The 56,399-nt window shown below is 67.4% G+C and carries 53 protein-coding genes (2 of these 53 running past the window's edge); 19 read left to right on the top strand and 34 right to left on the bottom strand.

The window, feature by feature from the left end:
• The 3 genes from U5817_RS01410 to U5817_RS01400 all read right to left on the bottom strand — a co-directional run.
• On the bottom strand, positions 1-451 hold the 5' portion of the coding sequence (locus U5817_RS01410; RefSeq protein WP_407279467.1) for a type IV pili methyl-accepting chemotaxis transducer N-terminal domain-containing protein. It extends 332 nt beyond the left edge of the window; 451 of the gene's 783 nt are visible here — the first part of the coding sequence; it begins with the start codon at positions 449-451; its stop codon lies beyond the left edge, outside the window.
• Positions 452-465: 14 nt separating this feature from the next.
• On the bottom strand, positions 466-1,341 hold the full coding sequence (locus U5817_RS01405) for a hypothetical protein (RefSeq protein WP_407279466.1): 876 nt from the start codon (positions 1,339-1,341) through the stop codon (positions 466-468).
• Between the two features lie 92 nt (positions 1,342-1,433).
• Positions 1,434-1,961: a tetratricopeptide repeat protein gene (locus tag U5817_RS01400; RefSeq protein WP_407279465.1), complete on the bottom strand. Its 528-nt coding sequence runs from the start codon at positions 1,959-1,961 to the stop codon at positions 1,434-1,436.
• A 252-nt stretch (positions 1,962-2,213) separates the two neighbouring features.
• Here U5817_RS01400 and U5817_RS01395 point away from each other — a divergent pair, with 252 nt between their 5' ends.
• The 6 genes from U5817_RS01395 to U5817_RS01370 all read left to right on the top strand — a co-directional run bounded on the left by U5817_RS01395 (position 2,214) and on the right by U5817_RS01370 (position 8,540).
• A complete protein-coding gene (locus U5817_RS01395; RefSeq protein WP_407279464.1) occupies positions 2,214-3,767 on the top strand; it encodes a sensor histidine kinase in 1,554 nt (517 codons plus the stop codon).
• Between the two features lie 32 nt (positions 3,768-3,799).
• The gene (locus U5817_RS01390; protein WP_169130449.1) at positions 3,800-5,215 is read left to right on the top strand and encodes a sigma-54 dependent transcriptional regulator; all 1,416 of its coding nucleotides are present in this window, start codon (positions 3,800-3,802) and stop codon (positions 5,213-5,215) included.
• Between the two features lie 10 nt (positions 5,216-5,225).
• Entirely contained in the window at positions 5,226-5,882 is a 657-nt protein-coding gene (locus tag U5817_RS01385) for a tetratricopeptide repeat protein (protein ID WP_169130451.1), read from the top strand.
• Entirely contained in the window at positions 5,879-6,187 is a 309-nt protein-coding gene (locus U5817_RS01380; protein WP_169130453.1) for a cytochrome c, read from the top strand. The genes U5817_RS01385 and U5817_RS01380 overlap by 4 nt, the downstream gene beginning before the upstream one ends.
• Entirely contained in the window at positions 6,184-7,257 is a 1,074-nt protein-coding gene (locus U5817_RS01375; protein WP_407279463.1) for a two-component regulator propeller domain-containing protein, read from the top strand. Before U5817_RS01380 ends, U5817_RS01375 begins: the two co-directional genes overlap by 4 nt.
• An 80-nt stretch (positions 7,258-7,337) precedes the next feature.
• Complete coding sequence (locus U5817_RS01370) at positions 7,338-8,540, top strand: two-component regulator propeller domain-containing protein (protein WP_169130457.1); 1,203 nt, start codon at positions 7,338-7,340, stop codon at positions 8,538-8,540.
• Positions 8,541-8,926: 386 nt separating this feature from the next.
• Here the strand turns inward: U5817_RS01370 and ccmI are convergent, their stop codons facing one another.
• The 18 genes from ccmI to U5817_RS01280 all read right to left on the bottom strand — a co-directional run bounded on the left by ccmI (position 8,927) and on the right by U5817_RS01280 (position 25,077).
• Positions 8,927-10,198, bottom strand: a complete 1,272-nt coding sequence (ccmI, locus tag U5817_RS01365; RefSeq protein ID WP_407279462.1) for a c-type cytochrome biogenesis protein CcmI — start codon at positions 10,196-10,198, stop codon at positions 8,927-8,929.
• Complete coding sequence (locus U5817_RS01360) at positions 10,195-10,671, bottom strand: cytochrome c-type biogenesis protein (RefSeq protein ID WP_169130546.1); 477 nt, start codon at positions 10,669-10,671, stop codon at positions 10,195-10,197. The genes ccmI and U5817_RS01360 overlap by 4 nt, the downstream gene beginning before the upstream one ends.
• Before the next feature lie 4 nt (positions 10,672-10,675).
• Complete coding sequence (locus tag U5817_RS01355; protein ID WP_169130461.1) at positions 10,676-11,272, bottom strand: DsbE family thiol:disulfide interchange protein; 597 nt, start codon at positions 11,270-11,272, stop codon at positions 10,676-10,678.
• Between the two features lie 8 nt (positions 11,273-11,280).
• Positions 11,281-13,254 carry a heme lyase CcmF/NrfE family subunit gene (locus U5817_RS01350; RefSeq protein ID WP_169130463.1) on the bottom strand — a complete coding sequence of 658 codons (1,974 nt, stop codon included), beginning with the start codon at positions 13,252-13,254 and terminating at the stop codon, positions 11,281-11,283.
• Complete coding sequence (gene ccmE / locus U5817_RS01345) at positions 13,251-13,697, bottom strand: cytochrome c maturation protein CcmE (protein WP_169130465.1); 447 nt, start codon at positions 13,695-13,697, stop codon at positions 13,251-13,253. Before ccmE ends, U5817_RS01350 begins: the two co-directional genes overlap by 4 nt.
• Positions 13,694-13,906, bottom strand: coding sequence for a heme exporter protein CcmD (gene ccmD, locus U5817_RS01340; RefSeq protein WP_169130467.1), 213 nt, complete (start codon positions 13,904-13,906; stop codon positions 13,694-13,696). The genes ccmE and ccmD overlap by 4 nt, the downstream gene beginning before the upstream one ends.
• Positions 13,906-14,670: a heme ABC transporter permease CcmC gene (ccmC, locus tag U5817_RS01335; RefSeq protein ID WP_407279461.1), complete on the bottom strand. Its 765-nt coding sequence runs from the start codon at positions 14,668-14,670 to the stop codon at positions 13,906-13,908. Before ccmC ends, ccmD begins: the two co-directional genes overlap by 1 nt.
• Before the next feature lie 8 nt (positions 14,671-14,678).
• Positions 14,679-15,356, bottom strand: coding sequence for a heme exporter protein CcmB (ccmB, locus tag U5817_RS01330; RefSeq protein WP_169130480.1), 678 nt, complete (start codon positions 15,354-15,356; stop codon positions 14,679-14,681).
• On the bottom strand, positions 15,353-15,979 hold the full coding sequence (gene ccmA / locus U5817_RS01325) for a cytochrome c biogenesis heme-transporting ATPase CcmA (protein ID WP_169130482.1): 627 nt from the start codon (positions 15,977-15,979) through the stop codon (positions 15,353-15,355). The genes ccmB and ccmA overlap by 4 nt, the downstream gene beginning before the upstream one ends.
• A gap of 114 nt (positions 15,980-16,093) precedes the next feature.
• On the bottom strand, positions 16,094-16,732 hold the full coding sequence (locus tag U5817_RS01320) for a NapC/NirT family cytochrome c (protein WP_169130484.1): 639 nt from the start codon (positions 16,730-16,732) through the stop codon (positions 16,094-16,096).
• Between the two features lie 30 nt (positions 16,733-16,762).
• Positions 16,763-17,215, bottom strand: a complete 453-nt coding sequence (locus U5817_RS01315; RefSeq protein WP_169130486.1) for a nitrate reductase cytochrome c-type subunit — start codon at positions 17,213-17,215, stop codon at positions 16,763-16,765.
• Entirely contained in the window at positions 17,212-18,090 is an 879-nt protein-coding gene (napH, locus tag U5817_RS01310) for a quinol dehydrogenase ferredoxin subunit NapH (protein ID WP_169130488.1), read from the bottom strand. Before napH ends, U5817_RS01315 begins: the two co-directional genes overlap by 4 nt.
• On the bottom strand, positions 18,087-18,956 hold the full coding sequence (gene napG / locus U5817_RS01305; protein WP_169130490.1) for a ferredoxin-type protein NapG: 870 nt from the start codon (positions 18,954-18,956) through the stop codon (positions 18,087-18,089). The genes napH and napG overlap by 4 nt, the downstream gene beginning before the upstream one ends.
• 26 nt (positions 18,957-18,982) lie before the next feature.
• Positions 18,983-21,535, bottom strand: a complete 2,553-nt coding sequence (napA, locus tag U5817_RS01300; protein WP_407279460.1) for a nitrate reductase catalytic subunit NapA — start codon at positions 21,533-21,535, stop codon at positions 18,983-18,985.
• Between the two features lies 1 nt (position 21,536).
• Complete coding sequence (locus tag U5817_RS01295; protein ID WP_169130494.1) at positions 21,537-21,860, bottom strand: chaperone NapD; 324 nt, start codon at positions 21,858-21,860, stop codon at positions 21,537-21,539.
• Positions 21,857-22,303 (bottom strand): ferredoxin-type protein NapF, encoded by a 447-nt coding sequence (gene napF / locus U5817_RS01290; protein ID WP_407279459.1) that lies wholly within the window; start codon positions 22,301-22,303, stop codon positions 21,857-21,859. Before napF ends, U5817_RS01295 begins: the two co-directional genes overlap by 4 nt.
• A 174-nt stretch (positions 22,304-22,477) precedes the next feature.
• Positions 22,478-23,131 (bottom strand): two-component system response regulator NarL, encoded by a 654-nt coding sequence (narL, locus tag U5817_RS01285; RefSeq protein ID WP_169130498.1) that lies wholly within the window; start codon positions 23,129-23,131, stop codon positions 22,478-22,480.
• Complete coding sequence (locus U5817_RS01280; RefSeq protein ID WP_407279458.1) at positions 23,128-25,077, bottom strand: ATP-binding protein; 1,950 nt, start codon at positions 25,075-25,077, stop codon at positions 23,128-23,130. Before U5817_RS01280 ends, narL begins: the two co-directional genes overlap by 4 nt.
• 219 nt (positions 25,078-25,296) lie before the next feature.
• On the opposite strand from U5817_RS01280, the gene U5817_RS01275 reads away from it, so the two are divergent.
• A complete protein-coding gene (locus tag U5817_RS01275) occupies positions 25,297-25,977 on the top strand; it encodes a Crp/Fnr family transcriptional regulator (protein ID WP_169130502.1) in 681 nt (226 codons plus the stop codon).
• 16 nt (positions 25,978-25,993) lie between these two features.
• Here U5817_RS01275 and U5817_RS01270 read toward each other — a convergent pair whose 3' ends face one another.
• The 3 genes from U5817_RS01270 to U5817_RS01260 form a co-directional block, all read right to left on the bottom strand.
• Positions 25,994-27,397, bottom strand: coding sequence for an exonuclease domain-containing protein (locus U5817_RS01270; protein WP_407279457.1), 1,404 nt, complete (start codon positions 27,395-27,397; stop codon positions 25,994-25,996).
• An 89-nt stretch (positions 27,398-27,486) separates the two neighbouring features.
• The gene (locus U5817_RS01265) at positions 27,487-27,675 is read right to left on the bottom strand and encodes a DUF3460 family protein (RefSeq protein WP_169130506.1); all 189 of its coding nucleotides are present in this window, start codon (positions 27,673-27,675) and stop codon (positions 27,487-27,489) included.
• Positions 27,676-27,760: 85 nt separating this feature from the next.
• Complete coding sequence (locus U5817_RS01260) at positions 27,761-28,360, bottom strand: LysE family translocator (protein ID WP_407279456.1); 600 nt, start codon at positions 28,358-28,360, stop codon at positions 27,761-27,763.
• A 164-nt stretch (positions 28,361-28,524) separates the two neighbouring features.
• Here U5817_RS01260 and U5817_RS01255 point away from each other — a divergent pair, with 164 nt between their 5' ends.
• Positions 28,525-29,958: a PLP-dependent aminotransferase family protein gene (locus U5817_RS01255; RefSeq protein WP_407279454.1), complete on the top strand. Its 1,434-nt coding sequence runs from the start codon at positions 28,525-28,527 to the stop codon at positions 29,956-29,958.
• 145 nt (positions 29,959-30,103) lie between these two features.
• Here U5817_RS01255 and U5817_RS01250 read toward each other — a convergent pair whose 3' ends face one another.
• The 4 genes from U5817_RS01250 to gmk are packed head-to-tail and all read right to left on the bottom strand — an operon-like array spanning position 30,104 to position 34,290.
• A complete protein-coding gene (locus U5817_RS01250; RefSeq protein WP_407279453.1) occupies positions 30,104-31,210 on the bottom strand; it encodes a CobW family GTP-binding protein in 1,107 nt (368 codons plus the stop codon).
• 7 nt (positions 31,211-31,217) lie between these two features.
• The gene (locus tag U5817_RS01245; protein WP_407279451.1) at positions 31,218-33,422 is read right to left on the bottom strand and encodes a RelA/SpoT family protein; all 2,205 of its coding nucleotides are present in this window, start codon (positions 33,420-33,422) and stop codon (positions 31,218-31,220) included.
• A gap of 34 nt (positions 33,423-33,456) precedes the next feature.
• The gene (gene rpoZ / locus U5817_RS01240) at positions 33,457-33,672 is read right to left on the bottom strand and encodes a DNA-directed RNA polymerase subunit omega (protein WP_018989425.1); all 216 of its coding nucleotides are present in this window, start codon (positions 33,670-33,672) and stop codon (positions 33,457-33,459) included.
• A gap of 3 nt (positions 33,673-33,675) precedes the next feature.
• Positions 33,676-34,290, bottom strand: coding sequence for a guanylate kinase (gene gmk, locus U5817_RS01235; protein WP_169130514.1), 615 nt, complete (start codon positions 34,288-34,290; stop codon positions 33,676-33,678).
• Positions 34,291-34,534: 244 nt separating this feature from the next.
• Here gmk and U5817_RS01230 point away from each other — a divergent pair, with 244 nt between their 5' ends.
• The 6 genes from U5817_RS01230 (at position 34,535) to U5817_RS01205 (ending at position 39,922) form a co-directional block, all read left to right on the top strand.
• Positions 34,535-35,512: a DUF2157 domain-containing protein gene (locus U5817_RS01230; RefSeq protein WP_407279450.1), complete on the top strand. Its 978-nt coding sequence runs from the start codon at positions 34,535-34,537 to the stop codon at positions 35,510-35,512.
• Positions 35,509-36,570, top strand: coding sequence for a DUF4401 domain-containing protein (locus U5817_RS01225; protein ID WP_407279449.1), 1,062 nt, complete (start codon positions 35,509-35,511; stop codon positions 36,568-36,570). The genes U5817_RS01230 and U5817_RS01225 overlap by 4 nt, the downstream gene beginning before the upstream one ends.
• Positions 36,567-37,061 carry a GDYXXLXY domain-containing protein gene (locus U5817_RS01220; RefSeq protein ID WP_407279448.1) on the top strand — a complete coding sequence of 165 codons (495 nt, stop codon included), beginning with the start codon at positions 36,567-36,569 and terminating at the stop codon, positions 37,059-37,061. Before U5817_RS01225 ends, U5817_RS01220 begins: the two co-directional genes overlap by 4 nt.
• A gap of 27 nt (positions 37,062-37,088) precedes the next feature.
• Positions 37,089-38,168, top strand: coding sequence for a poly(3-hydroxybutyrate) depolymerase (locus tag U5817_RS01215; RefSeq protein WP_407279447.1), 1,080 nt, complete (start codon positions 37,089-37,091; stop codon positions 38,166-38,168).
• 5 nt (positions 38,169-38,173) lie between these two features.
• Positions 38,174-39,187, top strand: coding sequence for a DnaJ C-terminal domain-containing protein (locus U5817_RS01210; RefSeq protein WP_407279446.1), 1,014 nt, complete (start codon positions 38,174-38,176; stop codon positions 39,185-39,187).
• A gap of 72 nt (positions 39,188-39,259) precedes the next feature.
• Complete coding sequence (locus U5817_RS01205) at positions 39,260-39,922, top strand: DsbA family oxidoreductase (protein WP_169130526.1); 663 nt, start codon at positions 39,260-39,262, stop codon at positions 39,920-39,922.
• Between the two features lie 24 nt (positions 39,923-39,946).
• Here the strand turns inward: U5817_RS01205 and U5817_RS01200 are convergent, their stop codons facing one another.
• The gene (locus U5817_RS01200) at positions 39,947-40,615 is read right to left on the bottom strand and encodes a c(7)-type cytochrome triheme domain-containing protein (RefSeq protein WP_407279444.1); all 669 of its coding nucleotides are present in this window, start codon (positions 40,613-40,615) and stop codon (positions 39,947-39,949) included.
• Positions 40,616-40,912: 297 nt separating this feature from the next.
• Between U5817_RS01200 and U5817_RS01195 the strand changes: the two genes are divergently transcribed.
• A complete protein-coding gene (locus U5817_RS01195; RefSeq protein ID WP_407279443.1) occupies positions 40,913-41,401 on the top strand; it encodes a CreA family protein in 489 nt (162 codons plus the stop codon).
• A 74-nt stretch (positions 41,402-41,475) separates the two neighbouring features.
• On the opposite strand, the gene U5817_RS01190 is transcribed toward U5817_RS01195, so the two are convergent.
• Complete coding sequence (locus tag U5817_RS01190; protein ID WP_339380068.1) at positions 41,476-42,186, bottom strand: hypothetical protein; 711 nt, start codon at positions 42,184-42,186, stop codon at positions 41,476-41,478.
• Positions 42,187-42,637: 451 nt separating this feature from the next.
• Between U5817_RS01190 and U5817_RS01185 the strand changes: the two genes are divergently transcribed.
• Genes U5817_RS01185 through U5817_RS01175 form a run of 3 tightly spaced genes read left to right on the top strand, consistent with a single transcriptional unit; the run spans position 42,638 to position 45,258 of the window.
• The gene (locus U5817_RS01185; RefSeq protein ID WP_407279442.1) at positions 42,638-43,192 is read left to right on the top strand and encodes a TlpA family protein disulfide reductase; all 555 of its coding nucleotides are present in this window, start codon (positions 42,638-42,640) and stop codon (positions 43,190-43,192) included.
• A gap of 19 nt (positions 43,193-43,211) precedes the next feature.
• Positions 43,212-44,336, top strand: coding sequence for a transglutaminase family protein (locus U5817_RS01180; protein ID WP_407279441.1), 1,125 nt, complete (start codon positions 43,212-43,214; stop codon positions 44,334-44,336).
• Between the two features lie 52 nt (positions 44,337-44,388).
• Complete coding sequence (locus tag U5817_RS01175; protein ID WP_407279440.1) at positions 44,389-45,258, top strand: alpha/beta fold hydrolase; 870 nt, start codon at positions 44,389-44,391, stop codon at positions 45,256-45,258.
• Here the strand turns inward: U5817_RS01175 and U5817_RS01170 are convergent.
• Genes U5817_RS01170 through U5817_RS01155 form a run of 4 tightly spaced genes read right to left on the bottom strand, consistent with a single transcriptional unit; the run spans position 45,255 to position 51,335 of the window.
• Positions 45,255-47,135: an MFS transporter gene (locus U5817_RS01170; protein ID WP_407279439.1), complete on the bottom strand. Its 1,881-nt coding sequence runs from the start codon at positions 47,133-47,135 to the stop codon at positions 45,255-45,257. The two genes, U5817_RS01175 and U5817_RS01170, sit on opposite strands and share 4 nt — an antisense overlap.
• Positions 47,132-48,382, bottom strand: coding sequence for an amidohydrolase family protein (locus tag U5817_RS01165; RefSeq protein ID WP_407281141.1), 1,251 nt, complete (start codon positions 48,380-48,382; stop codon positions 47,132-47,134). The genes U5817_RS01170 and U5817_RS01165 overlap by 4 nt, the downstream gene beginning before the upstream one ends.
• Entirely contained in the window at positions 48,382-50,535 is a 2,154-nt protein-coding gene (gene aas, locus U5817_RS01160; RefSeq protein WP_407279438.1) for a bifunctional acyl-ACP--phospholipid O-acyltransferase/long-chain-fatty-acid--ACP ligase, read from the bottom strand. The genes U5817_RS01165 and aas overlap by 1 nt, the downstream gene beginning before the upstream one ends.
• A 32-nt stretch (positions 50,536-50,567) precedes the next feature.
• Entirely contained in the window at positions 50,568-51,335 is a 768-nt protein-coding gene (locus tag U5817_RS01155) for a helix-turn-helix domain-containing protein (RefSeq protein WP_407279437.1), read from the bottom strand.
• Positions 51,336-51,677: 342 nt separating this feature from the next.
• Between U5817_RS01155 and U5817_RS01150 the strand changes: the two genes are divergently transcribed.
• Positions 51,678-56,399, top strand: partial view of a calcium-binding protein gene (locus tag U5817_RS01150; RefSeq protein WP_407279436.1) — the 5' portion only. Its footprint extends 1,146 nt past the window's final position; the window shows 4,722 of its 5,868 coding nt (coding positions 1-4,722); the start codon lies at positions 51,678-51,680; its stop codon lies off the right edge, out of view.

Genomic DNA, 56,399 nt, shown 5'->3' with positions numbered 1-56,399 from the left:
CGCCGATCCTGCGCGCATCGCCGCCTCCGGCGGCGTCCGCCAGCGCGGCAACGAGCCTTTCGGCGCCGTCGAGGACTGCGAGGCTGTGTTGCGATGCCAGCAGTGCACGCGTCCTGTCGGCAGGCTCGGCAACGACAGTCCGCAGTGCCGACCAATCACTCCTCAGGCGTCCGACTGCCGGCCCGGCCGACGGAACGGCCACCGTGAGCGCCTGCATGCGCTCGAGGCCGAGCTCGAAGCGCAGGATCGAGTCCTGCAACTGATCGAGCGCTGCAGCTGGGAGGACTTCCAGGCCGAGCTGAACATAGGACTTGGCGAGGCGTTGCGACAACATCCGCAGTTCGCCCGCAGCATTGATGTCGCCCGGAGAAACGGCAGGCGACTGAGCCTGGGCATGCGCCGCCGCGAATGTCGCCAGGGCCCAGAGGAGAACGAACAGTTTCCGCATCATTCACCGCCCTCGCGTCAGAACACCGGTACGCCCATCGACTGCAGAGCCCGGATCAGCTGCGCCGAGGCCTGCTCCATGAGCTTGACCGCCTCCGCATGCCTGCCCGCCTTCGCCTGCTCATCGGCCTGTTCGCCAAGCTTGTGCCCCTCCTCCACGAAACCGTCGACCATGCGGCGCTTGTCCCCCGCCGCACGTCCCTCTGCAAGCATCATGTCCACCATGATCTCGTTGCTCGCGAAGCGCTTCTTCTCGTAGGCGTACTCGTCGGCAGGCGTATCGAACTTCAGCGACAGCAGGACTTCCTGGCCCGCCCGCAGGCGCGACAACTCCTCGACTGCCACCTTGTAGGCTTCGGCCATCTTCTTCCCGGCCTCGCCGATCCGCCCTGCATCTGCGAGTTGCCTCGATTCGGCCGTCAGAGCGTCGATGCGTCCGAGCAATGCCCGGGCGGGCGCCGCACGCTGGGAATCCTTGGCCAATTCCTCGACCGAATTCCTGTACATGCCGACCTGATCGCCAAGATCCTGCAGATTCTTGCGTTGCGCGCTCTCCGGCAATCCACCCTCGCCAGGAGACATCCGGCGCGACGCACTGGAGACGGATCGCAAGGCATCGTCCGCAAGCTTTGCGGCCTCGTCGAAACGCGCCTCGGCGAGCGCCTTGCGCGCCTCGCCGATCGCCTGCTTCCCCTGCTCGATCAGTGATCTGGGATCCGCGTCGCTCCCCTCCGCCGCGCCTCTGGCCGCCGGCGAGTTGAGCAGCGCCTCGACGAGCCGGATCTTCTGCTCGATCAACCGGCGCTTCTGATCGCCTCCCTCAGCCGGCACCTGAGCCGCCACGGCCACGGCGAAAATCGCGGCAACGACGCCCGTCATCCAGCGCAAGCTCATCCGCCCCTCCGGTCCATGTGCGATGAATTCATGCGGAGCCCCGTATGGTCAGCCAGGGTACGCCCCGGACCACGGCCGGGCCGGGGTGCCACTCAGTGCCCGCTCCCCTTCGAGCCACCGAGGAAGGATCGCGCGCCCGGATGCCCATGATCCGCAGCGGAGCGAATCCAGCGCATCGCCTCCTCCTGGTCCTGCACTACCCCCTTGCCCGCCAGGAACAGCAGCCCGAGGCCATACTCCGCTTCGGCATGCCCCTTGCGTGCAGCTTCGAAATACCAGCGCGCAGCCTCCTGGTCCGGGTCTTGCACGGACTTCGGCAGCTTGTCCCCGAACACGTACATGTTGCCAATGAAATACATGGCATCGAGATTTCCCTGATCGGCGCTGCGGCGCGCCCACTGCAGAGCCTTGTCCTCGTCCTCCGGAACGCCACGCCCATAGAAATACATGATCGCAAGCCTTTCCTGCGCTACGGGATTCCCCCCCTCGGCAAGCGGCGCGAGTTGCTGGGCGGCGGCCTCGAACTGGCCGCCATCGTAGTGGCGAAGCGCATCCTCGATGGGAGCGGCATGCACGGCTCCGGCCAGCAACATCATGCAAAAGGAAAGACGACGCAACATGAAAGAATTTTCTCCCTATCAATTCAGTTCTGTTTCCGGGAGCTGCGACGCGCTCCCGGTGCAGTTGCCGACGCGCACGCAATAACCGTACCGTTTCACGCCATGGCGAACGTATCATCCATCCCGCGCTCTTATGTTTCACCGCCTCCGTGGCACCACCGTGCGGGCAATCGCGCCATCTGAGAAAATGAGCAGGCGCGTCTAGTGTAGCCCGACAATTCCGACGGAAGTGGTACGCGCCCGAGAAACCAGATGAACACGATCTTCAGCACCGCCGACGGTCTCGACGACATGACCGACGACGATACTCAACCGACGGAACAGCCCGGGCGGCCGTCGCGCTCGCTGTCGCTCCGCGCGAAGGGGATCATCGCCTTCATCCTGATGGTTGCGTACTCGCTGCTGATCGGCGTATCCACCGAAACGCAGCGGCAGGGCCTGCTCAGAGTGGTCGATGAACTCGAGATGGCCCATCGCACCGAAGCCCAGCTCCTCGAGATCAACACCTCGATGGCGCGCACGCTGTTCGCGGTGAACATGAGCTTCTCCGACGACGACCTGGCATCGTCGGCAATCCGCTCCATGATCGAGGTGGAAGCCAGTCTGTCCCTGCTCGAAGCGATACAGAACCGCCATCCGACGGTCCTCATGCTTTCCGGGAAGCTGCATGCCCTGGTGCGCGACCTCGCGCAATCGCCGACCCTCAGCACGCTCGATGTGGCACGCTCGACGCTCAACGAGCTGATCATCGAACTCGATGGCGTGACCAAGAACGCTCACGCGCACCGGCTGACGCTGCTCGACCAGTACCGCGAAAATTACGATCGCATTACACTCAGCAGTTTGGCCATGCTCGTGATCGGACTGATCCTGGTCGGCGCGGTTACTGCGATATTTTTCAGCCGCCTGACCTGGGACATCCGCAAGCTCGAAGCGCATGCACACGGGATCGTGAACGGAAACCGCGATGCGCCTCTGCCGGTCACGCGCAATGACGAACTGGGAACGCTGATGCACGCCGTCAACCGCATGCAGCAGGATCTGCGCGAGCGCGAGCGGCACATCGAGCGCGCGCGCCTCGAGCAGTTCCATCGCGAAAAGATGGTGGCTGTCGGCTCGCTCGCCGCGCAACTCGCGCATGAGATCAACAATCCAATCGCTGCGATCACGGGAGTGGCCAGCGCGATGAGCCAGGTACAGCAATCACAGCAATGCCCCAACCACGGTGTTTCCTGCCACCCCGGGCTGATACTCGAGCAGGCACGGCGCATCTCGGCCATCACGCGGCAGATCGCCGACTTCACGCGACCACAGGCCCAGCGCCCGGAATTGCTCAACCTCAATGAACTCGTGAGCAACACCTGCGCCTTCGTGAGCTACGACCGGCGCTTCCGGCGCATCGCGATGACCACCGAGCTCGACGGAGAGATGCCGGCCTTGAGGGCGATCGGCGATCACCTGACACAAGTGCTGATGAACCTCCTGTTCAACGCTGCGGATGCCCTCGAGGACATGCCGGCTGATCACCCCGCGAGGATCCTCGTACGCACGCAGGCACTCGAGCACGAGGCGTTGGTGGAGATCACGGACAACGGCGCCGGCGCGGACGCCGATACGCTCGTAAAGGTGTTCGACGAGTACTTCACGACAAAACCGGCCGGAAAGGGCACCGGCCTGGGACTTTCCCTCAGCCGCGAACTGATCGAGGATGCGGGGGGCTCCCTCACGCTCGATTCCGAACCCGGCAAGGGCGCGACTGCACGCATTCGCCTGCCCCTGCGCCCGAACGGGCAAACTGACAACTGAACTGGACAGCATCCACATCACAAGGGAATTCGATGCACATACTGGTCATCGACGACGAGCGCGCCGTCCGGGAGATTCTCGCTGACGCCTGTCGGCAGGCGGGCTACTCCGTCGACGAGGCGCGCAATTGCACTGAAGCCGCATCCAAGCTTGTCCGAGGAGACGTCGACCTGGCACTTTGCGACATCAAGATGCCCGACGGCAACGGTGTCGATCTCATGCGGTCGATCAAGGAGTCGGGGGTCGAGACCAACTTCATCATGGTCACGGCATTCGCCTCGATGGAATCGGCGGTGGAGGCGCTCCGACTGGGGGCGTCCGACTACGTGACGAAGCCGTTCAACGTCGAGGAGCTGTTGCACCGCGTGCAACAGATCGCCGCACTGCGCGGACTGCGCGAGGAAAACCGCGTTCTGCGCAAGTTCGCCAAGGCAGACTCGGACAAGTTCCGCTTCACTTCGCCCTCCATGGCCGCCGTCGAGCGGCTTGCCGGCAAGGTGGCACCGACCGACAGCACGGTTCTGATCACCGGCGAGTCCGGAACCGGCAAGGGAGTTCTCGCCCGCCTGATCCACGAGCAGAGTCGGCGCAGCGAACACCTGTTCCTTCCGGTCAACTGCAGCGCCATTCCCGAAACGCTGATGGAGGCCGAGTTCTTCGGCCACACCAAGGGGGCCTTCACGGGCGCCGACAAGGCACGCAAGGGCCTGTTCCTCCAGGCCGACCTCGGGACTCTCTTCCTCGACGAGGTCGGCGAACTGCCGATGCTCATGCAGACCAAGCTCCTGCACGCCATCGAGGAAAAGGAAATCCGTGCCGTCGGCAGCGAACAGTCGCGTCGCGTCGACTGTCGCATCATTGCGGCGACCAACCGCGACCTGAGCCAGATGGTCAAGGAGGGCACTTTCCGCGAGGACCTCTTCTTCCGCCTGAGCATGTTCCACATCCACATCCCCCCCTTGCGGGAGCGCCAGGAAGATATCCGCGGCCTCATTCGCTTTATCCTCGACCGCGCGCGCGACCAGCGCGACGCGGCGACCTGCCTGACCGTATCCGACGAGGTTGAACGACTGCTGATCGGCTACCCGTGGCCGGGCAACGTTCGCCAGATGGAAAACGTCATCAATCGCGCATGCATTCTTGCAGAGGACAATTGCATCACCCTTGATGACCTTCCGCCCGAGATTGCGCGCACCGTTTCGCTCGCAACGGCCCATGGCACATCCATTGCTACCCAGCGGAGCTTGCGCGACCAGTTGCGCGACTTCGAGGCGAGCGTGATCTACCGCATGCTGGATGAAACTGGCGGAGACAGGCGCACGGCGGCCCAGAAACTCGGGATCGGGCTGTCGAGCCTCTACCGGAAGCTGGAGGAGTTTGAGGCATTTGGCATTCACAGGAGCGGCGCTGGCAATACCGGCTCGGCTCACGACTCCAACTTCGACTAAGGAAGCCTGAATGAAATCTCTCGGAACTGGGAATTTGGTTCTCACTTTCAGACAGCTGTTTGCGACCTGCGCATTGCTCGTTGCGTCGTCGGTTGCCTATGGGAGCAGCGAGGACGACTACAAAAAGGGCTTGGCTGCCTACGATGCCGGCGACCTCGTCGGCGCGATGGTCCCACTGAAGCAGGCCGCGGACGAAGGCCACGCCGGCGCCCAGGCGCTTTACGGGACCATTCTCGACAGCGCGGAACTCGATGACCAGGCGGTGCTTTACTTACGTAAGTCTGCCGATCAGCAGAACTCGGAAGGCCAGTACGGTCTGGCCAAGATGTTCATGACAGGCGAAGGCGTCACCGCCGACTTCGGCGAAGCCAACAAGCTCATGCGCGCCGCGGCGGCGCAAGGACATCGCAGCGCCATCATCACGCTGGGTCTCGCCTATATCGCGGGTGACGCGCGTTTCGAGGCCAGTGACAAGACCAGCCCGGAAGCCCGCGACTTCATCCTCAAGGCAGGCGAGTTCGGAGAGCTTACAGCCGTCGAGGCGGTCGCTCGCGCCTACCGGGAAGGCGCCTTCGGCATCGCGCCCGACTCCGCCAAGGCCAAGGAATGGGACGAAAAGCTCGCCAAGATCCGTGGCGCGCAGCGCAAGAAGGGAGACAGGCGATGATCCGCTCAGCAGTCGCGCTCGTCTGCGCCGTGTTTTCCGTGCTCACGAGTCCCGCACAGGCGGCCAACGTGATGGCGGGCCAGCAGATCTACATGCAGTACTGCGTCGGTTGCCACGGCGTCGGAGGCCAGGCCGTGCTACCCAATGCACCGCACTTTTCCCGGGGTGAGCGGCTGATGCAACCCGATACCATGCTCATGATGTCCATCCGGACTGGCAAGCAGTCCATGCCTTCGTTCAACGGCATCCTTCGCGATCAGCAAATTCTTGACGTAATCGCCTATCTACGGACCCTTCAACGATGACCCTAGACCTGCAACACGCTCGGCGCGCTCTGGCCGCCGTCGGTTTGTCCCTCACCTGTTTCAGCAGCACCGCTCTCGCGCAGGCAACGGCCGCGGACTATCGCGTACGCGAGACGTTCAATGTCGGCGACACCGTGTACGTGCGTGCGCTGACCGCCGAAAAAAATACGATGTGGGTAGGCACCTCGGCCGGCGTGCATGAGATCGACCTCGCCACGCGAAAGCCGCGCAATACCTTCACCCGTGCCGACGGCCTGGCAAACGAATACGTGTTTGCGGTCGGCATCGACAGCCAGGGCTACAAGTGGTTCGGAACGAACGCCGGTGGGGCCTCGCGCTACAAGGACGGCAAGTGGAAGACCTATTTCCCCATGCACGGCCTGGCCGACTACTGGATCTACTCCTACGCCAATGACAAGGACGGCAACCTCTGGATCGGCACCTGGGCGGGCGTCAATCACTTCAACATCAAGACCGGGGAGTTCAAGAAGTACGTCAAGGAGCTGATCAACGAGTGGGTGTACGGGCTCGACGTGGATGCCAAGGGGCGCGCGTGGTTCGCGACCGAAGGCGGCGTGTCGATGTTCGACGGCAAGACCTGGAAGTCGTGGACCCACAAGGACGGCCTCGGCGCACCGAACGCAGACCAGCTCCCTGCGTCGAGCAATACCGGCCTCGGTACCCGTTCGCGCCACGACCTCACGACCATGGAACACGGTCAGCCGACCTACAACCCGAACTATTCCTTCGCAATGCATATCGACCCTCAGGGCAACGCATGGGTCGGCACATGGGGCGGCGGGGTCGCGCGCTTCGACGGGAAGACCTGGACGAACTACAACAGCAAGGACGGCCTCGTCGGGAATATCGTGTACTCGATCGCACAGGACAAGCAAGGCGTGTTCTGGTTCGGAACGGACAAGGGCGTATCGCGTTTCGACGGCAAGAAGTGGCAGTCATACACGACCAAGGAAGGCCTGCTTGATTCCCACGTCTATACGATCGCCGCTACCGACAACGGTGACATCTGGGTAGGCACACGTCGCGGCGTGGCAATCATCGGCAAGTAAATGAGCAATCAGACTCGTCCCGGCCCGGCTCGGATATCGCGCTCCGGACGACAATCGGAACTTAAAGTGGAGTCTTTCGCATGAGTTACAAAGTTGCAGCCGTCGCCACCATCGTCGGCGCCGTCGCGATCGTCGGCGCATATACGCTGGGCCAGCAGCAGAGCAAGGCGCCGTCGCCCGCACCCGTCGCCAGCGCACCGGCCGGCACCCACGCCGCGACCGGCGGACAGGAAGTTCGCGAAGGAAAGGTGGGCGTCGATCCGAACGAAAAATTCACCCACTTCCGCGTCGGCAACAAGAACGTAAAGAAGATCTATGCGGATCAGGGCGTAGTCTGGGTCGCCACCTCCGGCGGCGTCATCCGTTACGACACACGCACCGACAAGTTCAAGCTCTACGACAACCAGACCGGACTGCTGTCGAACGGCATGTTCTACGTTGGCCGCGTCCAGGGCAAGATCACCGTGGGTACGTACGGCGGCGGAATGTCCATGCTCGACGAGGCCACGGGCACCTGGGAAACCTACAACATCCCCGAGGGACTCGGAGATGCGTTCGTTTACGACGTGGTTGAAACGCGCACGGGCGACATCTGGATCGCCACCTGGTCCGGCGTGAATCGCGTGCGCGGCGGAAAGCTCAAGGATCCGTCGGCCTGGGAACTCTACACCGTCGAGAACACCGACGGCGGCCTGCCCAACGACTGGGTGTACGGCCTGGCGGAGGGCAAGAACGGCGAGATGTGGCTTGCCACCGAAGGCGGGATGGCACGCTTTGTCGAGGGCAAGTGGGATAACTGGAACCACGCACGCGGGATCGGGGCGGATTACGAGAGGGTGAAGCAGGCGATCACGTTCAAGAGCGACCCCGCGAAGGAATCGCTGCACCACGCGCAACAGAAGCGCGAGATGGGACTCGAAGGGATCGATCAGGCTTACAACCCGAACTACATCATCTCGCTGGTCGTCGACGCCGATGGCACCGTGTGGTCCGGCACCTGGGGTGGCGGCCTGGCCCACTTCGACGGCGAGAAGTGGACGAATTACACGACGACCGAAGGCCTGCCCGGCAACCATGTCTTCATGCTGCACCGCGATCAGCAGAACCGCCTGTGGGTGGGCACGAACAGCGGTCTTGCAGTCAAGGAAGGCAACCAGTTCCGCATCATGAAGTCTTCCGATGGCCTGTTCAACGACACCGTGTTCTCGATGACGACGACCAAGGAAGGCGACCTCTGGATCGGCAGCTACGGCGGGGTGGCGCATATCCGCCCGGCCAGCTGAGCCAGCGGTCAGACCCTTCACCGTATCACCAAGCCGCCCCAACACCCGGGGCGGCTTTTTTTCGCCCCGCGGATTGCTTGAAGCGACGACCGGCTGCCCTCGCTGCTCCGTGTCCGCAGCCTGACCAGCGCCCCCACCTGTCGTCCGGCTTGAGGCCGTTGAGGGCACAGGATCACGGGTTGTTGGCGGCATGGAGGATGCGGGCAGCGGCGACCCTCGACGAGGATTCGCGCGGTGCACCGGCGGACCGGATCGTCGCATCCGCCTTCGACGGTGTCGCCCGCGCGGGCGACGGCGAACGCTGGTCTCCCCCTGCCGGGCGCATAAACAAAAAGGGCGTGGCGCCGACGGCACCACGCCCTTACCCTTCGACGGTCGCTGGTGGCTTACTTGCGCACGCGGTCGATCACGATGCTGACGCCTTGGGCGTCGGGCGCGACGAGCACGGTCTGGCTCTCGAGATCGCCCGCAGCGGCGGTCGCGCCGCCTCCCTTCGAGACGCGTGCGCCGACGGCGATCTGTTCGGGCAACGGCCCCTGCGACATCCGCTGGGCGTTGGTGAAATCGAACTCGACCGGCAACTCGCCTGCACGCATGCGCAACGCGGCGATCGGCATTCCGCCCTGCAGCGGACGCGCGAACACGAAGACGGTCGCGTCGCTGCCGGCCTGCTGCACGAGCTCGGGTGCGAGACTCAGGCGACCGCGAAGCGTTAGAGGCGCCGAGGCGGCCGAGCCTTCATCGCGCGCAGCAGGCGCCCCGATTCCCGCCATCTGCGCACCCGCGGGCGGGTTCAAAGCGGCCATCCCGCCCTTGGCGCGAGCTTCGTTGATACTCGCGAGAATCGAGCTGTACGCACCGTCACCGGGCGACATGGAGGCGAGGATCTTCTCCCATTGAGCGGAGGCGGTCGCGTAGTCGTGCCGGACGAATGCCGAGGTGCCGGAGAGGGCCAGCGCCTTGACGTGATTCGGCGCCAGTTCGAGCGCGCGCGCGATGAGCCGGTCGGGGTCGCCCTCGAACTTGCGCCCGGCGGCGCCGGCCAGCAGGTCAGCCCAATCAGCGAGGATGTCCGGATGATCCGGGATCTTCGCGCCGATCTTGGCCCAGGTCGCCACGGCGCCCTGGAAATTCTGCATCACGGCAAACGAACGCCCGAGCATCATCCAGCCCTGCACGTCGTCAGGCTGACGCTCGAGCCGATCGGCAAGCTGAACCACCATTGCCTGCATCTGTTCGGGCGTGATCTGGTGACCGGCCTCGGGCGCAGGTCTGGCGCTGGCCGGATCCAGTCCTTCGGGCGTGCCGAGCACCAGGTACACCGCCACCGCAAGAACCGGGACGGCAAACACCACACCAAGTGCCCACCCACGCGCGGGGGCGACGTCGACGCCGGCCTCGGTGGTGCCGGCCTCCGTCAGCGCGCGCTGCTCGAGTTCCTCGCGGGAACGCTTGTAGTCGGCTTCCGCGATGCGGCCTGCGGCATGGTCGGCCTCGAGCTCGGCCAATTGTTCGCGCAGCACGATCAGTACGGTGCGGACCTGTTCCTGACGTGCAGCATGTTCGCGCGCCTTTGCGCCCGCGCCCAGCATGGGCGGGATCACGAGCAGCAGGGCGCCGGCCACCAGCAAGGTGGCCAGGATCAGGAAAACGGTCACGAGCGGGACTCCTGGGAAGGTTTGGCAGTGCCATCAAGCAGGGCGGCAGCGCGGGCATGCTCCTCCGCGCTCAGGGGCGGAGGAGCCTCGCGGACGCGCCTGCGCAGGCGCCAGCCGAGCCATCCGGCACCGGCGACGAGCAATAGCGCCGGCCCGAGCCAGAGCAGCATCGTCGTCGCATTGAACGGCGGCAGGTAGAGCACGAAATCGCCATAACGGGCGACGAGGTAGTCGACGACCGCCGCTTCGTCCTTGCCCGCGAGGAACTGCTCGCGGACCTGGTTGCGCAGGTCGACTGCCAGCGGAGCATTGGACTCCGCGATCGACTGGTTCTGGCAAACGAGGCAGCGCAGGTCGTGCGACAGGCGCATCACGCGCTCTTCGAGGGCGGGATCGTCGGCGACCGGCGCCGCTTCCCCGGCGTGGCCCGCGAAGGGCAGCGACAGCGCCGCAACAAGCGCCAGGCGGCGCATCAGCTCAGCTCGCACGTTGCAGCTCCGCAATCTTGGGCATCAGCACGTCGCGCAGCGACTCCGGCGTGATCGGTCCGATGTGCTTGTAACGGATCACACCCTGCTGGTCGATCAGGAAGGTTTCCGGAACACCGTAGACCCCATAGTCGATGCCGATGCGTCCATCAAGATCGACGGCCGACACCATGTACGGATCGCCGCCATGCTCGACGAGCCACTGGCGGGCGCGCTGGCGCGCCGTGGCCAGCTCGGTCGCGGGGTCCAGGCCCTTCACATCGAGCGCGCCGTCGCCGCGCACTTCCTTGTAGTTGAGGCCGATGATGGGCACCGGGCTGTTGCGGGCAAAATCGACCAGAACCGGATGCTCGTAGCGGCACGAAATGCACCACGAGGCCCAGACGTTGAGGAGCCACACGCGGCCCTTCAGGTCCTCCGGCGCAATGGTCTTGTCCTCGGCCTGCAGCTGCGGCACACGGAAGGCCGGCGCCGGCTTGCCGATCAGGGGCGAAGGGACCTCGCGCGGATTAAGTTTCAGGCCGTAGCCGAGAAAACCGGCCAGCAGCAGGAAGATGAACAGGGGTACTAGGAACTTCGCTTTCATGGAACCTCTCAGGCAACCTGGCGCGCCGCCCCGGCAGGGGCTTCGCGTTCGGCCAGACGGCGGTAGCGGCGGTCGGCAGCGGCGAAGATGCCGCCCAAGGCCATCAGGGTGCAGCCCAACCAGATCCAGCTGATGAACGGACGGTAGAACAGGCCCACGACCCAGGCGCCGTCCTCGAGCTGGTCGCCGAGGTTCACGTACACGTCGCGCAGCGGTCCGATGTCGATCGAGGCCTCGGTCATCGGCATGCCCTGCGCTTCGTAGAAACGCTTCTCGGGCGTGAGCGTCGCGAACGTGACACCGCCGCGGCTGACCTCAATCGTCGCGCGGGCCGCGGCGTAGTTCGGGCCGGGCGCATTGGCCACGCCGCGGAAAGTAAAGGTGTAGCCCGCCAGCTGCGCCGTGTCACCGGCCAGCATCTTGACCTGGATCTGGCTGTTCAGGCTGCCGACCATGGCGACGCCGATGATGAAGACGCCGATCCCCAGGTGCGCGAACCACATGCCCCACCACGCGGCGGGGATGCTGCGCAGGCGCGCCCCGGTGCCGGCACCGGCGCGATCCGCGAGGCGCTGCCAGAGGATCTGCACGCTACCGATCAGGACCCACGCCGCGAGCGACAGGCCCAGGACGGTGCGCCACGTGACATGGCCGATCGCAAAGGCGATACCGATGCCCAGGACGATGCTCGCGACCAGGCCCGGTCCGACCCTGCGCAGGATGCTGTGGCCGTCGTCGCCTTTCCAGCGCACGAAGGGGCCGATCATCATCAGCACGATCACCGGGGTCATCAGCGGCACGAACACGGTTTCGAAGTACGGAGGTCCGACCGAGATCTTGCCGAGGTTCAGCGCATCGACGAACAGGGGATAGAGCGTGCCGAGCAGCACGGAGCCGCAGGCGACCGACAGCAGGACGTTATTGCCGAGCAGCGAGGCTTCGCGCGAGACGAGGCTGAAGCTGCCGCCCCCGGCCAGGGTGGGCGCACGCCAGGCGAACAGGGCCAGCGAGATGCCGATCACGAGCACCAGAAGCACCAGCACGAACAATCCGCGCGCGGGGTCGGTGGCAAACGCATGCACCGAGGTGAGCACGCCCGAGCGGACGAGGAAGGTGCCCATCAGCGACAAGGAGAACGCGCCGATGGCGAGGAGGACGGTCCAGCTGCGGAAGGCGCCGCGCTTCTCGGTGACCGCCAGCGAGTGCATCAGGGCAGTGCCGAGCAGCCACGGCATGAACGAGGCGTTCTCGACCGGATCCCAGAACCACCAGCCGCCCCAGCCGAGCTCGTAGTAGGCCCAGCCCGAGCCGATGGCGATGCCGGCAGTGAGGAAGACCCACGCGACGGTGGTCCACGGACGCGACCAGCGCGCCCAGGCGGCATCCATGCGGCCGGACAGCAGCGCAGCGATCGCAAACGCGAAGGCAACCGAGAAGCCGACGTAGCCCATGTAGAGCAGCGGCGGATGGATGATCATGCCCGGATCCTGCAGCAGCGGATTGAGGTCTCGGCCTTCGGGTGCCCCGGGGAGGATGCGGTCGAACGGATTGGACGTGATCAGCAGGAACAGCAGGAACCCGGTGCTGACGAGACCCAGCACGCCGAGCACGCGTGCCATGAAGATCTCGGGCAGGTTGCGGCTGAACACGGTCACGGCAACCGTCCACAGCGCGAGCGACATCGCCCACAGCAACAGCGAGCCTTCGTGGTTGCCCCACACGCCGGTGATCTTGTAGATGACCGGGGTCAGCGAATGCGAGTTGCTGGCGGCGAGTTGCAGCGAGAAGTCGCTGTTGATGAAGGACCAGGTGAGGCAGCCGAAGGAGAACGCGATGAACAGGAACTGGCCCTGCGCTGCGGTGCGTCCGACGGACATCAGCGCGAGGCGGTTGCGGCTCGCGCCGACGAGCGGCACGACGCCCTGCACGACCGCGAGGATCAGCGCGAGGATGAGGGAAAAGTGGCCTAGTTCGGGAATCATTGCTTCACCGTCTTGGCGGCCTTCTGCGCCTGGTCGACCGCGTGCTGGGCTTCGGGCGGCATGTAGTTCTCGTCATGCTTGGCAAGCACTTCGGAGGCGGTGAACTGGCCGTCCGGGCTCATCTTGCCCTGCACGACCGCACCCTTGCCCTCGCTGAAGAGATCGGGCAGCGAACCCTTGTAGGTGACGGGGATGGCCTTCGCGGTGTCGGTGATCGCGAACTGCACGGTCACGCCGTCGGCGGCGCGCTTGATCGAGCCGGGTTCGACCAGACCGCCGATGCGGAAGGTGCGACCGGTCGGCGCCTTGCCTTCGGCCACCTCGGTGGGGGTGTGGAAGAACACGAGGTTCTCCTGGAACGCGGTGAGCACGAGGGCCACCGCTCCGATAAGCAGTGCGACGGCGCCGCCGAGCAGCATGAGCCGTTTGCTACGGGGTTTCATTCAACGATCTCCTCAAAAGCACGGCGCCCGCCCGCGCCGGCCGCACTGGCCCGACGCAGGCGCAACAGGCGCCGTACGGTATCCCTACGACGATGCACGACGAGGATCAGTTCCCCGACCACGAGCAACAGCGTCACGCCGTAACTGCCCCACACGAAGGGAGCGAATCCGCCCATGTCCCAGAAGGCGCTCCAGGATTCCCACTGCATCAGATCTTGCCCTCCAGCGCATTCAGTTCCGCAGCAACCCAATCGGTATGGCGCTCGCGTTCGAGGATCAGCGAGCGCACGCGCCACAGCGTGACCGCGATGGTGTAGGCCCACGCGGCGAGCGCCATGACCAGCATCCCGGTCAGCATGGTCGTCGCCATCGAAGGAGCCTTGTTGAGACTGACGGAAGCCCCCTGGTGCAGGGTGTTCCACCACTTCACCGAGAAATAGATGATGGGCACGTTGACCGCGCCGACGAGCGCGATGATCGCCCCGGCCTTGTCGGCGCGACGCGGGTCCTCGATCGCCCGGGTCAGTGCCATGAATCCCAAATACAGGAATAGGAGCAGCAATTGGGAAGTCAGGCGCGCGTCCCACACCCAGTAGGCCCCCCAGGTCGGCTTGCCCCACAGCGCACCGGTCCACAGCGCGACGAAGCAGAACATGGCGCCGGTCGGCGCGAGCGCCTGCGACATGATGAAGGACAGGCGCGTGTTCATGACCAGCCCGACGAAGGACCAGAAGGCCATGACGAGATAGACGAACATCGACATCCAGGCCGCGGCGACGTGGATGTAGATCACGCGGTAGACCTCGCCCTGCACGGCATCGGTCGGCGCGACGAAGAACCCCAGCCACATGCCGGCTGCGGCGAGGACCGCGGCGATGCCTGCGAACCAGGGGGCGAGCCTGCCGGCCAGCGGGTAGAACATCTGGGGAGCAGCAAAACGGAAGATGCTCTTGCTGCGTTCGGGCTTTTGCATGTCTTTCATCATTCAACCGCAATTCGGAGGGCTGCCGCACAGGCCAGCGGAGCAAGGGCCAGGGTAGCCAACAGGCCGCCACCTAGAAGCAAAAGATGTGCCTGCGCACCAACCCCGGACAGGTAGGCATCGACCGCCCCGGCGCCGAAGATCAGCACCGGCACGAAGAGCGGCAGCACCAGCAGCGCGAGCAACATGCCGCCACCGCGCAGCCCGAGGGTCAGCGCGGCACCGACCGCGCCGAGCAGCGCGAGGATCGGGGTTCCGAGCGCGAGGGACAGGACCAGCACCCCCAGCGCCCCCTGCTCCACGTCGAAGAGCAGCGCCAGGCCTGGCGCGACGACGACCAGCGGCAGGCCGGTGGCGATCCAGTGGGCGCTGATCTTGGCGACGACCCACAGGACGGTCGGCTCGGGCGTGAGCAGGAGCTGTTCGAGCGTGCCGTCGGCGTGATCCTGCGCGAACAGGCGGTGCAGGGACAGCAGGGTGGACAGCAGCGCCGCCACCCAGAGCACGCCCGGCGCGATGGCGCGCAGCTGGTTGGGCTCGGCGCCGACCCCGAAGGGGAACAGGCACACGACGACGACGAAGAACGCGAGCGTGACGAGGACGTCGGCCCGGCCGCGCCATGCAAGCAGGAGATCGCGGCCGAGGACCGCGGCGAAAGGACCCAGGGCGCGACTCAACAGGCTACCTCGGCAAGATCGAGCACCGTCGGGGCCTTGGCGAAGGGGGCATCCTGGTGGGTGGTGAGCACCACCATGCCGCCGGCGGCGCAATGTTCGGAGAGTGTGGAAGTGAGGTCGGCCACCGCAGCGACGTCGAGCGCCGTGAAGGGCTCGTCGAGAATCCACAGCTTGCGGTCGGCCTCGAGGAACAGGCGGGCCAGACCGACGCGCCGGCGCTGCCCCTGCGAGAGGACGCGCGCGGGCAGGTCGAGCTGCTGGGCGAGGCCGATTCGCACGAGGGCATCGATGCAGGCATCCTCATCGACCTTGTCGCCGCCGGAGGAACAGGCGAAGCGCAGGTTTTCAAGCGGCGAGAGCAGGTCGTTGAGCGCGGGAGCGTGCCCGAGGTACAGCAGGGAACGATGGTAGCTTTCGCGGTCGCGATTGATGGGGACGTCGTTCCAGAGGATTTCGCCGCTTTCGGGCATCGCCAGGCCGCACAGGATGCGCAGCAGGCTGGTCTTGCCGTATCCGTTGGGGCCGGCGACGCGCAGCAGGTCCCCCGGTGCGACCCGCAGGGAAAGGCCACGGAACAGCGGGCGGTCACCCTTCACGCAGGCGAGATCGTTGGCATAAAGCATGGGCGTGGATTTAACCACAGACGGGACCGATTCGGGAGCCCCGGAAATGGGAAAAACCGCGATTTCACCAATGGATAGATGAAATCGCGGCGGGACCGGCAGACCGCGGGAAGCTTACTCCTGCTTGGGCGCAACCGGCGGATGGAAGACCTCCGGCGCGACGCTTTCGCGCGCGGCACCGATGTCCTGCTCGATCGGCGGCAGGGAGTGGGCGATGCCCTTGTGGCAGTCGATGCAGGTCTTGCCTTCGGCCAAGCCGGCCTGGTGCGCCTTGTTCGAGCGGCGACCCTGCACGGAGTAGTCGAAGTACTCGTAGTTGTGGCAGTTGCGGCACTCCTGCGAGTTGTTCTTCTTCATGCGGCGCCATTCGTTCTGGGCGAGCTGGACGCGCTTGGCGTTGAACTTCTCGGGGGTGTCGATCGAGCCGAGCAGGTGGTGGAAGACTTCGTTGGACGCCTGGATCTTGCGGATGATCTTGGGAATCCATTCCTTGGGCACGTGGCAGTCCGGGCAGGTGGCGCGCACGCCGGTGCGGTTCTGGTAGTGAATGGTGTTGCGGTACTCCTTGAAGACGTTTTCCTTCATCTCGTGGCAGCCGATGCAGAAGGCTTCACGGTTGGTGAGTTCGAGCACCGTGTTGAAGCCGCCCCAGAAGATGATGCCGGCGACGAAGGCAATGCCGACGACGCCGAAGGCGAGGCGACGCAGGCGCTGCCACAGGCTGCCCTTCGCGTTGTTGTTGTCCTGGGTCATGTTGGTTCCCTGTCCTTTAGGCGTCGAGGATCAGCGCAGGCCCTCGGCGCGTTTGAAGTTGTTGTCGACCAGCGTCTTGGCGTCGGTCTGGGGAATGTGGCACTGCAGGCAGAAGTAGCGGCGCGGCGAAATGTTCGACAGTTCGCCGCCGTCGCGGTCCTTGAAGTGGGTGAGGCTTACCTTGGTCGCGTTGAACTCCTGGTAGCGGCTCCAGGCGTGGCAGTCCATGCACTTGTTGAAATTCTTGGTGACTTCGTAGCCCTCGACCTTGTGCGGGATCAAGGGCGGCTGCTGCACGTAGTCGCGCGCGATGGCCGGCCCGTCGGGCCGGATGTGCGCGGCCGGCGTGACCGGCTCGGCCGCGTCGACGGGTGCGCCGCGCAGACTCTGCACCTGCTGGGCGAAGGCGGCCTGTCCGCCGAGAAAACCGAAACTCACGGCGGCAACGAGCGCCAGCGTCAGGTTACGGGTCTGTTTTTTCATGACTCGCTCCTATCAAATCGGGTCGTGATTCGAAAAACGTTCTTGCCGCATACATCGACGCAGCGGCCACAGTTGGTGCAGTTGCGGTCGAGGATGACGGGATGGTCCTGGCCGGCCGCCTTGAGGGCGGGGCGGATGACCTGGGGTTCGGGACACACGGCGAAGCAGTCCATGCAGTCGTCGCAGGCGCTGCGCCGGGCGGCGCTGACGCGGACCAGCGCGGTGCTGCCGAGCAGGCTGTAGAAGGCGCCCATCGGGCAGAGGTGGCCGCACCAGCCGCGCGTGGCGATGAGCAGGTCGTAGAGGAAGACGCCGCCGACGATGCCCCACGCGAGGCCGAAGCCGAAGATGAGGCCGCGATGCAGCATCGACACCGGATTGACCCATTCCCACGCGAGACTGCCGGTAAAGAACGCCGCCACCAGCATGAAGCCGAGCAGCCAGTAGCGGGTGTCGCCGGAGGGGATCTTGCCGCCCTTGAGGCCGAGGCGCCGGCGCAGCCAGGCGGCAGCGTCGGTGACGAGGTTCATCGGGCACACCCAGGAGCAGAACACGCGGCCGCCGGCGAGGAGGTAGAAGGCGACGACGATGCCGGCGCCGATCAGGGCCTCCTTGTACGGGAGCGTTCCGGCCGCGAGCGACTGTGCGAGCAGGAAGGGATCGGTGAGCGGCAGCACCTCGAGCGTGAGGCTGGACGAGAGGTTGCCCTTGACGATCCACACCCCGAACCACGGGCCGGCGAGGAACAGCGCGAGGATGCCGAGCTGCGACAGGCGGCGCAGGACGAGCCACTTGTGTGCGCCCAGCCAGCCCTTGCCGGCGATGGCTTCGGCGCCGATGCGCGGACGTGCGGCCTTGGTCGTGGTGGCGCTCATGGCTTCCACCCCGAGTCGAGACCGCTGTCCGGCCGGGCTGGCGTGGCAGGTGCAGGAGCCGGCCCCTGCCCCGGCAGCACGCGCGTGTCGCCGTAGGACTTGCCTTCGAGGCCGCGCACGGGCAGTTCGATCTGCTCGCCGATCAGGGACTGGCCTGCGGCTTCCTTCTCTTCCCAGCCCTTGCGGTAGTGCTCCGCCTTCGAGCCCTGCGCGAGCCTGACCGGCAGCACCTTGATCGCCGCTTCGCCCGGCAGCACGCAGGATTTCTCGCACTTGCCGCAGCCGGTGCAGTAGTCGGAATGCACTGTGGGCAGCAGCATCGCGTGGCGGTCGGAGCGCGGATTGTGCTGGCGTTCCAGGGTGATCGCCTTGTCGATGACCGGGCACACGCGATAGCAGACGTCGCAGCGCAGACCGAGGAAGTTGAGGCAGGTCTCGTGGTCGATCAGCACCGCGAGACCCATGCGCGCCTTGCCGATGTCGGTGAGGCTGCGGTCGAGCGCTCCGGTCGGGCATGCGACGACACAGGGAATGTCCTCGCACATCTCGCACGGGACCTGCCGTGCGGCGAAGTACGGGGTACCGGTCGCGACGCCGTCGCCCAGTTCGGCAAGCCTCAGCGTGTCATACGGACAGTCGCGCACGCACAGGCCGCAGCGCACGCAGGCGGCGAGGAAGTCACCTTCCGCCAGGGCGCCGGGCGGACGCAGGGCGACCGCGGGCAGGGCGCTCGCCTGCTTCGCGTACAGGCCGACGCCGAGCGACAGCAGGCAGGCGCCGCCCGCCACCCCCGCCACTTCCCGGAGGAAGCGGCGGCGGGGCGAGGTGCCTCCCTGGCCGACCGGCTTGTCCTGCATGTCACCCATGATCCGCGCTCCGCTGCCCTATTCCGTCAGACCTTGAGGACCTTGACGGCGCACTTCTTGAAGTCCGTTTCCTTCGAGATCGGGCAGGTGGCGTCGAGCGTGAGCTTGTTCACCAGGCGCCCTTCGTCGAAGAACGGGATGAAGATGAGACCGACCGGCGGCTTGTTGCGACCGCGGGTTTCCAGGCGCGCGGTGATCTCGCCGCGGCGCGAGGCGACCTTGACCATCATGCCGCGCTGCAGGCCGCGCTTGGTGGCGTCGTCCGGGTGCATGAAGATCTGCGCCTCGGGCACCGAGCGGTGCAGCTCGGGCACGCGGCGGGTCATCGTGCCGGTGTGCCAGTGCTCGAGCACGCGGCCGGTGCACAGCCACATGTCGAATTCCTTGTCCGGCATCTCGGGCGGATCCTGGTAGGGCAGCGCGAAGATCACTGCCTTGCCGTCCTTGTGGCCGTAGAACTTCACACCCTCGCCGGTCTTGACGTAGGGGTCGTAGCCTTCGCGGAAACGCCACAGGGTTTCCTTGCCCTCGACGACCGGCCAGCGCAGACCGCGCGCCTTGTGGTACATGGCGAAGTCGGCGAGGTCATGGCCGTGGCCGCGACCGAACTGGGCGTATTCCTCGAACAGGCCCTTCTGCAGATAGAAGCCGAGTTCCTTGGACTCGTCGTTCATGTAGCCGGGGATCGCATGCGCGTTGGCCTTCTCGACGTCGGCGAGGGGGAACTTGTTGACCGAGCCGTTCTTGTACAGCACGTCGAACAGGGTCTTGCCCTTGTACTCGGGCTTCTTCGCGATGAGCTCGGCGGGCCACACGTCCTCGACCTTGAAGCGCTTGGAGAACTCGATGAGCTGCCACAGGTCGGACTTCGCCTGGCCCGGCGCGGATACTTGCTGGCGCCAGAACTGCGTGCGGCGCTCGGCGTTGCCGAAGGCGCCTTCCTTCTCCGCCCACATCGCGGCGGGCAGGATCAGGTCGGCGGACAGCGCAGACACGGTCGGATAGCAGTCGGAGACGACGACGAAGGCTTCCGGGTTGCGCCAACCGGGGTAGATCTCGCCGTTGACGTTCGGGCCGGCCTGCATGTTGTTGGTGGTGCTGGTCCAGTAGCACTTGATCTTGCCGTCCTTGAGCGCGCGGCTCTGGGCAACGGCGTGGTAGCCGATCTTCTCGGGAATCGTCCCTTCGGGCAGCTGCCAGATCTTCTCGGTGATCGCGCGGTGCATCGGGTTGGTGACGACCATGTCGGCCGGCAGGCGGTGCGCGAAGGTGCCGACCTCGCGCGCGGTGCCGCAGGCGGAGGGCTGGCCGGTGAGCGAGAACGGGCTGTTGCCGGGCTCGGAGATCTTGCCCGTCAGCAGGTGCACGTTGTAGATCATGTTGTTCACCCACGTGCCGCGGGTGTGCTGGTTGAAGCCCATGGTCCAGAACGAGACAACCTTCTTGTTCGGATCGGCGTAGAGCTTGGCCATGCGCTCGAGGCGATCGACGGGGACGCCCGAGAGCTTCGACACTTTCTCGGCGGTGTACTCGGACACGAACTTGGCGAATTCCTCGAAGCTGATGTCGGTCGCCGCGCCGGTGTTGCCCTTGGGCTTGCCGTCGGCGCCGGGATAGCCGTTGTTGGTGGCGTTGGCTTCGAGGGCGTGGTTCGGACGCAGGCCGAATCCGATGTCGGTCTCGCCCTTCTTGAAGTTGACCCGCGTCTTGATGAACTCGGTGTTAACTTTCTTGTTCTGGATGATGTAGTTGCAGATGTAGTTGAGGATCGCCAGATCGGTGTTGGGCACGAAGATCATGCCGTTGTCGGCGAGCTCGAAGGAGCGGTGCTCGAAGGTCGACAGCACGTGCACTTCGCTGCCTTCCTTGGACAGGCGGCGGTCGGTGATGCGCGACCACAGGATGGGGTGCATTTCCGCCATGTTCGAGCCCCACAGCACGAAACCGTCGGCGTTCTCGATGTCGTCGTAGCAGCCCATTGGCTCGTCGATACCGAAGGTGCGCATGAAGCCCGCGACCGCGGAGGCCATGCAGTGGCGCGCGTTGGGGTCGAGGTTGTTGCTGCGCAGCCCGGCCTTGTGCAGCTTGGCCGCGGCATAGCCTTCCCAGATGGTCCACTGGCCGGAGCCGAACATCGCGACGGAATCGTTTCCGTGCTGCTTGATCGCGGCCTTCCATTTCTCGGCCATGATGTCGAAGGCCTGGTCCCACGTGACGGGCGCGAACTCGCCGTTCTTGTCGTACTTGCCGTTCTTCATGCGCAGCAGGGGCTTGGTGAGCCGGTCGTTGCCGTACATGATCTTCGACAGGAAGTAGCCCTTGATGCAGTTCAGGCCGCGGTTGACGGGCGAGTCGGGGTCGCCCTGGGTGGCGACGACGCGGCCGTTCTGCACGCCGACGAGCACCGAGCAGCCGGTGCCGCAGAAGCGGCAGGCGGCCTTGTCCCAGCGCACCTTCGTGGAGGCGTTGCCGGCGGGCTGGGCCTGCGCCTGGGCCACCACCGGGATGCCGATGCCGGCGGTCGCCGCGGCGGCCGCGATGGCATTGGTCTTGATGAATTCGCGTCTATCCATGGTCATTTCAAGCCTCCTTGTCCTGAGCGCTGCCGATTCGGTCCGCCGCGAGCGGCAGGCCCGGTATCGGTTCCGGGTGTTCCAATTCGTTGTCCAAACCTTCATCCGTATATTCGTAGGCCAGCGTCACGCCGAGCGCGTGCGGAGCCAGGTTGACCGCCAGCAGCGAGTCGGTCATCGCGTAGCCCTCGCCGTCCTCGACGGTGACGATGACGCGTCCGAGCTCGGCGCTGGCGCCGTGCAGCTCGACGCCCGGAATCTTCTGCAGCGCATCCTTGAGCACCTCGATGTGCTCGGGAGCGACCCGAACGACGAGACTTGCGATCTTCATACCGACATCTCCACTTCATCCTTCATTGCAATGGCGCCGGCCGGACAGGGCGCCAGGCAGCCGCCACAGCCGGTGCAGCCGGCGGCGTCGAACAGGGGCTGCGCGACACCACCGAGGCTGGGCCGGAAGCGGATCGCCGCCACGCCGCATACTTCGCCGCACACGCGGCATTCCACCCCGCGCCGCGCGAGGCAGGCATCGCCGATCGCCGCCTTGAGCCGCCACGGCGCTGCCGCAACGTCATCCCGCCGCAGCGCGCGCGGCTTGCAGGCCGACGCGCAGTCGCCGCAGAAGCTGCATTCACCCCGACTGAAATCGACAGCTGGATAGCCGCCCGCACTGGCCACGAGAATCGCGGGGGGGCAGGCCTTCAGGCAGTCTCCGCAGCGCGTGCAGGCGTCCTCGAACCCGCCGTCCGGAACCGCCCAGGGCGGGCGCTGCATGTCGGCATCGGAACCGAAACGGCCCCTGAGAAAACCACGGCGTGAAGTCGACATGAAACGAGCGCAATACCCTGAAACATCCATGGTTTTCATTGGACACGTGCGGGAAGCGCCGAACCTTGACTGCTGTCAAGATGGGAACGACTCTCATCTGGAGTCGTTCGGACAAGCGGATCAGCGTTCGCTGCGCATGTGTTCGACCGCCCACACGGCAGCCTCGACGCGCGAACGGAAATTGAGCTTGCGCAACAGGTGCTTGACGTGGACCTTCACGGTGCCTTCGGCGATGTTCAGTTCGCGGGCGATCTGCTTGTTGGACAGGCCGCCGGCGATGCACTCGAGGATGCCCTGCTCGCGCTCGGTGAGTCCGGCCGCCGATGCGCTCTCGGGGCGTTTGTCGTCGCGCAGGGCGGCGGCCAGCAGGTGCGTGAGGGCGTCGGAGACGACGATGCGCCCGGCTGCGGCGGCGTGCAGCGCCGCCACCATCTCCTCGGGCTCCATGTCCTTGAGCAGATAGCCGTCGGCACCGGCACGCAAGGCGGCGACGAGGTCGTCGGCAGCGTCCGAGACGGTGACCATCACGACGCGGGTGTCGAGATCGGCCTGCTTCACGAAGCGCAGCACCTCCAGCCCGGACATGTCCTTCATGTTGAGGTCGAGCAGCAGCAGGTCGGGGCGCAGGTGCAGGATCTGGCGGATGCCTTCCTTCCCGTCCGCGGCCTCGGCCACGAGCTGGAACCCGGGCACGGTGCGCAGCAGCTGGATCAAGCCTTTGCGGAACAGGGGGTGGTCGTCGATGATGATGACGCGTTGCGGAGTTTCGCTCATTTGCCTTCCACGGCGATGGATATCTGGGGGCGCACCGGGGCCGCTTCGGGCATGAAACGCACGACGATGCGCGTGCCGCCGCCCGGGCGGTTCTGCACTTCGAACGAGCCGCCAAGCCCGCGCGCGCGCTCGGCCATGATCGTAAGGCCGAAATGCTGCGCCGCGACCTGGGCGCCGTCCCCCACGCCGCAGCCGTCGTCCTCGACGACGACCTCGATCTCTCCGCGGGGGGTGCGCGCGAGCGCGACGCGGATATCGGTCGCCTGCGCATGGCGCACCGCGTTGGACAAGGCCTCGCGGACAATGTGCAGGACATGGATCTCCTGGTTCGGATTGAGATGCCCGCCCGCCAGATCGAGCTCGAGCGCGATCGGCAGGCCGCTGCGCGCGGCGAACTCGGACACGGTATTGCCGAGCAGGCGCGCGAAGTCGCCCTCGATGCGCAGGCGGAAGCTGGTCAGCAGTTCGCGCAACTGACGGTAGGCGGCGTTGATGCCTTCGCGCAGATCGCCAAGGATGGGCGCGGCATCTTCGCGCAGCTGCGACCCGGCCAGCGCCGAGGACAGCAGGCTCACCTGGATCTTCATGAAGGACAGCGACTGCGCGAGTGAATCGTGCAGTTCGCGGGCAATGATCGAACGTTCCTCCTGCAGCGAGAGCAGACGCTCGCGCTCGCTCTGGCGCGAGATGCCGAGCGCTATACCCATGTGGCGCGACACGGCCTCGAGCAGGTCGCGCTCCCATTCCGCCAGCCGATGCCCTGGCGGCAAGGCGAGGCGCAGCATTCCGTAGTGCCGCTCGGCGTCGCGCAGCGGCACCAACAACACATCGACATCGCCCTCGCGATGGTAGCTCCACGGCGCCGCACGCCCCGAGCAGCGCGCACAACTCTCGCTGCCCGACACGCGTTCGGCGCATTCACCCATCGTCGAGGCGATCACCGATGCGGGCCCGCCGTGCTTGGGCTCGATGCAGATGAAGCTCCCCGTGAGCCCCAGGGTCTGCTCGAGATCCTGCAGCGTTTCGGAATAGGTCTCGCTGCTGGCGGGTGCGTGGTACAGGCGCGCGATCACGTAGTACAGGAGTTCGAGCGCACGGTTGCTGCGAGTGAGGTCGGCAGTCTTCTTCTCCACACGCGCCTCGAGTTCGCGGTAGGCCACCGATAGCTCGTCGGCCATCGCATTGAACGCGTCCCCCACCCGCCCCAGTTCGTCCGGCCCGGTGTAGCGGCTGCGCGCGCCGAAGTCGCCCCGGGCGATGCGGGCCGCGCAGGCGCGCAAGTCGGTCAGCGGACCGAGCACCCCCCGGCGCAACACGGCCAGCGCCGCGGCGATGACGAACACCAGCAGCGCGAGCGCGGCGCCCAGCATCGTGCGCAGCTGGCCGATGCGCGACTCGGCCTCGTGCTCGAGCACCGCCACCAGCGTATTGATCTCCTCGGCAAACGCATCGACGTCGGCGAGCAGCGCGCGATAGTGCGCCGTCGCGAGCGGATCGTCCGCTCGCGCCTCGGGGATGTGCAGCAGGCTGGGGCGGATGCGCGTCGTCCAGCCGGCCTCGATGCCACGGAAGATCGATGCGAAGACGCTGCTCGGCTGGCGCTCGAGCACAGTGGCGATGACGGGGCTGTCCAGCGCAGCCTCGAACTGGGCAACCGCGTTGCGAACCGCGCCCTGATCCGCAGCCCCCATGCCGCGCGCCACCGCCAGGCCGCCGGCCCGGTGGGCGAGGCGGCGCAGGCTGCCCGCGACGTTCACGGCGCTGGCGCTCCCCTGTACCGACTCGACGACGACGACCGACACGCCGATGCCGGCGACCCCGATGAGGGCGACCGCAAAGAAGGCCAGCAGGAGAAGCAGCAGCACGGCGCGGCCGGCGATCATGTGCCACATGCGCAGGGCCAGTCCGCGCCATCCACGCCCGGACGCAGCCGCCGCTGGATTCATGGGAGATACCTCCATATACCCCGATCCGTAACCGGATATTTCCCGTTCAAAAAAAAGCCATAAAAATCCGACACTTTCCACTTACCACCAATACCTCTGAAGAGGTAGTAGGCGGCAAAGTGAGGCATATGCCACTAGGATCAACATGTTTTCTGCATCTACACTTGCGGAAGAATGTCGGCCAGACCCCGCATCATGACGCCCAGGGAGCTTCCTGCCATGAACACGATCCAGGCCCAGACCGTTCAGATTCTCGCCCGCATCGAGCCCTTCGATCGACTCGATGCCGCCGCCCTCGGGCGCCTCGCCCACGGCGTTCGCTCGCTGCGCGCATCGCGGGGCGAGATCCTCATGCATCGCGGCGCCGAACCGGGTGGCATGTACCTCGTGCTCGAAGGCGAGCTCAAGCTGTTCCTGATCTCGAGCGCCGGGGCGGAAAAGGTCGTGCGGCTCGCCGGCCCGGGCGATACATTCTGCGAGGAAAACATCTTCAGCGACAGCTGTACGAGCCTCGCGGCGCAGGCCACGCGCAACAGCACGGTGCTGCACATCCAGCGCGGGGCGCTGCAGGCGGCGATGTCGGCCCAGCCGGCCTTCGCGATGGCGCTGATGGCGCGGCTGTCGGAGCGCATGCGCGAACTGGTCGACGGGATGGAGCAATGCACGCAGCGCAGCAGCACCCAGCGCGTCGCACACTACCTCGTGCAGCACGCCGGCAGCGACGACGGCGAGGTGCATCTTCCATGCGACAAGCAAACGATCGCGTCGCAGCTCAACCTGACGCCGGAAACCTTCTCGCGCGTGCTCAACCGGCTGCGGCGCGACGGCTTCATCATCCCGCGCGGTCGCCGCGCGATCACGCTCACCAACCGCCTGCAGCTCGAGCGCATCGCGGCGTGACGGGCCGTTCGCGACCTCAGGCGGAGAACGGTTCCACGCGCTCGCGGTTGCCGTCCGCGGCAAGCCAGCGCACCAGGATGCGGTAGATGTCCAGATCGAAGCGGCGCGGCGGCAGTTCCGCGCGCAGCGCTTCCAGCGCCGACACACTGTCGGCGGAACCCAGCAGGCACCAGCGATCGAATACGTGCCAGGCCTCGCTACCGCTGTGCGCGCAGCGCTCGGCGACGAGCACCGGCCCCGCCCACGGCCAGGCGCGCAGCTTCACCGCCCCGAGCGCGCCGAGCAGACGCTGGTCGTGCGCCGCGATGCTTTCCTTGCCGGCACACACGCCGGCGCAGCGTTTCGCCGCATGCGCCGAGCACGCCCCCTCCTTGCCACCCTCCAGTCCCAGGCGCTTGAGACACAGCTGGTAGGCCTGCGCGAGTTCGCGCAGCAGGTTGTCGGCTTCCTGCTTCGCGCGGAAGGTGCCATGCACGTCGCCCCATGCCGCCGGGTCGCTGCCGGCGAGCGGCACGCGCTGCAGGATGGGCGGGCGGCGCCGTCCCGGCACGTATTGCAGGCCGAACACCTCCGCGCCGCCCGCTGCGCGGTTGTATTGCGGGCAGCGGCCACGCAGGAGCCCGGCTTCGCGCAGGGTCGCGGTCAGTTCGCCGGCGCTCTCCTCCCAGTCGACACGGCGGACGCGCTGCGCGAGCTCCGCGTCCTTGCCCTTCACGCCCGGCGCGAAGTGCTCCATGACGCGCGCGCGCAGGCAGGCACTGCGACCGAGGTAGAGGAGCTGGTCGTTGTCGCCGTAGAGGTAATACAGGCCGGGCGACTCCGGCAGGCCTTCGAGCACGCCTTCGGGCAGTTCAGCCGCGCGCGCAGGGCGCTTCATCGCGCGCTCGACGGCGCGCGCCAGCAGCTCGGGCGCGAACGATGCCGTGACCAGGCGGGCGAACTGCCATAACACCTCGGTGTCACCCATGGCGCGGTGGCGCGCGCCGCACGTGAAGCCGTGGCGCTCGATCAGCGCGTCGAGGCCGTGGCGGTGATGTTCGGGGTACAGCGCACGCGACAGCTTCACCGTACACAGCACCGGCGCATCGAAGCTCTGGTCGATGCGCGCGAACTCGCTGCGGATGAAGCCGTAATCGAAGCGCGCGTTGTGCGCGACGAACACGGCGGCGCCGAGACGGGCGCGCACCTCGTCGGCGATGGCCGCGAAGGTGGGCGCATCGGCGACCATCGCGTCGGTGATGCCGACCAGCCGCTGGATCAGCGGCGGGATCGGGCATTCGGGATTGACCAGCGTTTCCCAGCGCTCCACCAGCTCGCCACGCTCGATGCGCAGCACGGCGATCTCCGTCACGCGGTCGCGCAGCGGATTCGCGCCGGTGGTTTCGACGTCGATCAGGACCAGTGAGTCAGGCAGCGACACGCGGGCGGTGGAAAGGACGGATTCCCGCAAGGCTAGCCGAACGCGGCACGGGCGAAGTCCCGCGCGGCGGACGGATCAGCCGTGCCGGATCAGTAGTGCGTGTCGTAGTAGTAGGCCTTCACCGGCACGCTGGACTCGTCGTAGCGCTTCTGGGTCGCGACGTCCTGGGGCTTGTCCCACCACAGCGCACGGCCCTTCTTCTGCTCGTCGAGTTCCTTGGGGTGCTTCTCAAGCCATTCGCGCATGAACTTGGTGTGTTCCGATTCGTAGATCGCCATCTGTTCTCTCCCGGTACAAGGCGACGCATTGTAGACGCCCGGGCGAGCCGGCGCCAATGCGCGCGCAGGAAAGAATCGCTTCACCTCACTTCGACACCAGTTCGTCGATCAGGATCCAGGCCGCGGTCGCGCCGAGCAACGCGGCCATCGTCCAGTTGAAGGCGCGCAGCGCGACGGGGCTCCTCAGGAACACCCCCATGCGGTCCCCCGCGAACGCCCACAAGGCGATGCACGGCAGGTTCACGGCGGCGCACCACCACGCGAGTTCCGCCGCCCCCTGCCAGCCGCTGCCGCGCGGCAGGAACAGGATCGCCACATTGAGCACCATCATCCACGCCTTGGGATTGACCCACTGGAACAGCGCGGCGCCGAAGAAGCCCAGCGGACGAGCCTGGCCGCGCGAGGACGGTTCGCCCGCGTGCGCCTGGCGCCACGCGAGCCACAGCAGGTAGGCGCAACCGGCGATCACGAGCGGCACCCGCAGCGCATCCAGCCACGCCATGATCCACGCCAGCAGGCTCGCGACCAGCACCACCTGCACGCCATGCCCAATGCTGACGCCGAGCATGTGCGGGAGCGTGCGGCGGAAGCCGAAATTGACGCCGCTCGCCGCGAGCATGAGGTTGTTCGGGCCGGGCGTGACGGACATCGTGACCACATAGGTCATCAGGGGCAGGTCGAACATGGCGGCTTCTCCGGGCTGATTCGCACTCCACCTAGGATAGGGATTCGTCCGACAAGGTTACAGCTCCAGTAAATTACTTTTATACTGGATACAGTTTATTCGACATCAAGCTGTATCCATCGATTGCAGCCCGGACTGCATCCATCACCCCTGGAGGCGCCACCATGCTCGACGACAGCCAACCGCTCTATCAGTCCCTCGCCCTCGAGCTGCGCCACGCGATGACGGACGGACGCCTCGCCAGCGGCGAACGCCTGCCCTCGGTGCGCGAGGCGGCGAAGAGCCGCGGGTTGAGCATCAACACGGTGCTCGCGGCCTACCGCCAGCTCGAGGCGCACGGGCTGATCGAGGCGCGGCCGCAGTCGGGCTATTTCGTGCGTTCGCGCCTACCCACGCCCGCCGCGCCGCGCTTCGCTTCCGCCAGCACGCAGGCGAAATCCGCGGAGGCCGAGGTCCTCGACCAGATCAGCCGCGTCGTCGCCGCCCAGGCGAGTCCGGACACGATCGACCTCTCGCTCGCCTGCCCCAAGGGCAGCACCTTTTATCCCGGCGAGCGCTTGGGCCGGCTGGTGTCGGACCTCGCGCGGCGGCGACCGGAGCTGCTGTCGGACTACAGCCTGCCGCCCGGATCGCTGCTGCTGCGACGCGAGATCTGCCGCCACGCGCAGGATCTGGCGATGTCGCTGGAGCCCGAGAACATCATCCTGACCAACGGCTGCATGGAGGCGCTGCAGTTCGCGCTGCGCACGGTGACGCGTCCGGGCGACACGATCGCGCTGGAGTCGCCCACCTACTTCAATCTCATCCCGCTCGCCGAGCGCCTGGGGCTGAAGACGATCGAGGTGCCGACGCACCCCGATACCGGCATGTCGCTCGACGCGCTGGAACTGCTGCTGTCGGAAAGGCGCGTGCAGGCGGTGGTGACGATGCCCAATGTGCACAACCCGCTCGGCACCAGCATGCCGGTCGAGGGCAAGAAGCGTCTCGCGGAACTCGCCAACGAATACCGCGCGCCGGTGATCGAGGACGCGCTGTACGCCGAGCTGCAGTACGCCACGCCGCTGCAGCCGGCCGCCAAGGCCTTCGACCGCGACGGCTGGGTGATCGTGTGCGCGTCCTACACGAAGACGCTGGCGCCGGGCTTCCGCGTCGGCTGGATGGAAGGCGGGCGCTTCCGCCGCGAGTTGAACGACCTCAAGTTCTGCTCCTCGGTATCGCAGCCCGCGCTGTTGTGCGAGGCGCTGGGGGTGTTCCTCGAGAACGGCGGCTACGCGCAGCACCTGCGCCGATTGCGGCGCACCTACGCGGGGCAGGTCGAGCGCCTGCGCGGCCTGATCGACAGCGCCTTCCCCGCCGGCACGCAGGCGACGCGGCCGACGGGCGGCTTCCTGCTGTGGGTGCAGCTGCCCGCGGGCTGCGACTCCAACCGCCTGTTCGACACTGCCCTCGCGCGCGGCATCAGCATCACGCCAGGGCAGCTGTTCTCGCCCGGCGGGCGTTACACGCGCCACCTCCGGCTGTCGGGCTGCTACCCGTTCTCGGACCGGCACGTGCATGCGCTGATGACGCTCGGGGAGCTGGCGGCGCGGCAGCTGTGAACTGCCTCCGGGCGTGGATCGCGCCTATGGGAGCGGCTTCAGCCGCGAATGGGCCGAGTCACATGCGGCACCGCCGATTCGCGGCTAAAGCCGCTCCCACAAGACGTGCTGCTCCCGCAAGGCATGCCGCTCGCGTTCGCCGCCGCTACGCTGGCACCTGCCCGCAGAAGCTCGACAGGATGTTCACGACTTCCTCGCACGGCAGGTCGCGCACGATGAACACGAGGCGGCTCCTGCGGTCGTCGTAGGGCGGACCTTCGGGCCACGCGGGCAGGCTGCTGGTCGGGTAGGCGACGTGCTGCACGCATTGCACCACGCGCGGCAGGGGGTCGCCGGCGATGTTGAGCAGGCCCTTGATGCGCAGGATGCGCGCGCCGTACACCTGCAGGATCAGTCCGAGTCCGTCGGAAAAGCCCAGCCAGTCGAGCGGCTCGTCGAAGCGCAGCACGTAGCTGGTGACGTGGTCGTCGTGGCGCGCCTCGTGCCCCTCGACGGCGGCGGGTTTCGCCCCCGGCCGGCGCCACGCCGGCGCCGCGGCCGCCTGCGCGCGCACGCGCTCGTCGCCCAGCCAGCGCGCGACGTCGGGGATCTTGCCCGCCGGATCGTACAGGCCGCAGCCCGACACTGCCGCAGCCGGCACCTCGCCGCGGAACACCTCGATCTGCTGCGCGCCCGGGTTCAGCGTCGCGAGCCGCGCCGCGAGGGCCGCGCGTTCGTCCGCGCCGGCGAGGTCGCATTTGGTCAGCAGCAGGCGGTCGGCCATCGCCACCTGGCGCACGGCCTCGCGGTGGCGGTCGAGCTGGCCCTGCCCGTGGGTCGCATCGACGGCGGTGATCACGCCGTCGCAGCGGTAGCGCTCGGCGATGAAGGGCTCCTGCATCAACGTGTAGATCACCGGCGCGGGGTCGGCGAGGCCGGTGGTTTCCACCAGCACCCGCTCGAGCCCGGGGATCTCGCGCCGCAGTGCGCGCATGAAGAGGTTCTTCAGCGCCTTCACGAGGTCGCCCTGCACGCTGCAGCACACGCAGCCGGAGTCGAGCACGACCAGCGTCTCGTCGACCTTGTCGACGAGGTGGTGGTCGACCGCGACCTCGCCGAACTCGTTGATCAGCACCGCGGCGCGCGCCATCGCGGGGTCGCGCAGCAGATGGTTGAGCAGCGTCGTCTTGCCGGCGCCAAGGAAGCCTGTCAGCAGCGTGACGGGGATGCGGCGGTCGCCGTCGCGCACGGCCTCGGACGGTGCTGCGGACATGCCGGCCTCAGGCGCGCACGTCGCTCTTCATGCGCGCGATGCGCACGACTTCCGGCACGCGCCGCACGCCGCGCATCACGTTGGCGAGGTGCATGCGGTCGCGCACCTGCACGGTCAGGTTCATCGCCGTGTACAGGCCGCCCTGCTCGTTGTCCATCGACACGTTCTGGATGTTGCAGTCCGCATCGGCGATCGCGCTGGCGACGCGCGCGAGCACCCCGCGCACGTTCTTGGTCAGCACGCGGATCGTCACGTCGAACAGGCGGTCCTCGCCGGCCTCCCACTCGACATCCACCCAGCGCCCGCGGTCACCGCGCACCTTCGACACCACTTGGCAGTCGTGCAGGTGCACTTCCAGCCCCTGCCCCTTGCGGATCACGCCGATGATCGGATCGCCCGGGATGGGTTGGCAGCAACGCGCGAGCTGCACCGCGATGCCCTCGCTGCCGCGGATCAGGATCGCGCCGGCGGGCTTGGGCTTGATCACGTCCGGACGGCCGGACTCGAGGTCCTGCGCCTGCGCGAGGCGGCGCGCAACGATGACCGGCAGGCGCCGGCCGAGGCCGATGTCAGCGAAGACGTCCTTCTTGCTGCGCACGCCGCGATCGCGCAGGAAGCGGTCCCACGCGAAGGTGCTGATCTGGCCCAGCGTGAGGCCGTGCGGGCGCAGGGCCTGGTTGAGCAGGCGCTCGCCCAACGTCACCGACTCCTCCTGCTGCGCGCCCTTGAGGAAGTGGCGGATCTGCGCGCGCGCCTTGCCGGTGCGCACATAGGCGAGCCAGGCCGGGTTGGGGTTGGCGTGCGCGGCGGTGATGATCTCGATCTGGTCGCCGTTGCGCAGTTCGGTACGCAGCGGCATCAGGTCGCCGTTGATGCGGCAGGCGACGCAGCGGTTGCCGATGTCGGTATGCACGGCGTAGGCGAAATCGACCGGCGTGGAGCCCTTGAGCAGCGACAGGATGCGGCCCTTGGGCGTGAACACGTACACCTCGCCGGGGAAGAGGTCGATCTTCACGTGCTCGAGGAATTCGGTCGCCTCGCCGGAGGTCGATTGCAGCTCCAGCAGCGACTGCAGCCAGGAGTGCGTCTTTTGCTGCAGCTCGGTGAGCGTTTTCTCGTCTTCCTTGTACAGCCAGTGCGAGGCGACGCCGCTCTCGGCGATGTGGTGCATCTCGGCGGTGCGGATCTGCACTTCGACGGGCGTGCCGAAGGGGCCGATCAGCGTCGTGTGCAGCGACTGGTAGCCGTTCGCCTTGGGGATCGCGATGTAATCCTTGAACTTGCCCGGCACGGGCTTGTACATCGAATGCAGCGCCCCCAGCGCGAGGTAGCAGCTGGCGACGTCGCGCACGATCACGCGGAAGCCGTAGATGTCGAGCACCTGCGAGAAGGACAGGTGCTTCTCCGCCATCTTGCGGTAGATCGAGAACAGGTGTTTCTCGCGCCCGCGCACCTCGGCCGCCAGATTCCACTGCGGCAGCCGTTCCTCGATCGCTTGCAGCACCTTGCCGACGACCTCGCGCCGGTTGCCCCGCGCCGCCTTGATCGCGCGCGACAGCACGCGGAAGCGCATCGGGAACTTGTGCTCGAAGGACAGTTCCTGCAGCTCGCGGTAGAGGTTGTTGAGGCCCAGCCGGTTGGCGATCGGGGCGTAGATCTCCAGCGTCTCGTTGGCGATGCGGCGCCGCTTGGCGGGGCGCACGCAGTGCAGCGTGCGCATGTTGTGCAGGCGGTCGGCGAGCTTGACCAGGATCACGCGCAGGTCGCTCGCCATCGCCAGCAGCATCTTGCGGAAGTTCTCGGCCTGCGCCTCTTCGTGCGAGCGGAATTCGATCTTGTCGAGCTTGGATAGCCCGTCGACCAGTTCGGCGGTGGTCTTGCCGAAGCGCTCGGCGATCTCCTGCTTGGAGATATGGGTGTCCTCCATGACGTCATGGAGGAGCGCGGCCATCAGGGCCTGCGGGTCGAGGTGCCAGTCGGCGACGATGTCGGCGACCGCGACCGGGTGCGAGATATAGGGGTCGCCGCTGATGCGGAACTGCCCCTCGTGGGCGCTCGCGGCGAAATGGTAGGCCGCCTCGACGCGGCCGACGTCCTCCGCTTTCAGGTAGGTCGCGAGCTTCGCCTTGAGCTCGGCGAAATCCAGCGACAGTACGCTCGACGCGGGAGGACGGAAAGGTTCGGGGGCGGGAATCGCAGCGGCGGCTTCCATGACGGCACGACTCCCGGCTCCCCGCGCGCGGGGATCAGGCCTGTCCGCGGTTGAGGACTTCCAGGCCGACCTTGCCGGCGGCGATCTCGCGCAGGGCGATCACGGTCGGCTTGTCCTTGTCGCTCTTGTCGATCTCGACCTGCGGGGTCGAGCCGATGGTGATCTGGCGCGCGCGATAGGTCGCGGCCAGGGTCAGCTGGAAGCGGTTGGGGATTCGTTTGAGGCAATCCTCGATGGTGACACGAGCCATTTTTCAGTCCTGTTCAAGAAAATCGAAATACTGCTGGTGCCGCAGACGCTGCCGGCCGTAGCGCAGCCGCGACGCGCGCACCACTGCCACGAGGTCGTCTATGGCGTTTTGCAGATCGTCATTCAGTATAACGTAGTCGAATTCCGCCACATGCCGCATCTCGCCGCGCGCCCCCAGCAGACGCCGCGCGATCACCTCCTCGCTGTCGGTGCCGCGCCCGCGCAGCCGCGACTCCAGCGCATCCACCGAGGGCGGCAGCACGAAGACGCCGACCGCGTCGTGGAAGCTCTTGCGCACCTGCTGCGCGCCCTGCCAGTCGATCTCGAGCAGGATGTCGCGCCCGGCGGCGATCTGCTCCTTCAGCCAGACCTTCGAAGTGGCGTAGTAGTTTCCGTGCACCTCGGCCCATTCGAGGAACTCGCCGCGGTCGCGCAGCGTGCGGAAGGTCTCGACGTCCACGAAATGGTATTCGCGCCCGTCCTGCTCGCCCGCGCGTGGCGCGCGCGTCGTGTAGGACACCGACAGGTGCATCTGCGGGTCGCGCTCGAGCAGACCGCGCACGAGGGTCGTCTTGCCGGCGCCCGAGGGCGCGGTGATGATGATCAGGGTACCGGGCATAGATAGTTCGCGCCGCATCGCGTGGCGTGCGGCGCCTCCGTGGTTCGCTGGTGGGTCCGTGGCAGGCATGTGCCGCCCCCGCCCGAAGGCGGAACCTCGATTGTGCCAGCCGGCACGCGGCGACGCCAAACCCCGGCAAACGGATACCGTTCGGACCGCGCGCGACGAAGGATTCCGGGCGAACGGCTGTATCTGATCGCCGCCTTGATAATAGAATGCATATTTTCCGCCCCCGGATACGCCAATGTCCTGGACACTCCCCGATCGCGGCACGCTGCTCGCGCTCGCCGAAGACGGCGCACTGACGCCGCAGCAGCTCGAACGGGCCGCGGACGTCGCGCCCCTCGTGCCGACGCGCGACGAATGGCTGGCCGGCGCCGACCACGTGCTCGCGATCGCCGGCGCCATCCTCCTCGCGGCCGGGCTGATCTTCTTCTTCGCATACAACTGGGACGACCTGCACCGCTTCGCCAAGCTGGGCCTCGCGCTCGCCGCACTCGCGGCTTGCACCGGCACGGCGCTCACTGCCCCGCCCTTCGCGACGGTATGGCGTGCCGCGCTGCTCGCCGCCAGCCTCGCCACCGGCGCACTGCTCGCGCTGATCGGGCAGACTTACCAGACCGGGGCGGACATCTGGGAGCTCTTCGTCGCGTGGGCGGCCCTGATGACGCCCTTCGTGCTGCTCGCGCGCTCTTCGGCGAGCTGGCTGCTGTGGCTCGTCGTCGCCAACGCCGGGCTGCTGCGCTACCTGTCGGAATCCTGGTGGGCACGCTTTGTCGGCGCACTCGGCGACGCGGAGTCCCTGTTCGCGATCGCCGCGTTCAACGGCGCCGTGCTGCTCGCCTTCGAGTTCGCCGGCAGTGTCCTGCTCGCCACGCCGCGGCGCCACATCCACCGCGTTGCAGGCTTCGGCGTGCTCGTGCCGCTAGCGCTGGGCGCCTGCCTGGCCTGGTGGGAGGCCGACTTCCACGCCGTGGGGCTCGCATTCGCCGCAGTCGCGGCCGCCTTCGCGTATGCCTACCTCACGTACCGGCGTGACGTGCCGATGCTCGCGCAGACCGCATTCGCGACGATCGCCGTCGCCACCGCCGCGCTGGTCCGCGTACTGCCGCACAGCGCGGACTTCGTCACGATCAACATCGTCGCGGTCTTCGTGATCGCCAGCACCGGCATCGCCGGCGTGTGGCTCACCCGCCTCCACCGCGAGGGACACAGGCCATGAGCAACGCCCCGGTCCCGCCGGTCGCCGAGCGCCTGCACGACGCCGGCATCATCGACGAGGCCCGTCTCGCCGCGCTGCAGGCGGCGACGCGGGCGCCATGGTGGCTCGCACTGCTGCTCGGCTTCGCGGCGTGGATCGCCGCGACGATGATCATGTCATCGTTCTTCGTCCCCCTCCTCGCCTTCGGCAGCGGTCCCGTGGCACGCGGCGTCGGCGGCCTCCTGCTGGCCGCGGCGAGCGCCTTCCTGTTCCGCCTGCGCAAGCCCTTCACGGATCAGATGGCGCTCGCCTTCTCGCTCGCCGGCCAGGCGCTGTTCGTCTCGGCCTTCGCCGCGCGCTTCTTCGACCTCGTCGAGGGCGCCGACGTGCTCGCGCTCGCGGCACTCGCCGCCAGCGTGGCGATGGCCGCGATCCCCGCGACCACCCTGCACCGCAGCGCATGCGCGCTGATCGCCCTGTTCAGCCTCGCATGGCAGATCGGCGCCGGCACGGGGCTCGCGCTCTTCGGCGTCGCGCTCGCCGGCGCCGCCGTGGCGCTGTGGCTCGCCCGCCTGGCGTGGGCCGCCCATCCCCAGGCGCCGCTGGTCAAGGCGGCCGCCCACGCGCTGACCCTCGCCGCCTTGGTCCTCGCCCCCTATGGCCATGCGCATTCGGCGCTGACGGCGCTCGAAGAGGCGCTCACCGGCTACCAGACCGGCTTCGTGCTGCCGGTGTATCGCATCGGCGCCGCGCTCGTGCTCCTCGCGACGACGGCCTGGCTGTGCCGCGACACGCCATCCTTGCGCCTGCCGGCCCTCGCCGGCGCGCTGCTGTTCGCCCTCGCCACCCACCCCGCGCCCGGCCTGCTGGTGGCAGTCGCCGTGCTGCTCGCAGTCTTCCACGCCAGCCACCGCCCGTGGATCGCGATGACGCTGGTGTTCGCGACGCTCTACCTCGGCGAGCTGTATTACAGCCTGCAGGACACGCTGCTGGTGAAATCCATCGCGCTGATCGCCAGCGGCGCGGTGCTGCTCGCGCTGCGCACGCTGCTGCGCGCCCGCGCGCGGAGGATCGCATGAACCCGAGAACCCTGCGCGCCGCGCTGGCCGCGGCCTTCCTGCTGGTGGCGGCTGCGGCGCTGTACGCCGTGCGCGACAACGAGCGCATCCTCGCCGAAGGGCACATCGTGCTGGTGCAGCTTGCGCCGGTCGATCCGCGCTCGCTGATGCAGGGCGACTACATGGCGCTGCGCTACGCGATCGACAACGAAATTCTGCGCAGCGACGGCGAAGGCCGCTACGCCCATCTTGCCGTCGATGAAGAAGGCCGCGCCAGCCTCGTCGGGCTCGGCGACGCACTGCCGAGCGATCCGGCGCAGGTCGCAATGAAGCTGCGTTCGCGCGACGGTCGCGAAACGGTCGGGCCGAACGCCTTCTTCTTCCAGGAAGGCCGTGCGGACGACTTCAGCAACGCGCAGTGGGGCGAGTTCCGCGTCGATGCGGGCGGCAAGGCGCTGCTCACCCACCTGCGCGGCGACGACCTCGTGCGGCTCGGCGAAAACCGCCGCTGAGGAGGCGCTTCGGCTATCGTGCACGGCATGACACGCCCCCTGCGCACCATCGTCCGCCTGCTCGCCGGCCTCGCCCTCGCCGTGCACGCGGGCGCGGCACCGGCCGCCGACGATCCGCCACTGCCGGCGCTCGGAGCCAGCCTCGCGCAGCTCACCGTCTCCGGCGTCTCCTCCGGCGGCTACATGGCCGTGCAGTTCCAGGTCGCGCATTCCGCGCTGGTCACGGGCGCGGGCATCCTCGCCGCCGGCCCGTACGAATGCGCCACCGGCAGCATGTGGCGCGCGCTCAACAACTGCATGAATCCCGGCAGCGGCGCGCGCCCCCCGGGCGCCGAGCGAACCCTCGCCCGGGTGCGCGAGGATGCCGAGGCGGGCACCATCGACCCGCCCGCGGGCCTGCGCGACGACCGGGTGTGGGTGTTCAGCGGCGGCGCCGACCGCACCGTCGAGCGCCCGGTGGTGGACGCGCTGCTCGATTTCTACCGGCGCGTACTGCCCGCCGAGGCGATCCGCTTCGTCGAGGTCGGCGAGGCCGGGCACGCGATGATGTCCGTCGCGGATCCGCAGCCCAACGCCTGCGACACCTCCGAGCCCCCCTTCATCAACCGCTGCGGCGACCTCGACGCCGCGGGCGAACTGCTCGCCCACCTCGTCGGGTCGCTGGAAGCCCGCAGCACGCCGCCCGCCGGCGAGATGCTCGCCTTCGACCAGCACCCCTTCACCGGGGTCGCGCCGATCGAGCTGAGCCTGGCCGACCGCGGCTACGTGTACATCCCTCCCGCCTGCCGCGAAGGCGGCTGCCGCGTGCATGTGGCCTTCCACGGCTGCCGCCAGGGCGAAGCCCAGGTCGGCCGTCGCTTCGTCGACGGCGCCGGCTACAATGAATGGGCCGACAGCAACCGGCTGATCGTGTTGTATCCGCAGGTGCGGCCGCGCAGCGGCTTCGCCTGGGGATCGCTGCGCTGGGTGTACAACCCGAAGGGCTGCTGGGACTGGTGGGGTTACGCGGACCCGGATTACGCGACTCGCAATGGCGGACAGGTCAGGGCCGTGCGCGCGATGATCGAGCGCCTCGCCGCCCCGCTGCCGCCCCGGCCGGAGCGCTGAACGACATGGATGCCCACGAGCTGCTCGGCCTCGCACCGGGCGCCAACGCACACGACATCAAGCGGTCCTTCCGCCGCCTGGCCATGCTCTGGCACCCCGATCGCAACCCCGACCCGCACGCGCTGGAGCACTTCAAGGCCCTGCGCGCCGCCTACGAAAGCCTGCTCGACGGGCTGGCGTCCGCCAGCACCGACGACGCAGCGCCGGACGCGGACGACGAGCGTGACGAAGAACCGGCGGCTCCGCGTGGCGCGGATCGCCGCCAGGATCTCACGTTGACCGTCGAAGCCGCCTTCTTCGGCGGCGAACGCACGGTAGAACTCGAAAGTGACGGCGAATGCCGCGCCTGCGCCGGCAGCGGCGAGGAAGCGCTGCGCCACACGCGCCTGTGCGCGAGCTGCCACGGCACCGGCCGCGCGCCCGGCCGCCACGGGCTGGCCCCGTGCCGGCACTGCGCGGGGCGCGGCTACCTGACCAAGCAGGCCTGCCCGAGCTGCCACGGCAGCGGCCGGCGGCGCACGCTGCGACCGGTGATCGTGCGCCTGCCCGCGGGCATGCTGGACGGCGAGGAGCTGCGCGTGGCCGGCGCAGCCGACCCCGCACCCGAGCTGGCGCCCGGTGACCTCGTGCTGCGCATCCGGCTCGCGCCGCACGAACTGTACCGCCTCGACGGCCGCAATCTGGTGCTGGAGCGCCCGGTGAGCGCACTGCGCCTGCTGACCGGCGGCGAGCTCGCGATTCCCCTGCCGGACGGCGTGCGCGCCCTCAGGCTCGAACCCGGCACCGCCACGGCACGGACGCTGCGCGTCGCCGGCGCGGGCTTTCCCGGACGCGACGGACAGGCGGCAGGAGATCTGATCGTGCATCTTGAGCCACGCCTCCCCGAGGCCCCGGACGAGGCCATGCGCAGCCTGCTCGAAGAGCTGGACGCCCTCGCAGCGGCGAATCATTCCCGCCACCTGCCGGATGTGGCACTCTGGGAAGCACGCTGGCTGCGCGAGGAACCGGAAGAGCCCTGAAGCTCCCGCGCGTTGCCTCTGCATCACTTTCTGCCGGACGACACGCCCGGCCCCTCACCTCCTCCCTGATCCATGATTCTCGATATCGATTTCGTTTCCGACTTCGTCTGCCCGTGGTGCTTCCTCGGCAAGACGCGTCTCGCCCGCGCACTCGAACAGGTCCGCGAAAGCCACCCCGACATCGAGGTGCGCGTGAACTGGCTGCCCTTCTTCCTCAATCCCGACACGCCCGCCGCAGGCGAGCCGTACCGCCCCTTCCTGGAGGCGAAGTTCGGCGGACGCCGCGCTGCGGACGAGGTGCTCGCACGCGTCGCCGACGCGGCCACCCCGGACGGCCTGCAATTCGCGTTCGACCGCATTGCCACGCGGCCCAATACGCTGCCCGCCCACCGCCTGACCTACCGTGCACAGTCCGTCGGCCACACCTCCGCACGGATCAATGCCCTCGGCGAGGCGCTGTTCGCCGCGCACTTCCAGCAGGGGCGCGACATCGGCGACATCGCGACGCTGGTCGACATCGCCGTCGAAACGACGGGCGACAGGCGCGAGGACGTGGAGGCTTACCTGGAAAGCGACGAGGATGCCGCGACGGTCAGACGCATGGCCGTGCAGCTGCAGAAGCAGGGCGTGAACGGCGTGCCCTTCTTCATCTTCAACCGCCGCCTCGCGGTGTCGGGCGCACAGACGTCCGCGGTGCTGGGCGCGGCAGTGCTGCAGTCGCTGCAGAACGCCTGAGCAGCGGCGCGCGACGCGCCCCGCTCAGTGCGCGGGCGTGGGCGGCGCGGCCGCGGGGTGCACCGGCAGCACCGACGGCGGCAAGGCGGGCGTGCCGTCCGGATTCACGCTGTGGCAGCGGTAGCAGTTGCGGTGCGTGATGAAGGCGACGCGGTCGTGGCACTTGCCGCAGAACTGGCCGCGGAAGATGTCCTCCATGCGGATCTGCGTGCTGCCGGCCTTTTCCGCGAACGGGTCGGGGTGGCAGTTCTTGCAGTCCAGCCACTCGGTATGCGCGCGGTGCGGGAAGCGCACGTTGGGCATCTGCTTGGTGTTGCGCAGGATCACGTCGAGATCCAGCGGCGGCTCGCGATCCTTGCCGTCGATGCGCTGGCGCGGCTTGATCAGCCCCTGGCGCAGCGCGTTCATCCAGTCGACCTTGCCGTCACGGTCGCGCGGCAGGTCGCCCAGCGCCTCGTCGGCGCGCTGCAGGCGCTCGTAGGCCGGACTCGTGGGATCGTAGAACTCGTCGGCCGGGCGCTGCCGGCCAACCACGCGCGGCGGCGCTGCCGGCGAAGCCGGCGCGCCAGCCGCCTCGTCCTCGGCGGGCGGCACCTCAACCGTCTTCAGCGCGGCGCCCGCATGCGGGGCGCCCGCGTACAGGACGGCCGCGACGAGCAGACCACCGACACAACGCAAGATTCGATTTCCCATCAGTTCACACTTCCCCACCCGAGTGCGGGCGATGCATGCAAATTCGGCACCCGCGGCGCCTGCCCGGCCGCGCGGAGCGCATTCTGCCTCGTCGACCGCCCTGCCGCCAGCGCGGCGGCAAGCGACCGAACACGCACCGCGACGCGGCATGCGGCAGCGCGTTCCCATAGTCGGCGACACGCGGCGGCGTATTCCCGCATTCGGGAATGACGGTCATGCACAGCCCTCCCGCTCTATACTCGATGCATGTCCGCGGACGCCGCTCCGAACGATGAACAGCATGGAAAGCCGCCACGCATGAAAACCGCCCTGTCCCGTCTCTTCACCACTGCGCTCCTCGCCGCCGGCCTTGTCGCGGGCGGCGGCGCCCGTGCCGAACCGCTGGCCGAGGTGTCGACCGTCTGGAAACTGATCGGCCCGAACCACAAGATCGTCGTCGAGGCCTACGACGATCCACTCGTCGAAGGTATCACCTGTTATGTGTCGCGCGCCAAGACCGGCGGCCTGTCGGGCGCATTCGGGCTCGCCGAGGACGTCGCCGAGGCCTCGATCGCCTGCCGTCAGGTCGGACCCGTGCGCATCGCGAAACCGCTCCCTGCCAAGCAGGAGGTGTTCTCGGAGCGCCAGTCCATCCTGTTCAAGCGCCTGCAGGTCGTGCGCATGGTCGACGCCAGGCGCAACGTGCTCGTGTATCTCACCTACTCGGACAAGATCATCGAAGGCAGCCCGCAAAACAGCGTCACGGCCGTCGCGGTCGACCGCGGCACGCCGATTCCGGTGCGCTGAAACGACGAGGGCCGCGCTCGCGCGCGGCCCTCGTCGCCCATGCAGCGGCCGGCACAGGCCGGCCACGGCGGGGCTTACTTGTTCACGCGCACGGCGCTGGCGAACACGATCTGGTCGAACTTGCGGTTCAGCGAGGTGCTGGTGAAGTTGGTCATCACCATGCCGTCGCCCCAGCTCACCTTGTCGCCCGCCTGCGCCTGCGTGACCGGCGCGGCAACCCACACGGTGCTGCCGTTCTGCAGCACTTCCAGGTAGGTGTAGCCACCGCCGGTCAGAACGCTCTTCACCTCGCCGCTGCTGCCGGCGGGCGCTTCGGCCTGGACGGCCGGCTGGGCCGCGCCCATCGGCGGATGCGCGCCGCCTGCCGCACCGGCCATCGGCTGCGTGCCGTGCGGCGCGACGCCGGTCGGTGCTGCGCCGGCAGGACCCCAGGCATTCACGAACAGGATGCGATCGAAGGTGCGGCCCAGCGACTTCGACGCGAAGTTGGTCATCACGGCGGAGTCGCCCCACTGGACGGTATCGCCGACCTGCACGGGAATCTGGCCGCCGGCGATCCAGATCTTCTCGCCGCCGCCCTGCTCCACTTCGGCATAGGTGTAGCCACCACCCTGCAGAAGTTGCAGGACCTTGCCGGAATTCGGAGTCGCTGCGGACACGGCCACGGGAGCGGCGGGCGCCGCAGCCTGGGGCGCCGGGCTGGCGGGCGCGGCGGCCTCTTCTTTCTTCGAACACGCGGCAAGGCCGACCGAGGCGGCCACAGCGACCAACAACCAGGGCTTCACAGGAATTTCTCCGTAAATGTCACGACCGACTGGCCGCGAAACGTGAATTTTAGCACGCAAAAAACAGTCCACCCGGCCCGTGGACCGACGTGCACAGCAATCGAGGGAAGGCGCGCGTCGTCAGGCCGCTCGGGATCGGCTTCAGCCGCAAATCGTGCGGCAATGCCGGCACCATGCGTCCATTCGCGGCTGAAGCCACTCCCACAATGCGCCTCCCCAAAGCGTCGTTCCGCACCGGTCTACGTCGACTGTCCGTGCGATAATTCACATTCGGGCAATACGGACCGATCAGCGTATCGGTCGCCCGCAGGTTTTGCGGTCTGGGTACCGCATCGTTCGTTCGACGGGGCGCCGTGGCGCTCGCGTCTATTAAATCCCGGCGGATTCCGCACCGGGATGGATGTGGTCTCGCGCGTCGGCGCGTGCTCACGCTTGAATCGGGAGTAGCTTCATGTTCGATCCGCATTGCGCCGGACGCCGGCGCGTGCTCGCCTCCATCGGGGGGCTGGCCGCGGCCGCCTTTGCGCCGCCGGCCCTGGCCTTGCCCGGCAATTCGCGCACCACGCCGCCAGGCGAGCGGCTCGAGTCGCTGGCGCAGCTCCCGCCCGCGCCGCCGGCCCTGCGCCGCGCGCTGGAGCCGCTGCGCGGCAAGGCCGTGCTGGTGAATTTCTGGGCGACCTGGTGCGAGCCCTGCCGCACCGAGATGCCGGCGCTCGTCAGCCTCGCCGAATCGGAATCCGGCCTCGCGCTGGTGACCGTCGCCGTCGCCGACCGTGCGGACGAGGTGCGCCGCTTCTTCGACGAGCACCTCGTCGATCCCGTGCTCGTGAACGATCCGGAACAGGTCGTGTCGCGCGCCTGGGACGTGCGCTACCTGCCCACGACCGTGCTGCTCGACACCGCCCACCAGCCCCTGCTGCGCGCGCGCGGCGAGCTCGATTGGCACCACGACAGCGTGCGTGAGCGCATCCGCAGCGCCGCCGCCGCCCGCCCGGCCAGAACCTGAATCGGACAAAGGATCGACCATGAACCGCAGAGACTTCCTCAAGACCTCGGCGATCGCCGCCGGCCTGACGCTGCCGGCCCTGGGCCGGGCGGCAGCCCCGTTCGCAGCCGCGCCGTACGCCCCCGCCTTCACGCCCCGCCCGGAAAACGGCTGGCGGGTATTCGAACTCGTCACGCGCATCGAGCCGGTCGCCACGGACGGCCCGATCCAGGTGTGGATCCCGCTTCCCGCAGTGACCGAAACCGACTGGAGCCGGCCGATGGGCAACTTGTGGAGCGGCAACGCCACCGGCATGTACGTCGCGACCGACCCGGTATATGGCGCGGCGATGCTGCACGCGACCTGGCCTGCGGCCACGGCCGCACCGGCGCTCGAGATCGTCAGCCGCTGCGCGACGCGCGACCGCGCCGTCGACCTCGCGCACGGCGGCCGCATGCCCAAGCTGCCTGCCGCCGAGCGCGCGCTGTACACCCGCGCGACCGCGATGCTGCCGACCGACGGCATCGTGCTCGACACCGCGCGCGAGATCACGCGCGGAGCAAAGGGCGACGAGGACAAGGCGCGCGCGATCTACGACTGGATCGTCGACAACACCTTCCGCAACCCGAAGACGCGCGGCTGCGGGCTGGGCGACATCCGCGCGATGCTGGAGACGGGCGACCTCTCCGGCAAGTGCGCCGACCTCAACGCACTGTACGTCGGCCTCGCGCGCTCGCTGGGCCTGCCGGCGCGCGACGTGTATGGCGTTCGCGTCGCCGATTCGCGCTACGGCTACAAGAGCCTGGGCAAGAGCGGTGACGTGTCGCGGGCCCAGCACTGTCGCGCCGAGGTGTGGCTGGAGCACGCCGGCTGGGTGCCGGTCGACCCCGCCGACGTGCGCAAGGTGGCGCTCGAGGAGCCGCCGGGTGGCCTGCTGCTGTCCGACCCCAGGGTCGTGGCAGCGCGCAACACGCTGTTCGGTGCATGGGAGATGAACTGGCTGGCGTACAACTTCGGCCACGACATCCGCCTGCCCGGCAGCGAGGGCCCGGAAACACCCTACCTGATGTATCCGCAGGGCGAGAACCGCGACGGGCGCTTCGACAGCCTCGATCCTGCGAACTTCCGCTATACGCTGAGCGCGCGCGAGCTCAGCGACGCGTGATGCGATGGCGCGGGCCCGGCGCGGCGCGGCCGGGCTTGCTATCATCGGCGGGATGAAAGCTTCCCACTGCGAGCAGCTCGACATCCGCGGGCTGCGCTACAACGTCCGCCACTGGGGCGCCACCGACGCCCCGGTCGTCTTCTTCCTGCACGGCTGGATGGACAGCTCGGCCACCTTCCAGTTCGTCGTCGATGCGCTGCAGCAGGAGTGGCACGTGATCGCTCCCGACTGGCGCGGTTACGGTCAGTCCGAGTGGATTCACCGCCCGTACTGGTTCCCCGACTACTACGGCGATCTCGACGCGCTGCTGGCGCACTATTCGCCGGATCGCCCTGCGCGCCTCGTCGGCCACAGCATGGGCGCGGCAATCTCGTCACCTTACGCAGGCGTGCGGCCGGAGCGTGTTCAACAGCTGGTGATGATGGACTTCCTCGGTCTGACCGCGACGGACGAGGCCGATGCACCGGGACAGCTGTCTGCCTGGCTCGATAATCTGCGCAAGGAACAGCCGACGCGCAGTTACCTCGATCACGAAACCTTCGCGCGTCGCCTGATGCTCGTGAATCCGCGCCTCACGGCTGAACAGGCCGCCTTCCTGGCGCGCAACGTGACCCGGACGCTTCCCGACGGGCAGCTCACGATGGGCGGCGACCCCTGGCACAAGGTACCCTCGCCGCTGCGCTACCAGGCCCGCGACGTGATGGCGGCGTGGCGCGGGATCAAGGCGCCGGTGCTGATGCTGATCGCCGACAAGGGCTACGTGACCGAGCGTTTCGCCGACGATCCCGCGGAGATAGATCGCCGGCTCGCCTGCTTCGCGGACATGCGGCGCGTGACGATCACCGGATCCGGCCACAACCTGCAGCACGACCAGCCGGAACAGGTTGCAGCGGCGATCGAGGGATTTCTCGGGCGCGACTAGCGCATCTCGCCACGCAGGCCGGCGACCGCCGCCTGCAGGCTTTCGGGGGTGGCTGCCTCGGGCGCGAAAGGCGCGCCACCGACCAGCTCGATGCGGCTGAAGAAGCCGCGGCGGAAGGGGCGGCTCAGCGCCGGTCCGTCCTTGCGGCTGAAGCTGCTGCCCCACAGGCCGCGCAGCGCGAGCGGCACGACCGGGACCGGCGTGCGCTCGACGATGCGGCGGATGCCGGGGCGGAAGGGCTTGAGCTCACCGTCGTCGGTGATGCGCCCTTCGGGGAAGATGCCGACCAGCTCGCCCGCTTTCAGCGCGCGGGCGACCTCGTCGAAGGCGCGCTCCATCATCGTGGCGTCTTCCTTCGCCGGCGCGATGGGGATCGCCCGACTGGAGCGGAAGACGAAGGACAGGATGGGCCAGCGGAAGATGTGGTGATCCATCACGAATCGGATCGGGCGGCGCGAGGCGGCCATGATCACCAGCGCATCGACGAAGCTGACGTGGTTGGCGACGAGCAGCGCCGGCCCCTCCTCGGGGATGTGCTCGACGCCCTTCACGCGCAGGCGATACACGGTATGCACCAGCAGCCACACGATGAAGCGCACGAGGAACTCCGGCACCAGCGTGTAGATGTAGAGGGCGACCGCGGCGTTGAGGATGGCGGTGATGAGGATCAGCTGCGGGATCGTGCACCCCGCGGCGAGCAGACCCGCGCCCAGTCCGGCGGCGACGACCATGAAGAGGGCGTTGAGGATGTTGTTGCCGGCGATGATGCGCGAGCGGTGGCCGGGCTCCGAGCGCGCCTGCACCAGCGCGTACAGCGGCACGATGAAGAAGCCGCCGAAGACGCCGATCATCACGAGGTCGAAAAGCGCGCGCCAGGTCGCCGGGCTCGCCAGCACCGTCGCGAGCGGCAGCGCCTCGCCGGCGTGCGCGGCGGCGGGGCTGGCCCACCACAGGTCGAACGCGAACAGCGACAGGCCGATCGAGCCGAAGGGCACCAGGCCGATCTCGACGTGCTTGCCGGAGAGCCGCTCGCACAGCAGCGAACCGACGCCGATGCCGACCGAGAACAGCGCCAGCAGCAGCGTCACCGCGTGCTCGTCGCCACCCAGCACGTCCTTGGCGTAGCCGGGGAATTGCGACAGGAACAGCGCGCCGTAGAACCAGAACCACGAGATGCCGAGGATGGACAGGAACACGGTGCGGTTGCCGCGCGTGAAGGCGATGTTGCGCCAGGTCTCGGTGAGCGGGTTCCAGTTGACCTTCAGGTCCGGCGCCGCGATCGGTGCCGCCGGCACGCCGCGGCTCGCGACGTAGCCCAGCACCGCGACCACCAGCACCACGGCCGACACCCACACCGCGCCGCCCGGCAGCGCGATCGTGACGCCGCCGGCGATGGTGCCGACGAGGATGGCGACGAAGGTGCCCGACTCGACCAGCGCGTTGCCGCCGACGAGTTCGTGCTCGCGCAGATGCACGGGCAGGATGGCGTATTTCACCGGCCCGAAGATCGACGACTGGGTCCCCATCAGGAACAGCGCTGCGAACATCAGCGCGAGCGAGTCGAGCGCGAAGGCGAGCGTGCCGAGGCCCATCACGCCGATCTCCATGAGCTTGGTGATGCGGATCAGGCGGCTTTTTTCGTGCTTGTCGGCGAGCTGGCCGGAGGTCGCGGAGAAGAGGAAGAAGGGCAGGATGAAGATGCCCGCGGCGAGGTTCACCAGCACGCCGGGCGAGAGCGTCGTGTAGCGCGCGGCCTGGAAGGTGATCAGCACCACCAGCGCGTTCTTGTAGACGTTGTCGTTGAAGGCGCCGAGGAACTGCGTCAGGAAGAAGGGCAGGAAGCGCCGCTCGCGCATCAGCTGGAACTGGGAGCTCATGTCGGGGTCCGGGTGAAGAAGCGTCGGGTTTCGAAGACGGCCGGCGCGAAGCGCTTGCCGCGGCTGTGCAGGTGGCGCTTGAGCACGAGATCGAACAGGATCGGATTGTGCTCGCGGATCCCTTCCAGCACCGGTACGGCCTGCGCGTCGAGCATGCCTTCGGCGGCGAACTGCGTCGGCGAGATCAGCGGCAGGATGCCCGGCAGCGGGTAGTCGGTGCCGAACAGCAGACGCGGGTGCCAGTCCTCGCGCTCGATGATCGCACGCAGCACCGCGAGGTCGCGATTGCGCTGCGTGATCGCGGAGATGTCGGCGAAGAGCAGGCGGGCGTGGCGCGGCTCGTCCATCATGCGAGCGAAGAGCTGGAAGCTGGGCACGCGCGGACCATCGGCGCCGCGGTCGAGGTCGACGTCCGCGCCGATGCTCGCGCAATGCGCCATCACGACGCGCACTCCGCGATCGAGCGCACGGCGCAGGCGCAGCGGGTTGCCGAGGTCTGCGTGGCCGGCGCCGGACACCGCCTGCTCCTCACCGGCGTGCGTGATGAGCGGCAGGTCGAGGCGCACGAGGGCGTCGTAGAAACGGTCGCACGCGGGCGCCGCGGGGTCGATGCCCATCGCCGGCGGCAGCCACTTCACCGCGCGCGCACCGTCGGCGGTGGCCGCTTCCAGCGCCGCCACCGCATCCGGACGATAGGGGTGCACGGAGCACACCCATTCGAAACGCTGCGGAGCGGCCCGCGTGACATCGCGTGCATACGCATCGGGCACGAAGAACGCGGACTGCCCGGGCAGCGCGCGGCCGGCCGCGTCGTGCGCACGATCGAAGGCGAAGAGCATCAGCTTGAAGCCCGGCGCCATGCCGTCGATGAGGTTGTGCAGACGCTCGACGTAGCTCTGGTCGACGCGCCCCGGCGCCTCGTGCGCGCAGCCGGCGTTGAGGTAGAAGAGACGCTGCAGGTATTGCAGCGGGTGCAGCGGGCTCAGCATCTCGGGCGAGATCGCGATGCCGCTGCCGCCGTCGCCGATGCCCGCCAGATGCGCGTGGCAGTCCCACACCTGCGCCGGGTCCAGCCCCGCCCACGCGCTGCGCACGATGTCATGGCGCGCCAGTTCGTCCGGCAGCGTCGCATGGCAGGGGTTCATCAGCCACGGGCGGCTGCCCAGCGCGGCGACGCCGCCCGCGGCCGTCAGGCCCAGTGCGGCCGCGAGCCAGCGGCGGCGCGCCGGGGAGAAGGCACGCACCATCACGCGGCCTCCGCCCAGCGCTTGAGCGTCACGTAGTCGATCTTGCCGGTGCCCAGCAGCGGCAAGGCTTCGACCGCGACGATCCTGCGCGGCACGGCGAGCTCGGGCACGCCTGATTCTCGCGCGGCGGCGAGCAGGCGGTCGCGCGTGAGGGCGCGCTCGCTGGTGAACAACACCAGCGCCTCGCCCTTCGCGGCATCGGCCTGGGTGGAGGCGGCATGCTGGGCGGCCGGTGCGGTCGCCGCGGCGAGCTTCTCGACCGCCTCGAGGCTCACCATCTCGCCGGCGATCTTGGCGAAGCGCTTTACACGGCCGACGATGCGCACGAAGCCGTCGTCGTCGAGCTCGACCACGTCGCCGGTCTCGTACCAGCCCTCGCCCGCCTCCGAGGCCGGCGCCTGCGGCACGCCCGGCTGGTCGACCTTGAGGTAACCGCTCATCAGGTTGGGGCCGGACACGTGCAGCATGCCGCCCCGGGCGATGCCCGGCACGGGCACGAGGCGCGCCTGCAGGCCGGGCAGGAACTGGCCGACGGTGCCCGTGCGGTAGGCCATCGGCGTGTTCACCGCCATCACCGGTGCGGTCTCGGTCGCGCCGTAGCCTTCGAAGATGCGGATGCCGAAACGCTCGAACCACAGCTGGCGCACCGGCTCGGCGAGCTTCTCGGCACCGGCGATGACGTAGCGCAGGCGGTAGAAATCGTAGGGGTGGGCGAAGCGCGCGTAGTTCGCGAGGAAGGTGCTGGTGCCGAGCAGCACGCTGCAGCCGCGGTCGTAGGCGACTTCCGGGATCACGCGGTAGTGCAGCGGGCTGGGGTAGAGGAACACGTTGGCGCCGGAGAGCACCGGCAGCAGGCCGCCGGCGGTCAGCCCGAAGGAGTGGAACAGCGGCAGCGCGTTGAGGATCTTGTCGTCGACCGAGAAATCGACGACCGCCCGGATCTGCGCGATGTTGGCGAGCAAGGCGCGGTGCGACAGCACGACGCCCTTGGGCTTGCCCTCGGAACCGGACGTGAACAGCACCACCGCCGTGTCCTCCGGCGCGCCGATCGAGGTCGCCGCGCCCGGGAAGCGCAGCGCCCACAGCATGAGCCACAGCTTGTCGACCAGGCCCATCTTGCCGCGCAGGTCTTCCAGGTACACGAAACGCAGCTCGGGGCACACCACCGCGAGCGCCGCGAGCTTGTCGCCGAGCTTGGCCTGCTCGACGAAGGCGCGCGAGGTGAGCACGGTGCGGATCTGCGCCGCCGCGCACGCGGCCTGCATACCGTCGGCCCCGGCGGTGTAATTGAGCATCGCGGGGATGCGGCGGAAGGCGGTGAGGCCGAAGACCAGCGCCAAGGTCGGCGCGAGGTTGGGCAGCAGGATGCCGACATGCTCGTTCGGGCCGGACTCCTTCGCGACGAGGCGGCCGAGCGCGAGTGCCATCTTGATCAGGTCGCCGTAGGAATACTCCTCCTGCTTCAGATCCTCGACGAGGCGGCGCGAGCGGCCGTGGATGGAGGCGGCGTCGAGGAGGGCCTCAAACAGCGTCTGCTGCGGGCGGCTGGCGAAGATCATCTCCTGCATGATGCGGCGCATCGCCTCGCCCGCGCGGCGGCGGCGTTCGCGCGCGGTCGGCGCGACCGGGACGTCGATGTGCGTCACCGGATGGATCGTCAGCGCCAGTTGCGGGAAGAAGCGGCGCGGGAAGCGCCCGCCCATGCGCGAGAAGTAGGTGCGCGCGGCGCCGTCGATCTTCACCGGCAGGATGGTCGCGCCCGTGCGCGCGGCGACGAAGGCCGGGCCGTCATAGGTCTTCATCAGGCTGCCCGTGGTGGTGATGCGCCCCTCGGGGAAGATCACGACCGGGCGGCCGGATTCGAGCAGGCGCACGACCTTCTTCATCGCCATCGGGCTGGTCGGATCCACCGCAAGGTAGTCGACCAGCGACAGCATCAGGCGGAACCCGCGCTTGTTGGCGACCGTGGTATGCACGACGAAGACCGGGTCGAGCGGCAGGAAGAGCCCCAGCAGCAGACCGTCGAGGAAGGATTCGTGGTTCGCGATCACCAGTAGGCGCGCCTCGCCGGCGGGCACGCGGCCGCTGATGCGCACGCGGAAGAGCAGGCGCGCGAGGCCGCGCAGCAGGGGTTTGAGGAGGGATCGGAGCATGGTGGGGTCTCGTTCCGGAAATCGAAGAAAGGTCAGCGCGCCGACGCGTCCGGCCACGGCACTTCGGGTCGCTTCATGTCGCGGAACGCCGCCATCAGCCAGGAGCGCATGCCGATGACGAGGGTATAGGGGCGGCGGTCGGCGGGCGAGAGTTTCTGGTCGGCGATGTGCTGTTGCGCGAAATCCTGCCCGACGCGCGCGAGGCGCTCGCGGAAGGAATGCGCGAGCCCGCGACCGATCTGCCCATGCACGACCATCAGCATCTCGGATTCGCCGTCGAAGCCGCCGGCGAAGTAGTCGTCGATGACCTCGCCGCGGAAGTACTGCATCACCGGCCCGTGCGGGCGCCAGCGGAAGCCCTTGGCGACCTTGAGGTGGTAGCGGTTGCCGGGGCGCAGGTCGATGATGCCGAGGCGGTCGAGGTGGGTCAGCTGCTTCACGACGTCGGCCTCGCTCATCTGGTAGGTCGCGACGATCTGCTCCGCGCTCCAGTGGCTGAGACAGCAGATCGCCACCAGCAGCAGCTGGCGGTCGCCGACGACCGCCTTCTCCTGCGCCAGGGTCAGCTCGTCGAGCAGCGGCTCGTGCTCGGCGACGCGGCGCGCGAGGTCGGCGAAATCGAGGTTCAGCACACGGCAGATCGCGTCGATGCGCGACAGCGACATGTCTCCGCTCGCCGAGAACATGCGCTTGACGCTGGACTCAGCCATGCCGAGGCGCACCGCGAGCGTGGCGTAGGTCAGGCCGGCGGCCTTCAGTTCAGTTTTTAGGGTAGCGACGAGGTCGGCAGTGGTGCTCATGGGCGCTTCCAGTGGGGAGAATGCGGTTCCAAGTTTACGTGGATGACACGGCAGGCGAAAAAGATCTATTAAAGTATCATTTATCAATACTTTAAGCAGAACCCCTGCGTACTTGAACCAGAAAAGTAACGCGTCTTCCGGACGCGCGTTTGGTCGCCACCACGTCCAACGCTCTTCCGCGATTTTCCGAGACTCTGCATCCTCGACGCTCTCCGCCGAAACTCAAACTAGGTACCGTGCTAGTCTAGAAGACTATTATTATGCTGTAAGGATTGTCAGTGTCATAAGACCCCTTTGTCATGTAGAGTGCGCGCAATTCAAAACTGACAAAGTGGATGATTCATGGCAACGCTGACCGGAACCAACGACAACGACATTCTGATCGGTAGCGCGGGGACTGACACCCTCGACGGTGGAGCAGGCAACGACACGCTGGTCGGCGGTTTTGGCAGCGACATCTATCTGTTCGGATACGGCTCCGGGCAGGACGTGATCACCGACGACGACTACGCGACGGTGGGCGCGCTCGACACGATCCGGCTGGGCGCCGGCATTCGTCCCGATCAAGTGACGCTGGTGCGCGAAGGCGACAACCTGGTCCTGAAGCTCAATGACAGCACCGATCAGCTCACCATCAACTACTGGTTTGTCGATGCCGGACCCAACAGCTATGCCAACCCGCTGCGCTACCGCGTCGAGCAGGTGGAGTTCGAGGACGGCACGCTGTGGGATGCGGCCAAGCTGGCCGACACCGCGTCGCTGCCCATCGCCACCGAAGCGCGCGATACGCTGTACGGCAACAGCGCCGCCGACACCTATCTCGGGCTGGGCGACAACGATTTGTTGGTCGGCTACGGCGGCAACGATGTCCTCGACGGTGGCGAGGGCGACGACACGCTCAATGGCGGCAACGACAACGATCTGCTGCTCGGCGGTGCCGGCAATGACAACCTGGCCGGAGGCAGCGGTGACGACAGCCTCTACGGCGGCATCGGCAACGATCTGCTCAACGGGAGCGATGGCCTCGACACGCTGAACGGCGGCGATGGCAGCGACACCCTCATGGGCGGCGCCGGCAGCGACGTGCTGGACGGCGGAGCCGGCAACGACACGCTGGACGGCGGCTTTGGCGGCGACATTTACCTGTTCGGATACGGCTCCGGGCAGGACGTGATCACCGACGACGACTACGCGACGGTGGGCGCGCTCGACACGATCCGGCTGGGCGCCGGCATTCGTCCCGATCAAGTGACGCTGGTGCGCGAAGGCGACAACCTGGTCCTGAAGCTCAATGACAGCACCGATCAGCTGACCATCAACTACTGGTTTGTCGATGCCGGACCGAACAGCTACGCCAACCCGCTGCGCTACCGCGTCGAGCAGGTGGAATTCGAGGACGGCACGCTGTGGGATGCGGCCAAGTTGGCCGACACCGCGTCGCCGCCCATCGCCACCGAAGCGCGCGATACGCTGTACGGCAACAGCGCCGCCGACACCTATCTCGGGCTGGGCGGCAACGATTTGTTGGTCGGCTACGGCGGCAACGATGTCCTCGACGGTGGCGAGGGCGACGACACGCTCAATGGCGGCAACGACAACGATCTGCTGCTCGGCGGTGCCGGCAATGACAACCTGGCCGGGGGCAGCGGTGACGACAGCCTCGACGGCGGCATCGGCAACGATCTGCTCAACGGGAGCGATGGCCTCGACACGCTGAACGGCGGCGATGGCAGCGACACCCTCATGGGCGGCGCCGGCAGCGACGTTCTGGACGGCGGAGCCGGCAACGACTCGCTGGACGGCGGCTTTGGCGGCGACATCTATCTGTTCGGATACGGCTCCGGGCAGGACGTGATCACCGACGACGACTACGCGACGGTGGGCGCACTCGACACGATCCGGCTGGGCGCCGGCATTCGTCCCGATCAAGTGACGCTGGTGCGCGAAGGCGACAACCTGGTCCTGAAGCTCAATGACAGCACCGATCAGCTGACGATCAACTACTGGTTTGTCGATGCCGGACCGAACAGCTACGCCAACCCGCTGCGCTACCGCGTCGAGCAGGTGGAATTCGAGGACGGCACGCTGTGGGATGCGGCCAAGTTGGCCGACACGGCGTCGCTGCCCATCGCCACCGAAGCGCGCGATACGCTGTACGGCAACAGCGCCGCCGACACCTATCTCGGGCTGGGCGGCAACGATTTGTTGGTCGGCTACGGCGGCAACGATGTCCTCGACGGTGGCGAGGGCGACGACACGCTCAATGGCGGCAACGACAACGATCTGCTGCTCGGCGGTGCCGGCAATGACAACCTGGCCGGGGGCAGTGGTGACGACAGCCTCGACGGCGGCATCGGCAACGACCTGCTCAACGGGGGCGATGGCCTCGACACGCTCAACGGCGGCGATGGCAGCGACACCCTCATGGGCGGCGCCGGCAGCGACGTTCTGGACGGCGGAGCCGGCAACGACACGCTGGACGGCGGCTTTGGCGGCGACATCTATCTGTTCGGATACGGCTCCGGGCAGGACGTGATCACCGACGACGACTACGCGACGGTGGGCGCGCTCGACACGATCCGCCTGGGCGCCGGCATTCGTCCCGATCAAGTGACGCTGGTGCGCGAAGGCGACAACCTGGTCCTGAAGCTCAATGACAGCACCGATCAGCTCACCATCAACTACTGGTTTGTCGATGCCGGACCCAACAGCTATGCCAACCCGCTGCGCTACCGCGTCGAGCAGGTGGAGTTCGAGGACGGTTATCGTCTGAACCTCGACGATCTGCAATTCGGCACTGCCGGCAACGACACCCTCAACGGAACCAATGCCGACAGCATGCTCATGGGGCATGAGGGCAACGACACGCTGAACGGCTACGGTGGCAATGACTTCATGAACGGCGGTGCTGGCGCCGATGCCATGGCGGGGGGAGGAGGTAATGATCTTTATGTGGTCGATGACGCCGGCGATCGGGTTACAGAAATGCTCGGCGAAGGGGTTGATGAGGTTCTGAGCAGCATCAGCCACACCCTCGGGGCCAATTTCGAAAACCTCACCCTGACCGGTAGCAGTAATACAAATGGGAGCGGCAACGAGCTAGACAACCGATTGCTCGGCAATGCTGGCAGCAATGTCTTGCGGGGCGGCGCCGGCAGCGACATTCTGGACGGTGGGGCAGGCAACGACACGCTGGACGGCGGCTTTGGCGGCGACATCTATCTGTTCGGATACGGCTCCGGGCAGGACGTGATCACCGACGACGACTACGCGACGGTGGGCGCACTCGACACGATCCGCCTGGGCGCCGGCATTCGTCCCGATCAAGTGACGCTGGTGCGCGAAGGCGACAACCTGGTCCTGAAGCTCAATGACAGCACCGATCAGCTGACGATCAACTACTGGTTTGTCGATGCCGGACCGAACAGCTACGCCAACCCGCTGCGCTACCGCGTCGAGCAGGTGGAATTCGAGGACGGCACGCTGTGGGATGCGGCCAAGTTGGCCGACACCGCGTCGCTGCCCATCGCCACCGAAGCACGGGATACGCTGTACGGCAACAGCGCCGCCGACACCTATCTCGGGCTGGGCGGCAACGATTTGTTGGTCGGCTACGGCGGCAACGATGTCCTCGACGGTGGCGAGGGCGACGACACGCTCAATGGCGGCAACGACAACGATCTGCTGCTCGGCGGTGCCGGCAATGACAACCTGGCCGGGGGCAGTGGTGACGACAGCCTCGACGGCGGCATCGGCAACGACCTGCTCAACGGGGGCGATGGCCTCGACACGCTCAACGGCGGCGATGGCAGCGACACCCTCATGGGCGGCGCCGGCAGCGACGTTCTGGACGGTGGAGCCGGCAACGACTCGCTGGACGGCGGTTTTGGCGGCGACATCTATCTGTTCGGATACGGCTCCGGGCAGGACGTGATCACCGACGACGACTACGCGACGGTGGGCGCGCTCGACACGATCCGCCTGGGCGCCGGCATTCGTCCCGATCAAGTGACGCTGGTGCGCGAAGGCGACAACCTGGTCCTGAAGCTCAATGACAGCACCGATCAGCTGACCATCAACTACTGGTTTGTCGATGCCGGACCGAACAGCTACGCCAACCCGCTGCGCTACCGCATCGAGCAGGTGGAGTTCGAGGACGGCACGCTGTGGGATGCGGCCAAGCTGGCCGACACGGCGTCGCTGCCCATCGCCACCGAAGCGCGCGATACGCTGTACGGCAACAGCGCCGCCGACACCTATCTCGGGCTGGGCGGCAACGATTTGTTGGTCGGCTACGGCGGCAACGATGTCCTCGACGGTGGCGAGGGCGACGACACGCTCAATGGCGGCAACGACAACGATCTGCTGCTCGGCGGTGCCGGCAATGACAACCTGGCCGGGGGCAGTGGTGACGACAGCCTCGACGGCGGCATCGGCAACGACCTGCTCAACGGGGGCGATGGCCTCGACACGCTCAACGGCGGCGATGGCAGCGACACCCTCATGGGCGGCGCCGGCAGCGACGTTCTGGACGGCGGAGCCGGCAACGACTCGCTGGACGGCGGCTTTGGCGGCGACGTTTATCTGTTCGGATACGGCTCCGGGCAGGACGTGATCACCGACGACGACTACGCGACGGTGGGCGCGCTCGACACGATCCGGCTGGGCGCCGGCATTCGTCCCGATCAAGTGACGCTGGTGCGCGACGGCAACAACCTGATCCTGAAGCTCAATGACAGCACCGATCAGCTGACGATCAACTACTGGTTTGTCGATGCCGGACCCAACAGCTATGCCAACCCGCTGCGCTACCGCGTCGAGCAGGTGGAATTCGAGGACGGTTATCGTCTGAAGCTCGACGATCTGCAATTCGGCACTGCCGGCAACGACACCCTCAACGGAACCAATGCCGACAGCGTGCTCATGGGGTATGAGGGCAACGACACGCTGAACGGCTACGGCGGCAATGACTTCATGAATGGCGGTGCCGGTTCGGACACCTACTACGTCGACAGTGTCGGGGATGTTGTTAGCGAAACCAGTGCTATTGCCGCCGAAGGCGGC

The organism is Aromatoleum evansii (assembly GCF_045689615.1).
Classification (GTDB): Bacteria; Pseudomonadota; Gammaproteobacteria; order Burkholderiales; family Rhodocyclaceae; genus Aromatoleum; species Aromatoleum evansii.
The sequence above is the reverse complement of the archived record's forward strand: the minus strand, read 5'-3'. Positions and strand labels throughout refer to the sequence as shown.

What these genes read in the sequence shown, in the direction of transcription:
- U5817_RS01320 (WP_169130484.1), bottom strand. Translation starts at nt 16,732, where the DNA reads ATGACCCAGGACAACAACAACGCGAAGGGCAGCCTGTGGCAGCGCCTG.
- ccmD (WP_169130467.1), bottom strand. Translation starts at nt 13,906, where the DNA reads ATGCAGTGGGAATCCTGGAGCGCCTTCTGGGACATGGGCGGATTCGCT.
- napF (WP_407279459.1), bottom strand. Translation starts at nt 22,303, where the DNA reads ATGCAGCGCCCGCCCTGGGCGGTTCCGGACGGCGGGTTCGAGGACGCC.
- napH (WP_169130488.1), bottom strand. Translation starts at nt 18,090, where the DNA reads ATGAGCGCCACCACGACCAAGGCCGCACGTCCGCGCATCGGCGCCGAA.
- U5817_RS01375 (WP_407279463.1), top strand. Translation starts at nt 6,184, where the DNA reads ATGACCCTAGACCTGCAACACGCTCGGCGCGCTCTGGCCGCCGTCGGT.
- U5817_RS01200 (WP_407279444.1), bottom strand. Translation starts at nt 40,615, where the DNA reads ATGGGAAATCGAATCTTGCGTTGTGTCGGTGGTCTGCTCGTCGCGGCC.
- U5817_RS01255 (WP_407279454.1), top strand. Translation starts at nt 28,525, where the DNA reads ATGCTCGACGACAGCCAACCGCTCTATCAGTCCCTCGCCCTCGAGCTG.
- U5817_RS01265 (WP_169130506.1), bottom strand. Translation starts at nt 27,675, where the DNA reads ATGGCGATCTACGAATCGGAACACACCAAGTTCATGCGCGAATGGCTT.
- U5817_RS01185 (WP_407279442.1), top strand. Translation starts at nt 42,638, where the DNA reads ATGTTCGATCCGCATTGCGCCGGACGCCGGCGCGTGCTCGCCTCCATC.
- U5817_RS01225 (WP_407279449.1), top strand. Translation starts at nt 35,509, where the DNA reads ATGAGCAACGCCCCGGTCCCGCCGGTCGCCGAGCGCCTGCACGACGCC.
- ccmA (WP_169130482.1), bottom strand. Translation starts at nt 15,979, where the DNA reads ATGCTTTATGCCAACGATCTCGCCTGCGTGAAGGGTGACCGCCCGCTG.
- U5817_RS01260 (WP_407279456.1), bottom strand. Translation starts at nt 28,360, where the DNA reads ATGTTCGACCTGCCCCTGATGACCTATGTGGTCACGATGTCCGTCACG.
- U5817_RS01350 (WP_169130463.1), bottom strand. Translation starts at nt 13,254, where the DNA reads ATGATTCCCGAACTAGGCCACTTTTCCCTCATCCTCGCGCTGATCCTC.
- U5817_RS01245 (WP_407279451.1), bottom strand. Translation starts at nt 33,422, where the DNA reads ATGGAAGCCGCCGCTGCGATTCCCGCCCCCGAACCTTTCCGTCCTCCC.
- narL (WP_169130498.1), bottom strand. Translation starts at nt 23,131, where the DNA reads ATGAGCGAAACTCCGCAACGCGTCATCATCATCGACGACCACCCCCTG.
- rpoZ (WP_018989425.1), bottom strand. Translation starts at nt 33,672, where the DNA reads ATGGCTCGTGTCACCATCGAGGATTGCCTCAAACGAATCCCCAACCGC.
- U5817_RS01170 (WP_407279439.1), bottom strand. Translation starts at nt 47,135, where the DNA reads ATGAGCTCCCAGTTCCAGCTGATGCGCGAGCGGCGCTTCCTGCCCTTC.
- aas (WP_407279438.1), bottom strand. Translation starts at nt 50,535, where the DNA reads ATGCTCCGATCCCTCCTCAAACCCCTGCTGCGCGGCCTCGCGCGCCTG.
- U5817_RS01205 (WP_169130526.1), top strand. Translation starts at nt 39,260, where the DNA reads ATGATTCTCGATATCGATTTCGTTTCCGACTTCGTCTGCCCGTGGTGC.
- U5817_RS01195 (WP_407279443.1), top strand. Translation starts at nt 40,913, where the DNA reads ATGAAAACCGCCCTGTCCCGTCTCTTCACCACTGCGCTCCTCGCCGCC.
- U5817_RS01355 (WP_169130461.1), bottom strand. Translation starts at nt 11,272, where the DNA reads ATGAAAGCGAAGTTCCTAGTACCCCTGTTCATCTTCCTGCTGCTGGCC.
- U5817_RS01380 (WP_169130453.1), top strand. Translation starts at nt 5,879, where the DNA reads ATGATCCGCTCAGCAGTCGCGCTCGTCTGCGCCGTGTTTTCCGTGCTC.
- U5817_RS01395 (WP_407279464.1), top strand. Translation starts at nt 2,214, where the DNA reads ATGAACACGATCTTCAGCACCGCCGACGGTCTCGACGACATGACCGAC.
- U5817_RS01280 (WP_407279458.1), bottom strand. Translation starts at nt 25,077, where the DNA reads ATGAATCCAGCGGCGGCTGCGTCCGGGCGTGGATGGCGCGGACTGGCC.
- U5817_RS01405 (WP_407279466.1), bottom strand. Translation starts at nt 1,341, where the DNA reads ATGAGCTTGCGCTGGATGACGGGCGTCGTTGCCGCGATTTTCGCCGTG.
- U5817_RS01315 (WP_169130486.1), bottom strand. Translation starts at nt 17,215, where the DNA reads ATGAAAAAACAGACCCGTAACCTGACGCTGGCGCTCGTTGCCGCCGTG.
- U5817_RS01220 (WP_407279448.1), top strand. Translation starts at nt 36,567, where the DNA reads ATGAACCCGAGAACCCTGCGCGCCGCGCTGGCCGCGGCCTTCCTGCTG.
- U5817_RS01370 (WP_169130457.1), top strand. Translation starts at nt 7,338, where the DNA reads ATGAGTTACAAAGTTGCAGCCGTCGCCACCATCGTCGGCGCCGTCGCG.
- U5817_RS01155 (WP_407279437.1), bottom strand. Translation starts at nt 51,335, where the DNA reads ATGAGCACCACTGCCGACCTCGTCGCTACCCTAAAAACTGAACTGAAG.
- ccmC (WP_407279461.1), bottom strand. Translation starts at nt 14,670, where the DNA reads ATGCAAAAGCCCGAACGCAGCAAGAGCATCTTCCGTTTTGCTGCTCCC.
- U5817_RS01400 (WP_407279465.1), bottom strand. Translation starts at nt 1,961, where the DNA reads ATGTTGCGTCGTCTTTCCTTTTGCATGATGTTGCTGGCCGGAGCCGTG.
- U5817_RS01360 (WP_169130546.1), bottom strand. Translation starts at nt 10,671, where the DNA reads ATGCGCCGCCTGGCGCTTGTTGCGGCGCTGTCGCTGCCCTTCGCGGGC.
- U5817_RS01390 (WP_169130449.1), top strand. Translation starts at nt 3,800, where the DNA reads ATGCACATACTGGTCATCGACGACGAGCGCGCCGTCCGGGAGATTCTC.
- U5817_RS01295 (WP_169130494.1), bottom strand. Translation starts at nt 21,860, where the DNA reads ATGAAGATCGCAAGTCTCGTCGTTCGGGTCGCTCCCGAGCACATCGAG.
- gmk (WP_169130514.1), bottom strand. Translation starts at nt 34,290, where the DNA reads ATGCCCGGTACCCTGATCATCATCACCGCGCCCTCGGGCGCCGGCAAG.
- U5817_RS01210 (WP_407279446.1), top strand. Translation starts at nt 38,174, where the DNA reads ATGGATGCCCACGAGCTGCTCGGCCTCGCACCGGGCGCCAACGCACAC.
- U5817_RS01275 (WP_169130502.1), top strand. Translation starts at nt 25,297, where the DNA reads ATGAACACGATCCAGGCCCAGACCGTTCAGATTCTCGCCCGCATCGAG.
- U5817_RS01230 (WP_407279450.1), top strand. Translation starts at nt 34,535, where the DNA reads ATGTCCTGGACACTCCCCGATCGCGGCACGCTGCTCGCGCTCGCCGAA.
- U5817_RS01180 (WP_407279441.1), top strand. Translation starts at nt 43,212, where the DNA reads ATGAACCGCAGAGACTTCCTCAAGACCTCGGCGATCGCCGCCGGCCTG.
- U5817_RS01385 (WP_169130451.1), top strand. Translation starts at nt 5,226, where the DNA reads ATGAAATCTCTCGGAACTGGGAATTTGGTTCTCACTTTCAGACAGCTG.
- napA (WP_407279460.1), bottom strand. Translation starts at nt 21,535, where the DNA reads ATGACCATGGATAGACGCGAATTCATCAAGACCAATGCCATCGCGGCC.
- U5817_RS01215 (WP_407279447.1), top strand. Translation starts at nt 37,089, where the DNA reads ATGACACGCCCCCTGCGCACCATCGTCCGCCTGCTCGCCGGCCTCGCC.
- napG (WP_169130490.1), bottom strand. Translation starts at nt 18,956, where the DNA reads ATGGGTGACATGCAGGACAAGCCGGTCGGCCAGGGAGGCACCTCGCCC.
- U5817_RS01250 (WP_407279453.1), bottom strand. Translation starts at nt 31,210, where the DNA reads ATGTCCGCAGCACCGTCCGAGGCCGTGCGCGACGGCGACCGCCGCATC.
- ccmE (WP_169130465.1), bottom strand. Translation starts at nt 13,697, where the DNA reads ATGAAACCCCGTAGCAAACGGCTCATGCTGCTCGGCGGCGCCGTCGCA.
- U5817_RS01175 (WP_407279440.1), top strand. Translation starts at nt 44,389, where the DNA reads ATGAAAGCTTCCCACTGCGAGCAGCTCGACATCCGCGGGCTGCGCTAC.
- U5817_RS01165 (WP_407281141.1), bottom strand. Translation starts at nt 48,382, where the DNA reads ATGGTGCGTGCCTTCTCCCCGGCGCGCCGCCGCTGGCTCGCGGCCGCA.